This window comes from Kluyvera sp. 1366 (assembly GCF_054823405.1).
This window is the reverse complement of sequence record NZ_JBTRDW010000002.1, coordinates 459,385-517,055: the sequence shown is the minus strand read 5'-3', so window position 1 is coordinate 517,055 and position 57,671 is coordinate 459,385. Positions and strand designations below refer to the sequence as shown.

52 protein-coding genes (2 of these 52 only partly in view) are annotated in these 57,671 nt (G+C 57.7%); 24 read left to right on the top strand and 28 right to left on the bottom strand.

The features are described from left to right. The 8 genes from ACVLVH_RS05900 to ACVLVH_RS05865 all read right to left on the bottom strand — a co-directional run. On the bottom strand, positions 1 to 870 hold the 5' portion of the coding sequence (locus ACVLVH_RS05900; protein WP_192411665.1) for a serine/threonine protein kinase. It extends 546 nt beyond the left edge of the window; only the first 870 of its 1,416 coding nucleotides appear in the window; its start codon is at positions 868 to 870; its stop codon lies beyond the left edge, outside the window. Positions 871 to 936: 66 nt separating this feature from the next. Next, complete coding sequence (locus tag ACVLVH_RS05895; protein WP_110866342.1) at positions 937 to 1,887, bottom strand: hypothetical protein; 951 nt, start codon at positions 1,885 to 1,887, stop codon at positions 937 to 939. Positions 1,888 to 1,900: 13 nt separating this feature from the next. Continuing rightward, positions 1,901 to 2,677 (bottom strand): PP2C family protein-serine/threonine phosphatase, encoded by a 777-nt coding sequence (locus ACVLVH_RS05890; protein WP_137385968.1) that lies wholly within the window; start codon positions 2,675 to 2,677, stop codon positions 1,901 to 1,903. Further along, positions 2,674 to 3,786: a type VI secretion system-associated FHA domain protein TagH gene (gene tagH, locus ACVLVH_RS05885; protein ID WP_192411666.1), complete on the bottom strand. Its 1,113-nt coding sequence runs from the start codon at positions 3,784 to 3,786 to the stop codon at positions 2,674 to 2,676. Before tagH ends, ACVLVH_RS05890 begins: the two co-directional genes overlap by 4 nt. Positions 3,787 to 3,819: 33 nt before the next feature. Further along, entirely contained in the window at positions 3,820 to 4,518 is a 699-nt protein-coding gene (gene tagF / locus ACVLVH_RS05880; RefSeq protein WP_110866339.1) for a type VI secretion system-associated protein TagF, read from the bottom strand. Positions 4,519 to 4,531: 13 nt separating this feature from the next. Then, positions 4,532 to 6,646, bottom strand: coding sequence for a type VI secretion system membrane subunit TssM (tssM, locus tag ACVLVH_RS05875; protein ID WP_498949051.1), 2,115 nt, complete (start codon positions 6,644 to 6,646; stop codon positions 4,532 to 4,534). After that, positions 6,646 to 7,860 (bottom strand): type IVB secretion system protein IcmH/DotU, encoded by a 1,215-nt coding sequence (icmH, locus tag ACVLVH_RS05870; protein ID WP_101764124.1) that lies wholly within the window; start codon positions 7,858 to 7,860, stop codon positions 6,646 to 6,648. The genes tssM and icmH overlap by 1 nt, the downstream gene beginning before the upstream one ends. 84 nt (positions 7,861 to 7,944) lie before the next feature. Further along, positions 7,945 to 8,439: an SH3 domain-containing protein gene (locus ACVLVH_RS05865; RefSeq protein ID WP_192234148.1), complete on the bottom strand. Its 495-nt coding sequence runs from the start codon at positions 8,437 to 8,439 to the stop codon at positions 7,945 to 7,947. Positions 8,440 to 8,923: 484 nt separating this feature from the next. On the opposite strand from ACVLVH_RS05865, the gene ACVLVH_RS05860 reads away from it, so the two are divergent. From ACVLVH_RS05860 to flhE, 10 genes are all read left to right on the top strand, one after another. Further along, positions 8,924 to 10,144, top strand: a complete 1,221-nt coding sequence (locus tag ACVLVH_RS05860) for a nitrate- and nitrite sensing domain-containing protein (RefSeq protein WP_498948958.1) — start codon at positions 8,924 to 8,926, stop codon at positions 10,142 to 10,144. 264 nt (positions 10,145 to 10,408) lie between these two features. Continuing rightward, complete coding sequence (locus ACVLVH_RS05855) at positions 10,409 to 11,662, top strand: CmpA/NrtA family ABC transporter substrate-binding protein (protein WP_110866338.1); 1,254 nt, start codon at positions 10,409 to 10,411, stop codon at positions 11,660 to 11,662. Between the two features lie 11 nt (positions 11,663 to 11,673). Beyond that, on the top strand, positions 11,674 to 12,546 hold the full coding sequence (gene ntrB / locus ACVLVH_RS05850; protein WP_101764127.1) for a nitrate ABC transporter permease: 873 nt from the start codon (positions 11,674 to 11,676) through the stop codon (positions 12,544 to 12,546). Positions 12,547 to 12,556: 10 nt separating this feature from the next. Beyond that, positions 12,557 to 13,345, top strand: coding sequence for an ABC transporter ATP-binding protein (locus ACVLVH_RS05845; protein ID WP_101764128.1), 789 nt, complete (start codon positions 12,557 to 12,559; stop codon positions 13,343 to 13,345). A gap of 10 nt (positions 13,346 to 13,355) precedes the next feature. Continuing rightward, entirely contained in the window at positions 13,356 to 17,423 is a 4,068-nt protein-coding gene (gene nirB, locus ACVLVH_RS05840) for a nitrite reductase large subunit NirB (RefSeq protein ID WP_498948957.1), read from the top strand. Then, the gene (locus ACVLVH_RS05835) at positions 17,420 to 20,023 is read left to right on the top strand and encodes a nitrate reductase (protein WP_210080797.1); all 2,604 of its coding nucleotides are present in this window, start codon (positions 17,420 to 17,422) and stop codon (positions 20,021 to 20,023) included. The genes nirB and ACVLVH_RS05835 overlap by 4 nt, the downstream gene beginning before the upstream one ends. Before the next feature lie 11 nt (positions 20,024 to 20,034). Further along, entirely contained in the window at positions 20,035 to 20,898 is an 864-nt protein-coding gene (gene cobA / locus ACVLVH_RS05830; RefSeq protein ID WP_498948956.1) for a uroporphyrinogen-III C-methyltransferase, read from the top strand. An 87-nt stretch (positions 20,899 to 20,985) separates the two neighbouring features. Then, positions 20,986 to 22,137 carry a flagellar biosynthesis protein FlhB gene (gene flhB / locus ACVLVH_RS05825; RefSeq protein ID WP_101764132.1) on the top strand — a complete coding sequence of 384 codons (1,152 nt, stop codon included), beginning with the start codon at positions 20,986 to 20,988 and terminating at the stop codon, positions 22,135 to 22,137. After that, on the top strand, positions 22,130 to 24,217 hold the full coding sequence (gene flhA, locus ACVLVH_RS05820) for a flagellar biosynthesis protein FlhA (protein ID WP_101764133.1): 2,088 nt from the start codon (positions 22,130 to 22,132) through the stop codon (positions 24,215 to 24,217). The genes flhB and flhA overlap by 8 nt, the downstream gene beginning before the upstream one ends. Beyond that, positions 24,217 to 24,624: a flagellar protein FlhE gene (gene flhE / locus ACVLVH_RS05815; RefSeq protein WP_271459652.1), complete on the top strand. Its 408-nt coding sequence runs from the start codon at positions 24,217 to 24,219 to the stop codon at positions 24,622 to 24,624. Before flhA ends, flhE begins: the two co-directional genes overlap by 1 nt. Positions 24,625 to 24,669: 45 nt before the next feature. Here the strand turns inward: flhE and ACVLVH_RS05810 are convergent, their stop codons facing one another. The 8 genes from ACVLVH_RS05810 to galB all read right to left on the bottom strand — a co-directional run bounded on the left by ACVLVH_RS05810 (position 24,670) and on the right by galB (position 32,133). Further along, the gene (locus tag ACVLVH_RS05810; RefSeq protein ID WP_217546379.1) at positions 24,670 to 25,983 is read right to left on the bottom strand and encodes a c-type cytochrome; all 1,314 of its coding nucleotides are present in this window, start codon (positions 25,981 to 25,983) and stop codon (positions 24,670 to 24,672) included. A gap of 10 nt (positions 25,984 to 25,993) precedes the next feature. Further along, positions 25,994 to 27,595, bottom strand: a complete 1,602-nt coding sequence (locus tag ACVLVH_RS05805; protein WP_498948953.1) for a GMC family oxidoreductase — start codon at positions 27,593 to 27,595, stop codon at positions 25,994 to 25,996. Further along, positions 27,588 to 28,115, bottom strand: coding sequence for a sugar dehydrogenase complex small subunit (locus ACVLVH_RS05800; protein ID WP_312464434.1), 528 nt, complete (start codon positions 28,113 to 28,115; stop codon positions 27,588 to 27,590). The genes ACVLVH_RS05805 and ACVLVH_RS05800 overlap by 8 nt, the downstream gene beginning before the upstream one ends. Before the next feature lie 15 nt (positions 28,116 to 28,130). Next, complete coding sequence (locus tag ACVLVH_RS05795; protein ID WP_312464435.1) at positions 28,131 to 28,586, bottom strand: GlcG/HbpS family heme-binding protein; 456 nt, start codon at positions 28,584 to 28,586, stop codon at positions 28,131 to 28,133. Between the two features lie 116 nt (positions 28,587 to 28,702). Next, positions 28,703 to 29,587: an NAD(P)-dependent oxidoreductase gene (locus tag ACVLVH_RS05790; RefSeq protein ID WP_312464436.1), complete on the bottom strand. Its 885-nt coding sequence runs from the start codon at positions 29,585 to 29,587 to the stop codon at positions 28,703 to 28,705. Positions 29,588 to 29,590: 3 nt separating this feature from the next. Continuing rightward, positions 29,591 to 30,679 carry a 4-oxalomesaconate tautomerase gene (locus ACVLVH_RS05785; protein ID WP_312464437.1) on the bottom strand — a complete coding sequence of 363 codons (1,089 nt, stop codon included), beginning with the start codon at positions 30,677 to 30,679 and terminating at the stop codon, positions 29,591 to 29,593. A gap of 3 nt (positions 30,680 to 30,682) precedes the next feature. Further along, on the bottom strand, positions 30,683 to 31,396 hold the full coding sequence (locus tag ACVLVH_RS05780; protein WP_217546389.1) for a 4-carboxy-4-hydroxy-2-oxoadipate aldolase/oxaloacetate decarboxylase: 714 nt from the start codon (positions 31,394 to 31,396) through the stop codon (positions 30,683 to 30,685). Next, positions 31,393 to 32,133, bottom strand: coding sequence for a 4-oxalmesaconate hydratase (galB, locus tag ACVLVH_RS05775; RefSeq protein ID WP_312464438.1), 741 nt, complete (start codon positions 32,131 to 32,133; stop codon positions 31,393 to 31,395). Before galB ends, ACVLVH_RS05780 begins: the two co-directional genes overlap by 4 nt. Before the next feature lie 130 nt (positions 32,134 to 32,263). Between galB and ACVLVH_RS05770 the strand changes: the two genes are divergently transcribed. Beyond that, positions 32,264 to 33,490, top strand: a complete 1,227-nt coding sequence (locus tag ACVLVH_RS05770) for a LysR family transcriptional regulator (RefSeq protein ID WP_137385954.1) — start codon at positions 32,264 to 32,266, stop codon at positions 33,488 to 33,490. Here ACVLVH_RS05770 and aroQ read toward each other — a convergent pair whose 3' ends face one another. From aroQ to ACVLVH_RS05740, 6 genes are all read right to left on the bottom strand, one after another. Next, positions 33,491 to 33,922 (bottom strand): type II 3-dehydroquinate dehydratase, encoded by a 432-nt coding sequence (gene aroQ, locus ACVLVH_RS05765; RefSeq protein ID WP_101764144.1) that lies wholly within the window; start codon positions 33,920 to 33,922, stop codon positions 33,491 to 33,493. Continuing rightward, a complete protein-coding gene (locus ACVLVH_RS05760; RefSeq protein WP_498948949.1) occupies positions 33,919 to 34,758 on the bottom strand; it encodes an amidohydrolase family protein in 840 nt (279 codons plus the stop codon). The genes aroQ and ACVLVH_RS05760 overlap by 4 nt, the downstream gene beginning before the upstream one ends. Then, the gene (locus ACVLVH_RS05755; RefSeq protein ID WP_137385951.1) at positions 34,758 to 36,017 is read right to left on the bottom strand and encodes a gallate dioxygenase; all 1,260 of its coding nucleotides are present in this window, start codon (positions 36,015 to 36,017) and stop codon (positions 34,758 to 34,760) included. The genes ACVLVH_RS05760 and ACVLVH_RS05755 overlap by 1 nt, the downstream gene beginning before the upstream one ends. Before the next feature lie 18 nt (positions 36,018 to 36,035). After that, positions 36,036 to 37,415 carry an MFS transporter gene (locus ACVLVH_RS05750; RefSeq protein ID WP_110866319.1) on the bottom strand — a complete coding sequence of 460 codons (1,380 nt, stop codon included), beginning with the start codon at positions 37,413 to 37,415 and terminating at the stop codon, positions 36,036 to 36,038. Positions 37,416 to 37,817: 402 nt separating this feature from the next. Further along, the gene (gene argS / locus ACVLVH_RS05745) at positions 37,818 to 39,548 is read right to left on the bottom strand and encodes an arginine--tRNA ligase (RefSeq protein WP_498948947.1); all 1,731 of its coding nucleotides are present in this window, start codon (positions 39,546 to 39,548) and stop codon (positions 37,818 to 37,820) included. Positions 39,549 to 39,718: 170 nt separating this feature from the next. Beyond that, a complete protein-coding gene (locus tag ACVLVH_RS05740; protein ID WP_007889544.1) occupies positions 39,719 to 39,841 on the bottom strand; it encodes a hypothetical protein in 123 nt (40 codons plus the stop codon). A 311-nt stretch (positions 39,842 to 40,152) separates the two neighbouring features. On the opposite strand from ACVLVH_RS05740, the gene ACVLVH_RS05735 reads away from it, so the two are divergent. Continuing rightward, the gene (locus ACVLVH_RS05735) at positions 40,153 to 40,713 is read left to right on the top strand and encodes a VOC family protein (RefSeq protein WP_192411966.1); all 561 of its coding nucleotides are present in this window, start codon (positions 40,153 to 40,155) and stop codon (positions 40,711 to 40,713) included. Here the strand turns inward: ACVLVH_RS05735 and ACVLVH_RS05730 are convergent. Further along, on the bottom strand, positions 40,710 to 41,849 hold the full coding sequence (locus tag ACVLVH_RS05730; protein WP_192411681.1) for a MalY/PatB family protein: 1,140 nt from the start codon (positions 41,847 to 41,849) through the stop codon (positions 40,710 to 40,712). The genes ACVLVH_RS05735 and ACVLVH_RS05730 overlap by 4 nt on opposite strands. A gap of 85 nt (positions 41,850 to 41,934) precedes the next feature. Here ACVLVH_RS05730 and cutC point away from each other — a divergent pair, with 85 nt between their 5' ends. The 3 genes from cutC (at position 41,935) to ACVLVH_RS05715 (ending at position 44,518) form a co-directional block, all read left to right on the top strand. Then, entirely contained in the window at positions 41,935 to 42,687 is a 753-nt protein-coding gene (gene cutC, locus ACVLVH_RS05725) for a copper homeostasis protein CutC (protein WP_192411682.1), read from the top strand. Positions 42,688 to 42,856: 169 nt separating this feature from the next. Then, entirely contained in the window at positions 42,857 to 43,714 is an 858-nt protein-coding gene (locus ACVLVH_RS05720; protein ID WP_192234120.1) for a hypothetical protein, read from the top strand. A gap of 183 nt (positions 43,715 to 43,897) precedes the next feature. Then, positions 43,898 to 44,518 (top strand): LysE family translocator, encoded by a 621-nt coding sequence (locus tag ACVLVH_RS05715; RefSeq protein ID WP_192234118.1) that lies wholly within the window; start codon positions 43,898 to 43,900, stop codon positions 44,516 to 44,518. Between the two features lie 3 nt (positions 44,519 to 44,521). On the opposite strand, the gene cmoB is transcribed toward ACVLVH_RS05715, so the two are convergent. From cmoB to ACVLVH_RS05700, 3 genes are all read right to left on the bottom strand, one after another. Then, entirely contained in the window at positions 44,522 to 45,490 is a 969-nt protein-coding gene (cmoB, locus tag ACVLVH_RS05710; RefSeq protein WP_192411683.1) for a tRNA 5-methoxyuridine(34)/uridine 5-oxyacetic acid(34) synthase CmoB, read from the bottom strand. Continuing rightward, positions 45,487 to 46,215, bottom strand: coding sequence for a carboxy-S-adenosyl-L-methionine synthase CmoA (cmoA, locus tag ACVLVH_RS05705; RefSeq protein WP_192411684.1), 729 nt, complete (start codon positions 46,213 to 46,215; stop codon positions 45,487 to 45,489). Before cmoA ends, cmoB begins: the two co-directional genes overlap by 4 nt. A gap of 79 nt (positions 46,216 to 46,294) precedes the next feature. Then, positions 46,295 to 47,116, bottom strand: a complete 822-nt coding sequence (locus ACVLVH_RS05700; protein WP_192411685.1) for a DUF72 domain-containing protein — start codon at positions 47,114 to 47,116, stop codon at positions 46,295 to 46,297. Positions 47,117 to 47,347: 231 nt separating this feature from the next. Between ACVLVH_RS05700 and aspS the strand changes: the two genes are divergently transcribed. From aspS to ruvB, 6 genes are all read left to right on the top strand, one after another. Then, positions 47,348 to 49,129: an aspartate--tRNA ligase gene (gene aspS, locus ACVLVH_RS05695; protein WP_192411686.1), complete on the top strand. Its 1,782-nt coding sequence runs from the start codon at positions 47,348 to 47,350 to the stop codon at positions 49,127 to 49,129. Then, positions 49,129 to 49,560, top strand: a complete 432-nt coding sequence (gene nudB / locus ACVLVH_RS05690) for a dihydroneopterin triphosphate diphosphatase (protein WP_008110490.1) — start codon at positions 49,129 to 49,131, stop codon at positions 49,558 to 49,560. The genes aspS and nudB overlap by 1 nt, the downstream gene beginning before the upstream one ends. A 241-nt stretch (positions 49,561 to 49,801) precedes the next feature. Next, positions 49,802 to 50,545, top strand: a complete 744-nt coding sequence (locus ACVLVH_RS05685; protein ID WP_007889557.1) for a YebC/PmpR family DNA-binding transcriptional regulator — start codon at positions 49,802 to 49,804, stop codon at positions 50,543 to 50,545. A gap of 37 nt (positions 50,546 to 50,582) precedes the next feature. Further along, positions 50,583 to 51,110 (top strand): crossover junction endodeoxyribonuclease RuvC, encoded by a 528-nt coding sequence (gene ruvC, locus ACVLVH_RS05680; RefSeq protein WP_008110486.1) that lies wholly within the window; start codon positions 50,583 to 50,585, stop codon positions 51,108 to 51,110. A gap of 92 nt (positions 51,111 to 51,202) precedes the next feature. Then, the gene (gene ruvA, locus ACVLVH_RS05675) at positions 51,203 to 51,817 is read left to right on the top strand and encodes a Holliday junction branch migration protein RuvA (protein WP_007889559.1); all 615 of its coding nucleotides are present in this window, start codon (positions 51,203 to 51,205) and stop codon (positions 51,815 to 51,817) included. Between the two features lie 8 nt (positions 51,818 to 51,825). Continuing rightward, on the top strand, positions 51,826 to 52,830 hold the full coding sequence (ruvB, locus tag ACVLVH_RS05670; protein ID WP_007889560.1) for a Holliday junction branch migration DNA helicase RuvB: 1,005 nt from the start codon (positions 51,826 to 51,828) through the stop codon (positions 52,828 to 52,830). A gap of 7 nt (positions 52,831 to 52,837) precedes the next feature. Here ruvB and znuB read toward each other — a convergent pair whose 3' ends face one another. Then, positions 52,838 to 53,623, bottom strand: coding sequence for a zinc ABC transporter permease subunit ZnuB (gene znuB, locus ACVLVH_RS05665; protein ID WP_101764158.1), 786 nt, complete (start codon positions 53,621 to 53,623; stop codon positions 52,838 to 52,840). Beyond that, the gene (gene znuC / locus ACVLVH_RS05660; protein WP_101764609.1) at positions 53,620 to 54,375 is read right to left on the bottom strand and encodes a zinc ABC transporter ATP-binding protein ZnuC; all 756 of its coding nucleotides are present in this window, start codon (positions 54,373 to 54,375) and stop codon (positions 53,620 to 53,622) included. The genes znuB and znuC overlap by 4 nt, the downstream gene beginning before the upstream one ends. Before the next feature lie 77 nt (positions 54,376 to 54,452). Here znuC and znuA point away from each other — a divergent pair, with 77 nt between their 5' ends. The 3 genes from znuA to lpxM form a co-directional block, all read left to right on the top strand. Further along, positions 54,453 to 55,424: a zinc ABC transporter substrate-binding protein ZnuA gene (znuA, locus tag ACVLVH_RS05655; protein WP_137385939.1), complete on the top strand. Its 972-nt coding sequence runs from the start codon at positions 54,453 to 54,455 to the stop codon at positions 55,422 to 55,424. A 13-nt stretch (positions 55,425 to 55,437) separates the two neighbouring features. Continuing rightward, positions 55,438 to 56,766 (top strand): murein DD-endopeptidase MepM, encoded by a 1,329-nt coding sequence (gene mepM / locus ACVLVH_RS05650; RefSeq protein WP_110866308.1) that lies wholly within the window; start codon positions 55,438 to 55,440, stop codon positions 56,764 to 56,766. A gap of 126 nt (positions 56,767 to 56,892) precedes the next feature. Continuing rightward, positions 56,893 to 57,671: the 5' portion of a lauroyl-Kdo(2)-lipid IV(A) myristoyltransferase gene (gene lpxM, locus ACVLVH_RS05645; RefSeq protein ID WP_192411687.1), read on the top strand. 199 nt of this gene lie beyond the right edge of the window; 779 of the gene's 978 nt are visible here — the first part of the coding sequence; its start codon is at positions 56,893 to 56,895; its stop codon lies off the right edge, out of view.

The window sequence follows — 57,671 nt, the reverse complement described above, 5'->3', positions numbered from 1 at the left end:
GGCAAAGGCATCAATGCTTTGCGGACGATCTGCTGGCTTCATGGCTAACGCGCAGTCAATGGCGTGCAGCAGCGGCAGCGAATAGCCTTCCGGCTTGCGCTCCACCAGCGGCTGATAGTTATCCTCAATGCAGCGCACCACGCTCACCGGCGGTGCATGGCCGGTGATCAGGTTGTGCAGCACTGCGCCTAGCGCATAGATATCGGTCCACGGACCTTGCTCTATTTCGCCTTCTTCGCTGTACTGCTCAATCGGCGCAAAGCCGGGCTTCAGCATGATCTCGGTTTCATCCGAGAGGTTGCCGATCTCTTTGCGCGCCGAGCCAAAATCAAGCAGCACCGGCAGCTGGTTTTCCTGAATCTGGATGTTATCCAGCGAGATATCGCGATGCAGATAACCGGCGGCGTGGATAGTATCAATGGCGCCAAACAGCGGCGGTAGCAGACGACGGATCCAGCTCTCGTCAATGCTGTCCGGACTGGTGATCTGCCACTCTTTCAGCGTCATGCCGCTGTAATAGAGCGTGCCCATGTAGGCGGTGCCGTTCTCTTCCCAGAAGCGCAGCACGTGCAGCAAGCCGGGATGATTGAAGCGTGCCAGCAGGCGCGCCTCCTGAATAAAGCTATTACGACCGGCGGTAAACAGCTTATGGAAACGCTCTCCGCGCAGTTCCAGCGACATATCCGCCGCACGCACCGCCAACGAGACGGGCATGTACTCTTTGATCGCGATGGTGCGTTCCAGCTGATGGTCCCAGGCACGATAAACAATGCCGAAGCCGCCGCCGCCAATCACTTCCTTGATTTCAAATTCATTAAACCGGTAGCCCGCAGGGAGGGCGTTAGGTGTATGGTTTTCGTTTGCCGACATAGTGAACTCTCTGAACACGTCCTGTAGCGCCCCGTCATCACGATGACGGCAGGCAACGACCGCTAATTAATTAATGTTACGCCAGGCACCAATCGCCGGATCGGCGAGATCCGCATGCAGGGTGTCAATCAGTAACACAGTCACTTTTTGCTGTGGCATAAATTGCGGCGACCAAACGCCGCGTAACGTCTCAACCCGCTTTTTCAGCACATCGCTGCCCTGATCGGCGGTTTTGTCCATCTTGACCAGAAGTGTGCCGCTAAAACGCCACACATGCTGTTGTGCATCAAACGGCAGCACTAACCAGCTATCATCGGCATCCGGACGCGTAACAATCATGCGCTGGTTATTCACCGAGACCACTTCCAGCGGCGGACCGCTCATTTTCAAATCTGCAATCGGGTAGCCCTGATAGAAGTTCAGCGCCAGATTATGGGTTTTGCCAGCGCTCATCAGCGTCATTTCGCTCGGGCCTTCCAGCCAGCCTTCGGTGGAGCAGTGCTGATTCGGGTTATCCGGGATAAACAGCGATTCGCCTTTGTCATCCCACCAGGTACGGAAATGGCAGCCGCCCGGCAAGGCAAAGTGCTGCAGCGGCGTGCTATCCGCCGGGCGTGACAAATCGAGCGGCGCGGCGTTGCTGGTGGTGGCGCTGGCGGTGGCATCGTTCAGCACGATCGGGCGCCAGTTCTGTAATTTGGCTGCGCTGCCGTTAGCCAGCACGCTGCCCTCTTTATTGGTCATCTGCCATGGCAGTTCATCCAGCAGGCCGCACTGATTCGCCAGCAGTGTACCGACGCGCGGCAGGAAGCTGGTCAGGATGCTGGAGTCGGTGCTTTTGCCCGAGACGATGCGCAGCGGCAGCGTCTCTTTGCACCAGTCGTTGGGCGCTTTGCTCGCCACGTCATCAATGTAGACTTCTAATGACAGGCTCGGGGAATACACCACGCGATAATCTTCTGCCTGCGCATTTACGGCCAGCAACAGGGTTGCGAAGCCCGTCAACCACACTTTCATAAGCATCCTTGGATCAATAACGTGACGGCAGAAAACGTGCCGCATCAGCCTGGGAATAAAGCAGCGTCGCTTCCTGCGGTTCGCCAATCCAGACGGCCAGAGCGCTGAGATTGTCGCTTTTAACACTGCGGTTAACGGCTTGTTCCATCAAAGTCAGCCACTCTTCGCAGGCATTCACCATGCGCAGGGCCAGTTCCATTTCGTGGGTGGTGAGATTGAGCCAGAATCCATCGCTGCAAACCAGAAACGCATCGCCATCGGCCAGCGTAATCACCTCGCTAAAAGTGGCCGGACGGGCAGGCTCAACACCGAGCGCATTATAGAGTAAATTACTGTTAATGCCGGTATTTTCATAGCCCGCCTCGCGTAACTGCTGGGCCAGACTGTGGTCACGCGTCACCTGATTTAGCACCCCATGACGGAAGTGATAAACCCGGCTGTCGCCAGCGTGCGCCCACCATGCGCGCTGTTTTTCGCGGTCGATAAACAGCGCGGCGAGCGTGGTGCTCATACGTGAAAAATTCGGATTGTTTCCCTGTGCCTCAATCAGCACCTGCTGGCAGTGTTCAATGGCGGCGCGCGTGCTTTCAGGGGTGAACGTCGCGCTGTGCTGCAGCTGCGTTAGCAGCGTATCGCGCACCAGCTGCGCGGCGATATCACCGCCAGGCAAACCGGCGACGCCGTCACACACCAGAAAACAGGCTTTATGATCGTCCAGCTCGGCGCCGGTACGATCCTGATTTTCGTCGCGCATGCCTTGCTGGCAGCGGCTGGCAAACATCATCTTCATGCGTCTTCGGTCCGCGTTTGAGAATCTTTATATTGATTCACTTCCATATCATAGGCATGCAGGAAGGCTTCGCCGAACAGCGTATGGAAGTCATCCTCAATTTCGCCAGCGGTACGTTGATAGTGGCGTGAGAAGTAATCCCACAGCGCCGCTTTGCGTCCGGTACTGAACGCCATTTTGGGCAGCACGCCATCTTTGCGTGCTTCTTCTTCTAAGCGCTGCGGGTTAAACGACTGCAGCATGGCGGCAATAATGGCGCGGATACCGGCAATCATGCCGAGCTGATGCGCCTGCAAATCCACCAGCGCATCGCGCACCGCCGGTTCCGGCGGCATAAAGCCCGGCATCTGGCTTTGATACATCTGCATCAATACGGTTTTACCGGACGGCAGAATTTTGAACGGGTTATTCGCCTCATTGAGAATCATCGTCATGTCGGCTTTCACGCCGCGCTTGAGGATCGAGCGCGAGGAGAGCAGGGCGACGGTGCCTTGCGAAAACAGGCTCAGCATGCGACCGGTTACGCGCATCTGCTCTTCGGTGATGGTGGTTTGATGGCCGTTGTTCAGCCCCATCCCTTCCAGCAGCGCGGCAATCAGTTTGTCCTGAGAGACGCCCGGCAACGTGGCGGGCAGTGTCGGCGCATCACTTTGCGGATCGATAGCGAGACGCGGATCGTTGCGGCGCTCCTGACGCACAACCGGCTCGGGAATCACCTCCGACTCCTGCATCATACCGAGCGGGTCGTCGCTGCTGTCGGCAAAGAACGCCAGCGGATCGTCCTGGCGGGCTTTCAGGTTGTTAGGATCGCGGACTTCGAGCCCATACTCACCGATTTGCAGCGTGTCGCCATCCTGCAACGCCACTTGCGAGCCGCGTTGCAACGCGACGCCGTTCAATACCACCGACGTGACGCTGCCCTGATTGGTCAGGCGGCACTCGCCCTCCGGCGAAAGATGCACCAGCGCCTGCAGACGCGATATGGCGCGCGATTCGTCAGGCAGCACCAGATCGTTATCCTGACTGCGGCCGATGGTGCCGCCGGGCGGTTTAAAGGCTACCGTCTTGGCGGGCACATCCGTATTGCACTGCACAATGGTAAATTGCATGAGTCATCCCGTTAACAAGGCAAACGCCACGGCCTATTCAAACATCGGTGGATAGAGGCCGTTGCGGCCCGGCTGTGCACCAGACGCCGGGTTAAACAATAATGAAAAAAGTTGCGCAGTCAGCGGGCCACTGTGTTTATGGGTGGCATGGCTAAAACCGTCACTGCGATTACTCCACCAGTAGCTCATGTGCTGCTGCGGATCGAATCTGTCAGCCACTTCACGCCAGCTCAGCGTGCAGGGTAAATCATCAAAACCAATCACATCCATGATGTCGCTGCGCTGCGTATCCGGCACCAGCAGCGGTGACAGGCGCTGCATCTGCTGCTCCAGCGCATCGGGATTGAGTCGATCGCGCACCGCGTGCAGCAGCAGCGCGCCCAGTTCCTGGAACCAGTCACCGGACATCGCCAGCTGCGCGCTGTGCCAGTGGCTCAGCGGGAAGCTGCGCAGCGCCAATAGCGGCCAGCTGCGGCCCACGCGATCGCAAGACGGCAGCAGGCAGCCCATCTGCACCTGCTGACGCAGCGGCGAAAGCGGTAACACAAAATTCCACACCGGCGCACGTAAAAACTGTGCGGTGCTGGCATCGGCTTGCTGATGCCAGTGCAGTAATCCTTGCTGAAACCAGTGGCTCCACGGCGTCACGGTATTTTCGCTCAGACGCTGGCGCAAAAAATCGCCGGTGGCCGGTAACTTGCCGTACCAGCCCGGCGCAGTGTGTGTCGGCATGATTACCTCACCATTACTCACTGTGTCTGGTCAATCGCTGCGAAACAACGTGCGGCGCAATCGCCAGCGTGTTGCTGCTGTCACCGGCATTTTTCAGATTCTCCGCAAGCTTGCGCATCATCAACGCATTGTCACGTGCATACGGCGAAGACTGAATTTGCTGATCCAGCAGCTGGCTCAGATGCCAGTCGAGCTGCTGCAAATCGCGCGCGCTGACATCATCCGGCAGCGTGCGCTGCAGGTTTTGCATCAGCCAGCCACGCAGGAACTCGCCGTCATAATTGCGCGGCTGATAGAGCATCTGATAGGCCCGCAACGCATTGCGACTGTAATCGTTATCGGTGCCCGGATCGTCACGCAGCAAATTGGTGATCTGCTGCGCCACGCGCGGCAGCAGTAAAGACTTAAGCGCATTTTGATAAAGCGCCCACGCCGCATCGCTGACCTGGTTGCCGCGATACAGCCCAACGCGCATGGTAAGCGGTGGATTGTCGAGGGAAAAACGCTCGGAGAGCGGCAGTTTCACCAGGTTATTTAAGAAGGGTAGCAGATCAAAAATATTATCGGCGGGCTGATGGATCACCTGCTGACTCTGCGTGGTGATCGGCGCGAGGCGTTCGGCAACCTGGTCCAGATAACGCTGATTCTGAATATAGCTGGTGAGCCACAAACAGGAGAGCAGCAGCAGCGCGCCGGTCAGCACGCCATAACCGATCCAGTGGAACAGGCGGTTGCGGTATTCCCAATGGCGATTGCTGCCCGCCAGGCCGCTTTCGCGGAACACTAAATCGCTCAGCAAATCGCGGATAAAGAAACTCTGTCCTTTGTTGCCGGGGATCGGACTGCTGCGATCGACGCTATTCCACGCCGCGAGGCTGCTTTCGCCGGTATGCGGCAGCTGCAGCTTGCGGTTCAGCTCGCCCATGATGCGGTCAAACGGTAAACCTTCCTGCGTGCCGCTGGTGAAGAACAGGCCGCGCGCCGACCAGGCGATCGGCTCCTGATGGCTGGAAAACACCACATCGAGATACTCATTCAGCAGCGGACGCAGCGAACTGAACTCTTGCGGGAACAGGAAGCTGTCGGCGCGCTGGGTGAGATCGCGCTCGCCAGCCATGACGTCGGCCAGCTGCTGCTGTAAACGCTGTTCTAAGTGCTGATATTGCTGGCTGAAGCTGCGGTGCCAGTCGTCTTTATGCGGTTTGCCCGGTTCCCACGGGAAAGTGAAGCCCCAAATCGCATCGCGCTGCGGCTTGCTGAGCGTGCCGTAAAAACTCATAAACCCTTTCAGCAGGTCGGTTTTGGTCACCATCACATACACCGGGAAGTGAATGCCGGTGTGCTGATGCAGCTCCGCCATGCGTTCTCGTAGCGCGCTGGCCTGCGCATTGCGCGCTTCGGCTGAATCGGTCAGCAGATCGGAGACGCTGATGGTCATGATCACGCCGTTGATCGGCTGACGGGTGCGATAGCGCTTTAGCAGATTGATAAAACTGTGCCACTCCGCGCCATCGCGCGCGCGTTGGCTCTCCTGCAACGCGTAACGTCCGGCGGTATCGATCAGCACCGCGCTGTCAGTGAACCACCAATCGCAGTGGCGCGTGCCGCCCACGCCGCGAATTGCCGCTTTGCCGAGGCTGTCAGTGAGCGGGAATTGCAGGCCAGCGTTGAGTAGTGCGGTAGTTTTACCGGCGCCCGGCGCGCCAATCATCACGTACCACGGCAGCTGATAAAGGTAGTGACTTTGAAAACGTGCCAGCCAGCTCTGCTGATGACGACGACCAAACTGGGTGCGCTTTAAACGCAGCGCTGCTTCACTGAAGCGCTGCGCCAGCAGGGTTTCGGTGGCCTGGCGATCGGATAACTCTTCCTGGCTCATCTGCTGCAGACGGTTGAGCAACTTGCTATTAAACCAGCCGCGCCACAGTGCAGGAATAAACTGGAACAGCAGCCAGAGCAGATAGAGCAGACCCACCGCTAACTGGCGCGGCAATACCGGCTCGAGCGGGCGCGTATCGCCCCAGCTCCACAGCGGTCCGAGCATCCACAGCACGCAGCTCAATGCCGTGACGCCAATCAGGCTCCACAACAGGCGATGGGTTAACAGATGTTGCAGTGATGCGCGCATCATTGGCCTCCCTGATGATTGCCGAGGGTTTCCGGTGTCACAAACAGGGTGATTTCCACCCGACGATTGCGGGCGCGGTTTTCATTACTGTCGTTCGGCAGCAGCGGATTGCTGTCGCCGCGACCTTCCGCTTTCACGCTGTGACCTTCCGCGAGCTGCGGATTAAGCAGCTGCATGATGGCGCGTGCGCGCGCAGAGGAGAATTCGTAGCTGGAGGCGAAACGGCCATCGACCGGGCTGTTATCGGTATACACCGACACCAATACCGTGCCTTTAACGGTTTTCATTGCGCTGGCGACATGCGCCAGCAGCGCCCGTCCCACCTGATTCACCACCGTGCCGTCGCTGGAGAACAGTTTGTCAGCGGGGATGATCACTTTGCTGCCGAACGCGCCGTCGCTCACTTCCAGCTGCCCGGCGGCAATCACATCATTCAGACGTTGATGCAGATCGAGCAGCGCTTGAGGGGAAGTAGGGCGACGTCCTGGCGTGATTTGTGGCAGCGGGGTTTGATAGATGGTGCGCAGCAGCGGTTCGGCGGCGTTGCCGAGTCGCCAGTTCAGCCCGCTGTAAATCAGGCTCGCCACCAGCGTGGCCAGGGTAACGCAGGCCCATAGCGGCACCATCGGACGCGTCAGGGTGCTGACCAGCGGATGCACTTCCACCAGCGGCACCGCCGGATTGGCGCTTGCCGGGCGATGTTCCGTAATGAGTTGTGCCAGGCGTTTGCGGATGGCTTCACACTGCGCGCGGCCGCTGTCACTGCCGCGATAACGGCCTTCATAACCGAGCAGCAGGCAATAGTGGATCAGTTCCAGCAGCCACAGATGCTGCTGCGGGCTTTGCGATACGCGCGACAACAGCTGGAACACTTTCTCACCGCCCCAGCTTTCATTGTGAAAAGTGACCAGCATGCCGTTGCCGGACCACACGCCGCGCGTGCCCCACGGAGTTTGCGCTGCGGCTTCATCCAGCACGCTGCACAGGCAGTAGCGCGCGCCGATAATCATCTCAAAAGGTAAGCCCGCTTGTTTACAGCGTTGTTCGAATTGGCGGATCTCTTCGATCAGTAACTGGCGCAATCCGGCAGGATCGTCATGTGTCGCGGCCTGCCGTATACGTACCACGGCATTCAGGATGGGTGCTGCGGCATTAAGCAAAAGGTTATCATTGCCCGCGACAATGCCATCGCGAGCAAGGGAATCCTGAGTCATTAAATCTTGGTTATCCAGGCAAGGGCGAAAATCACAGCCCGCAGAGCAAGCGCTTCTGCGGGCATTGTGCGCCGGATTGCATTATCAGTCTAAAATCCAGGTCGCGGTATCGTTAGTGCGACAAGCCTTGCTGGCGCCGCCAACGGCCACACAAACCTGTTTGCTGTTGCGGCGGGGGCGCGGACGATCGCTTCGAATGGTCGCGTCGTAACGGCTGCTCTCCACGCCCGCTTTCGGCGGAATATAGCCAATTAACTGGCCGTTAGGCTCATCAGCCACTGCCAGCCAGCTGTGTTCAACACGGCCGAGCACTTCAAACGGTTTGGCGTTATCAAGATAGCGCACTACCTTGCCACCATAATCAGGCGTGGTCATTACCGAGGCAGCATACAGCGCGCGATAACTCTCATTGACCGGCGTGAATTCGCCAGGTGCTGCCACCGCATGACGATGGACCAGTTGGACGCCATTCACTTCACTGGTTACCAGCGTGTCATCTGTAACGGGTGGCGGTGGCGCTTTGCAAGCAGCCAGACTTAATACCGCCAGCAACACAAGCACGAGACTCTTATTCACCATGATCCTCAAATTTCATCAGATTAGCTGCAGAGTAATCTGCGGCACGGGCCGTTAAGGCAGGCAGATTAAGCAGCGAGAAAGCCATCAAAAAAACAGACAGATTACAGAAAGATAGTGCTGAACTAAGTCTACCTAAGACTTTTGAGAATTCAAACCATTGCACCATGAGAAATCCCGTGCTAGCGGGCGAAAAAGCAGCGCAGGCCGATGATATAAAACACATAGTCACGGTGATAGATAAGCTGAGTTAATTTATTCGCTGCAGTTAACGATGCGAGGCAGCGCAACGGCATTTGGTCGCTGTTAGTACCAAACGAAAATGGTAAATAAGATTAATCTATTTGTATGAAGCAAAAAAGATTGCCTTGCGAAACAATTTTCTCAATTTCGGAATTTCCGGGCCCAATTCTGCCACGTTTAAACGCAGCACGGCATGGCTTTTGCTTGACCCTCTGTTTACACCGCTAAACCGCTGGAGAAAGCAATGAATCGGGCTTTGAACTATCTACGTGCTAGCCGCGCCAGCGAGATTGCGAGCCTGCAACGGTTGCTGCGGACCGGCGAACAGATTACCGCCATCAGTGAATTGATCCATGTGCTGCAGCGTGAACGTGGAGCCAGCAATATCTGGCTGTGCTCGGCTGATCGACTGTTTGGTGAAGAGCTAGCACAGCGCGCTGCGGAGGTAGAACTGCGCGAACAGCGTGCAATGGCGGTGCTGCCGGAAGCAGAGGCGCAGCCCGGCTATAGCCGATTTTGCATGCTGATCGCGACTGCGCTTCAGGCGCTGGACAGTCTGCCGGCGCTGCGTCAGCAAGTATACAGCCGCACCGTGACGCAGGCGCAGGCGATGGATGCGTTTAATCACATCATCTGCACCTTACTCAATCTGGTATTTGAAGCGGCGGATACCGCCAGTGAGCCGGACATCTCGCGTGCGTTAATCGCGCTATTTAGCTTTATGCAAGGCAAAGAGCTGGCCGGACAGGAGCGCGCCACCGGTTCAGCGGGATTCGCTGCCGGTGAATTTACCGAGACGCAACGGCAGCGCATTCAGGTGTTGATCGCTGCGCAGGAGCAAAGCTTTGCGACTTTCAGCCAATTTTCTGATGCGGAAAATCTACAACGCTGGCAGGCGATAGCCGATGCCGGCAGCCAAATTGAGCGGCTAAGACGCATCGCCTGCACCGGCGCACAGTGCGGTGAAAATGGCGTGTTGCAGTGGTTTAGTCTGCTCAGTTCGCGTCTCGATCAGATGAAACAGATTGAAGATACGCTGTGCGCCACGCTGATGAATCGCTGTCAGTGTGCGATTGCGGCTGCCCAGCACAGTGAATCTCCGCCGATAGCCATCGGAGAAGAGGCCAGTTTCTCGCTTTATATCGCGGGTGCCAGCTGGCTGTCAGGCGTTGAAACCACGCTGGACAGCAATGGCCTCGCGCCCCAGCTCGGGCGTTCGGTGCTGGCGTTGATCCGTGAGCAGTCGCAGCGTCTGCAGACGCAGGCCGATGAACTCGCCTCGATGCGCGCGTCACTGGATGAACGCAAAATTATCGATCAGGCGAAAAGCTGGTTGATGCAGCAGCACGGTTTCAGCGAGCAGGATGCGTGGCAGGCGCTGCGTAAGAGCGCCATGAACCAGAACAAACGGGTGCTGGAAATAGCCCTGGCGGTGCTGGCGGTTGCCGCCACGCTCAAGGCATAACTCGAAGGAGGTAGCTGCACAAACCCTGTGCGTAGAGTGCGTCAGCGCAGTGCAAAAACGACGCATCATCAGCGCATTTATAGCGCCAGCCTTGATAAAACGGCCTGATATTTTTGGCACAGGCTTTGCAATACCTTACAGACATTGCGCATTTGTTTCGCCAACGGCGGTGAAGCGAGTGCTTTGGATAAAGGCGTCCGGCCCCATGTTTTTGCGACATGCGGGAGGACGCCTTTTTTTATTCTTTTTTTCAGGATGCGCATGATGAGTAAAACGCGGTTCACATTGTCACGACGTCAATTTCTCCTGGGTAGCGCGGCGGTCGGTGGCAGCTATCTACTGCCGGGATTACGCAATGCGGTATGGGCTGCCGGTTCCGATGCGCCCGAAAAGAGCAACATTCGCGTCGGCTTTATTCCGCTCACCGACTGCGCGCCGGTGGTGATGGCGTCAGTAAAAGGCTTCGATAAAAAATACGGTCTGACGCTGCAACCGAGTAAAGAAGCCAGCTGGGCGGCGGTGCGCGACAAGCTCACCGCTGGCGAATTGGATGCCGCGCACGCGTTGTACGGCATGATTTATGGTCTGCAGTTGGGCATTGCCGGGCCTCAGCATGAGATGGCTAACCTGATGACGCTCAACAACAACGGGCAGGCCATCACCCTGGCGAATCAGCTTAAAGATCAGAAAGTTACTGATGCGGCCAGCCTGCAAAAATTAATCGCCAGCCAAGCCAAAGGCAGCTTTACCTTCGCGCATACCTTCCCAACCAGTACACACGCCATGTGGCTCTATTACTGGCTGGCCAACGCCGGTATCGACCCGTTTGAGGATGTGCGCACCGTGGTGGTCCCGCCACCGCAAATGGTGATGAACATGAAGATGGGCAATATGAGTGGCTTCTGCGTTGGCGAGCCGTGGAACCAGCGTGCTATCAGCGACAACATCGGTTTTACCGCCACCACCACACAGCAAATTTGGCCGGATCATCCGGAAAAAATTCTCGCCACGCGCGCCGCCTGGGTGCAAGAGAACCCCAATACCGCCCGTGCGCTGACCGCCGCAGTGCTGGAAGCCGCGCGCTGGATCGATGCCTCCGACGCTAACCGCAAAGAGACCGCGCAGGTGCTGGCCGGACGCGCGTGGATCAACACCAAAGTGGAAACGCTGGAAGGGCGCATGCTCGGTCAGTACGAAAATGGCCTCGGTCAGCGCTGGCAGGACGCGCACGGTATGCGCTTCTTCCGCGACGGTGAAGTGAGCTTCCCGTGGATTTCCGACGGCATGTGGTTCCTGACGCAGATGAAGCGCTGGGGCATGGTGCAAACCGCGCCTGATTATGCAGCAGTGGCGCGTCAGATCAACCGTATTGATATCTACAAACAGGCCGCCAGCGCGGTGGGCGGCATTAGCGTCCCAGCCGGCGAGATGCGCAGCAGCACACTGTTCGACGGCAAAGTATGGGACGGCAGCAATCCCGCCGCTTATGCCGACAGTTTTGCCCTTAAACGCCGTTAAGTGAGGTCATGATGAAATCTGAAGCACGCTCGCTCAATACCGCGCCGATCGCCGCGCCACCGGCGCAGGTGATTGCACTCAAGGTAACGCCCGCACCGCGTCGGGGTCAACGCTGGCTCCGTCCCCTGCTGCAGCGGCTAATCCCCGCCAGTTGCGGCCTGATTCTGCTGCTGTTTGTCTGGCAACTGGCTTCAATGTCCAGTAAAGGCTTCCCCACGCCATATGCCACCTGGCAAGCCGCCGTCACGCTGTTTGCCGATCCGTTTTACAACAACGGGCCTAACGATCAGGGCATCGGCTGGAACGTGGTCGCCTCGCTGCAGCGGGTGGCAATCGGCTTTGGTCTGGCGGCGCTGGTGGGCGTTCCCGCCGGATTCCTGATTGGCCGTTTTACCTTTATCGCGCACATGCTCAACCCGATCATCGCGTTGCTGCGTCCGGTCAGTCCACTTGCCTGGTTGCCGATTGGCCTGCTGCTGTTCCAGCGCGCTGAACCGGCATCAAGCTGGACCATTTTCATCTGCTCCATCTGGCCGATGGTGATCAACACCGCCGAAGGCGTACAGCGAATTCCGCAGGATTATCTCAATGTGGCGCGCGTGCTGCGGCTCAATGAGTGGACAGTGATGCGCCGCATTCTGTTCCCGGCGGTGCTGCCTGCAGTGTTAACCGGTATGCGTTTATCGATGGGCATCGCATGGCTGGTGATTGTCGCTGCGGAAATGCTAACCGGTGGGCTCGGTATCGGTTTCTGGATTTGGAACGAGTGGAACAACCTCAATGTGGAAAACATCCTGATTGCCATCGTGGTGATTGGCGTGGTCGGGTTACTGCTCGAACAGGCGCTGATGTTACTGGCACGCCGCTTTAGCTGGGAAAAATAAGGAGCCGATGATGAATCCAATTATTCGCGTACAGCAGGTCAGCCAGCGCTTCAATACCGCAGGCGGCGAGTTCCTCGCCCTCGATAACGTCAGTTTTGATATCCACGAAGGTGAAACCCTCAGCCTGATTGGTCACTCCGGCTGCGGAAAGTCCACGCTTCTCAATTTGATAGCCGGGCTGACGCAGCCGAGTAGCGGCGTGTTGCTGTGTGACAACCGCGAAATCAGCGGTCCCGGTCCGGAGCGTGCGGTGGTGTTCCAGAACCATTCGTTGCTGCCGTGGCTGACCGCCTACCAAAACGTGGAGCTGGCGGTGCAGCAAGTGTTCAAAGGAAAAATGAGCAAAAGAGAGATGAGCGAGTGGATCGAACACAACCTCAATCGCGTGCAGATGAGTCACGCGCTGCATAAGCGTCCGTCGGAGATCTCCGGCGGCATGAAGCAGCGTGTCGGGATTGCGCGTGCGCTGGCCATGCAGCCGCGTGTGCTGCTGCTGGATGAACCGTTCGGTGCGCTGGATGCGCTAACGCGCGCTCATCTGCAAGACAGCGTGATGCGCATCCAGCAGGAGCTCAATACCACCATTGTGCTGATTACGCACGATGTCGATGAGGCGGTGTTGCTGTCAGATCGCGTGTTGATGATGACCAACGGCCCCGCCGCGCAGGTCGGTGACATTCTCAACATCGACCTGCCGCGTCCACGTTCACGGGTAGCGTTAGCCGACGAGCCGCGCTATCACCAGCTGCGTCAGCGGATTCTGCATTTCCTGTATGAAAAGCAAACGGCTGTGGCGTAAGGGGACAACCATGGTGCAGCGACTGGTAGTGATCGGAAACGGCATGGCGGCGATGCGCATGGTGGAAACCTTGCTGCAACGTGCGCCGGGTCGCTACGCCATCACGGTGATTGGCCGTGAGCCGCACGGCAATTACAACCGGGTGCTGCTGTCGCCGGTGCTGGCGGGCGAAAAAGCCTTCGCTGACACGGTGATCCACGAACCCGCATGGTATGCGGCACATCAGGTGCAGTTGCTGATGGGGGAAGAGGCGCTGCAGGTGGATATCCCTACGCGCACAGTACTAACCGACCAGCGCACCCTGCACTGGGACAAGCTGGTGTTCGCCTGCGGTTCGAGGCCGCGCATGCCGGATCTGCCCGGCATCCATCGCCCACAGGTGCAGGGTTTCCGCACGGTGCGAGACGTGGAGGCCATGCTCGCGCAGCAAGGTCCGGTGGTGGTGCTGGGCGGCGGATTGATTGGCGTGGAAGCCGCAGCGGCGCTGCGTCAGCGTGGACGTGACGTCACGCTGCTGCATCATCGTCCGTGGCTGCTTGATCGCCAGCTGGATGCCAAAGCGGGTGCGCTGTTGCAGCAGCATCTGGCACAGCGCGGTATTCGCTGTCGGCTCGGCGTCACTTTGCAGGCCATTGACGCCGAAAGCGTCACGCTCGGCGATGGGGCGGTTATCGCAGCGGAACAGGTGGTGATCGCCATCGGCGTGCTGCCGGAGATCGCGCTGGCGCAGGCGGCGGGCGTGCCTTGCCAGCGCGGCATTCTGGTTAACCGTCAACTGCAAACCGCGCTTCCGCATGTGTATGCGCTGGGTGAGTGCTGCGAAATCAGCGGCGAAACCTTTGGCTTGATTGCGCCTTGTCTGACGCAGGCCGCCGTGCTGGCAGCACAACTGGCGGGTGAACCCGTGGCCGACTTTCACTATCAGGAAAACGGTACGCGGCTGAAAGTCAGCGGCATTGAGATGTTCAGTGCGGGCGATATCAGCGAAGGCGACGCCATCAGCAGCTTTGACCCGCTGCACCAGCACTATCGCCGACTGTTTTTGCGCAATGGCGCACTGCGCGGCGTGCTGCTGTTTGGCGACAGCCAGGCGGCAGGCACGCTGCTACCACAACTTCAACAGGCCGCGCAGGTGGGCATTAACGCACTGTTCGGTCTTGACGACAACACAACGCAGCCAAGCGCTGCAGGAAGCCAGATGATGAGCAAACCTCTTCTCGCCGTGGTTGGACATGGCATGGTCAGCCACCATTTTCTCGAACAGCTGGTGAGTCGTGAACTGCATCAGCACTATCACATCGTGGTATACGGCGATGAGCCGCAGATGGCCTACGATCGCGTGCATCTTACCGAATACTTCAACGGTAAAAGCGCGGACGATTTGTCACTGGTCTGCGATAACTTCTTTCAGCAACACGGCATCGAACTGCGCAGCGGTTGTGAAGTGGTGGCAATTGACAGTGCAAAACGCAGCCTGCGTGATGCCAGCGGCGCGGAATTGACCTGGGATAAACTGGTGCTGGCGACCGGCTCGGTGCCGTTTGTACCGCCGGTTCCCGGCCACGATCACGCGCGTTGTTTTGTATACCGCACACTGGCCGATCTGGATGCGATTGCTGACTGTGCCCGTAATGCGACGCGCGGGGTGGTGATTGGAGGCGGGCTGCTCGGACTGGAAGCCGCCAACGCATTGAAACAGCTCGGTCTGGAAACCCATGTGGTGGAGTTCGCGCCGCGTCTGATGGCGGTGCAATTGGATGACGGCGGCGCGCAGATGCTGCGCGGCAAAATCAGCGCGCTGGGCGTTCAAGTTCATACCAGCAAGCAAACTGAAGCGATTGAGAGTCTGCCGGATGGCAGCCTGCAGCTGCGTTTTGCCGATGGCAGCCTGCTGGCAACGGACCTGCTGGTATTTTCAGCGGGTATTCGTCCGCGTGATGCACTGGCGCGCGCCGCCGGTCTGCAACTGGGTGAACGCGGCGGCATTCTGATCAACGACGCTTGCGCCACCAGCGCCGCAGATGTCTATGCGATTGGTGAATGCGCGCTGTGGCAAGGGCAAATTTTCGGTTTGGTTGCGCCGGGATATCAAATGGCGCGCGTACTGGCGGCGCAGCTGGCGCAGGAAGAACTGGCGTTCAGCGGTGCCGACATGAGCACGAAACTGAAACTGCTCGGCGTGGAAGTGGCGTCATTTGGCGATGCGCACGGGCGCACCGCTGACAGCCAAAGTTATCAGTGGATCGATAATCCAAAGGGCATCTACAAAAAACTGGTGGTGTGCAAAGATCGCAAAACGCTGCTTGGCGGCGTGCTGGTGGGCGACAGCGCAGATTACGCCAGCCTGCTGCAGATGATGCTGAATCAGTTACCGTTACCAGAAGAGCCGGAAAGCCTGATTTTGCCCCAGTTAGCGGGTGCGCCGGCTAAAGCGCTGGGTGTCGCGGCGTTGCCAGACAGCGCGCAAATCTGCTCGTGCCATAACGTCAGCAAGGCGGACATTTGCGGGGCAGTGCAGGGCGGCTGCGGTGACATGGCGGCGATCAAAAGCTGCACCAAAGCGGCAACCGGCTGCGGTGGGTGTAGCGCATTAGTCAAACAGGTGATGGAGTTCCAGCTCGCCAGTCAGGGCGTGGAAGTGAAGAAGGATATCTGTGAACACTTTGCCTACTCGCGTCAAGAGCTGTATCACCTGATCCGCGTCGGCAACATCACCACCTTTGAGCAGCTATTGCAGCTCAACGGACGCGGACAGGGCTGTGAAGTGTGCAAGCCGCTGGTGGGATCATTGCTGGCATCATGCTGGAATGACTACTTACTGAAGCCCGAACATCTGCCGCTGCAGGATACCAACGATCGCTACTTCGCCAACATCCAGAAAGATGGCACCTATTCGGTGGTACCGCGTGTGCCAGCCGGTGAAATTACGCCGCAAGGGCTAATTGCGATTGGTGAAGTAGCCGCTCGTTACGATCTCTACACCAAAATCACCGGCGGTCAGCGCATCGATCTGTTCGGTGCGCGGCTCGATCAGTTACCGGATATCTGGGAACACTTAATCGCGGCGGGTTTTGAAACCGGTCACGCTTATGGCAAATCGCTGCGCACGGTAAAATCCTGCGTGGGGTCAACCTGGTGCCGTTACGGCGTGCAGGATTCTACCGCCTTCGCCATCGCATTAGAGAATCGCTACAAAGGGCTGCGCGCCCCGCACAAAATTAAAATGGCGGTTTCCGGCTGCACGCGTGAATGCGCTGAAGCGCAGAGCAAGGACATTGGCGTAATCGCCACGGAAAAAGGCTGGAACCTGTATGTCTGCGGCAACGGCGGGATGAAACCGCGTCATGCCGATTTGTTCGCCAGCGATCTCGATGATGAAACGCTGCTGCGCTACGTTGACCGCATCTTGATGTTCTATGTGCGCACCGCCGATCGTCTGCAGCGCACCAGCGTGTGGATGGATAACATGGAAGGCGGACTCGACTACCTGCGTCAGGTGGTGATCGAAGATTCACTCGGTATAGCCGTGCAACTGGAGCAGGAGATGCAGCGCGTGGTGGAGCGCTATCAGTGCGAATGGCACAGCACGCTGCAGGATCCTTCGCGTCGCGCCTTGTTTACCGCCACCGTCAACAGCGAGCAGCCTGACGAGACGCTCAACTATGTGCAGGTGCGCGGTCAGCGTCAGCCCGCGACGGCGGACAGCATTCCCGTTACCACGTTGCCGGCAGAACCCTGGAGTGCCATTTGCCTTGTCGACGCTATCCCGCCGTCTGCGGGCATGGGTGCGCGGTTAGGCGGTCAGCGTGTGGCCTTGTTCCGCTTGGGCGAGGCGATTTATGCGCTGGAAGATATTGAGCCCGGCACGCAAGCCAGCGTGCTGTCGCGTGGCATTCTCGGCGACGTAGCGGGCGAGCCGGTGGTGATATCACCGCTCTACAAGCAGCGCGTGCGGCTGCGCGACGGACAAAGTCTCGATAACGCCGAGCATCAGCTGCGCTGCTGGCCGGTGCGCGTGGAGGGCGGCAAAGTGTGGCTCGGGCATCAGCCGATTATTGCGCTGGCGGCGGCCTCATGAAAACCACCTGTCCGTACTGCGGCGTGGGCTGTGGCGTGGAGGTGAAAGCCCTCGATGCGCCGGTGAGCGGCGACCGCCAGCATCCGGCTAATTTCGGTCGGCTGTGCGTCAAAGGTTCAGCGCTGGGCGAGACCCTGATGCATGACGGTCGTTTGCTCTGGCCGCAGATTGATGGTCAGCGCGTCAGTATCGATGCCGCACTGGACCATGTGGCGGCGGGTTTCCGGCGCATCATCGATCAACATGGCCCGCAGGCGGTGGCCTTTTACGGCTCCGGTCAACTGCTAACGGAGGATTATTACACCGCCAATAAGCTGATGAAGGGCTTTATTGGCTCTGCCAACATCGATACCAATTCACGGCTGTGTATGGCTTCGGCGGTGGTGGGTTACAAACGCGCTTTCGGTGCCGATGCGGTGCCGTGCTGCTATGACGATCTTGAACAAGCCGATGTTGTGGTGTTAGTCGGCTCCAACGCGGCATGGGCGCATCCAGTGGCGTGGCAGCGGCTGGTGCAGGCCAAAGCCGAACGCCCTGAGATGCAGCTGGTGGTGATCGATCCGCGTCGTACTGCCAGCTGTGACCTTGCTGATGTTCATCTGGCGCTGCAACCGGGATCTGATAGCGCGCTGTTTGCCGGGCTGCTGAACTGGCTGGCGCACCATGAGGGTATCGATGCCAGTATGTTGCCGCATCTGGCCAATGTGGAAGCGACCTTAGCCGCCTGTGAGGCGTGGGATGTGGCGACGGTCGCCGCTGCCTGCCAGCTGAGTGAGCATGACATTGTGGCATTTTGGCAGCTGTTCGCAGCGCAGCCGCGCGTGCTGACGCTGTGGTGCATGGGCATCAATCAGTCACAAACCGGCAGCGATAACAACAACGCCATCCTCAATGCGCATCTGCTCAGCGGCAAAATCGGCCGTGCGGGCTGCGGACCGTTTTCGCTGACCGGACAGCCCAACGCCATGGGCGGCCGTGAAGTGGGCGGCTTAGCCAATCAGCTGGCGGCGCACATGGGCTTTAGCGCAGCAGAGGTTGATCGTGTTGCGCGCTTTTGGGGGAGCGATCGTGTTGCGCAGCAGCCGGGACTGACGGCAGTTTATCTGTTCAATGCCATCGAACGCGGCGACGTCAAGGCAGTGTGGATCATGGGTACCAATCCTGCCGTTTCGATGCCGGAAGGTAACCGCGTGGCACACGCGCTGGCGAAATGCGAGCTGGTGGTGGTGTCGGAAGTCAGCGCCCACAGCGACACGGCACAATTTGCTGATGTGCTACTGCCGGCGCAGGCATGGGGCGAGAAAAACGGCACCGTGACCAATTCGGAGCGGCGTATCTCACGCCAGCGCAGTTTTATTGCGCCAGCCGGTGAGGCCAAAGCGGATTGGTGGCTGCTGGCGCAGGTGGCGCAGCGACTCGGTTTTGGCGCGGCCTTTGCCTGGCAGCATCCAGGCGAGATTTTCGCCGAGCATGCCGCGCTGTCTGGTTTTGAGAATCGCGGCACGCGCGCCTTTGATATCAGCGCGCTGGCAACCATCACGCGTGAGCAATATGACCAGTTAGCCCCGGTGCAGTGGCCGATCACTGCCGCGTCACCCAACGGCACCGCGCGGCTGTTTGCCGATCGCCGCTTTTACCATGCCGATGGAAAAGCGCGTCTGCTGCCGCCCGCGATACCGGTTAAAACCCTCATGACCACTGATTATCCGCTGCTGATGAATACCGGCCGCATCCGAGATCAGTGGCACACCATGACGCGCACCGGCAACGTGCCGCGACTGATGCAGCATTACGATGAACCCTTTGTCGCGCTAAATCCGCTGGATGCGGCGGCGTACGGCTTGAGCCACGGCGATGTGACGCGCGTGCAGTCGGCGCTGGGCTGGTGCAGTGGACGCGTCACCCTCGACAGCGGCCTGCAGCGTGGGCAAATCTTTGTGCCGATGCACTGGACAAGACAGTTCAGCGGGCAGGCCAACGTCGATGGATTAGTCGCGGCCAGCTGTTGTCCCGATTCCGCTCAGCCAGCGTTAAAACAAACGGCGGTGCGCTTGCAACTACTGCGTCCAGCGTGGCAAGGCTGGCTGTGGCTGCCGGACATCATCACGCCGCCTGCACTACTCTACTGGTCGCGAGCCCCACAGCCCGGCGTGCAGCGCTATGTGCTGGCGGGCAGCGCTCATGCTGGCGAATGGCTGATGCAACTGCCGGGCATGTCCGCATTGCAATGGCAGCAGGCGCAGGCGGGACAGCAATTGCACTGGCTTGGCTGGCGCGAGGGCAAGTTGGCATGCGCCTTTTATGCCGCGCCCTGGCTACCAGACATCGATCACCCATTTATCGCGCGGGCCTTCAGCCAGCCGCCCGATTTGCCGCAGCAGCGACATGCGCTGTTGGGCGGGCGACCGGCGCAGGGCGGCAGCCACGGACGTACCCTTTGCAGCTGCTTTGGCGTCGGTGAAGTGGCGATTCGCCGGGCCATCGCTGAGGGCTGTGATTCCCCGGCAGCGCTCGGCGCGGTGTTGAAATGCGGCACCAACTGTGGCTCCTGTATCCCGGAGCTCAAACAACTGCTCTCATCTCTGCGCGTGGCGCAGTAACGGAAAACATCATGACGCAAGCCAGTGAATCCCTCGACAAGCTGTTTAATCCGCGTGACGGCGAACACGCGCAAGGTGGCGTCTGGCTGGTTGGGGCTGGGCCGGGAGACGTAGAACTGCTCACCTTAAAAGCATGGAGGCTGATCAACAGCGCCGACGTTGTGGTGTATGACCGGTTGGTGAGCGAGGCGATCATGGCGGAAGTGCCGCCGGAGACGCTGGCGATTGATGTCGGCAAGAAGCCCGGCAGCCACGGGTTAAAGCAGGCGCAAACTAATCAGCTGCTGGTGGATTTAGCCCGCAGCGGGCGGCAAGTGGTGCGGCTCAAAGGCGGCGATCCCTTTATTTTCGGGCGCGGCGGTGAAGAGATGCTCTATCTGCAACAGGCGGGAATAGCCTGCCAGATCGTGCCGGGTATTACCGCCGCCGCCGGATGCGCGGCAGCCAGCGGCATTCCGCTAACGCACCGTGATTGCGCACAGTCGCTGCGGTTAATTACCGGTCACGGCAAAAGCGGTGAACCGCAGCTGGATGATGCCAGCCTCGCCGCCAATAACCAGACGCTGGTGTTTTATATGGGGCTGAAGTGGAGCGCCAGCATCAGCGCACAGCTGCAGGCGCAGGGCCGCAACGCGCAGACGCCGGTGGCAATCATTGAGAATGGCACGCGTGCCGATCAGCGGGTGATGATCACTACGCTGGCTGAGCTGGCACACACTGTTGAGGTGCAACAAGCCCAATCGCCGGCGTTATTGTTGGTGGGTGACGTGGTGCACTTTTATCGCCAACCGGTCAGGATTAATGCACATTCGAGCAATGTAGCGGCGCCATTTATGGCGACCAATCAGCCCGAAATTTCACTTATGGCTAAATAAGCTCACATTTCCCCCCTTTAATCCGCGCTTTAGCCTGTCAGGGTTTTGGCATTCTATGCTCAGAATTCCTGCCAGCTGAGGTAAGTCGTGGCTGAAGAGAGTAACGAGGACAAAACAGAATCGCCCACGCCCCACCGACTTGAAAAAGCGCGTGAGGAGGGGCAGATTCCGCGTTCGCGCGAGCTGACTTCAGTGATGATGCTGTTGATTGGATTGCTGATCCTGTGGGTCGGCGGCAACAGCATGGCGGAGCGTCTGGCCAGCATGGTCGCCACCGGATTTCGTTTTGATCACGGCATGGTGAACGATGACAAAGTGATCATTGGTCATATTGGCAGCCTGATTAAGCAGGCGGTGATCGCGCTGCTGCCGCTGATGGGCGGCTTAGTGGTGGTGGCGATTGCCGGGCCGATGGCGCTGGGCGGCCTTAACTTCAGCGGCAAATCCATTAAGTTCGATCTCAAAAAGCTCAACCCGCTCACCGGTATCGGCCGCATGTTCTCCGGCCAAACCGCTGCGGAGCTGGTGAAATCGATCATGAAAGCGGTGCTGGTTGGGCTGGTGGCTGGCTGGTACATCTGGAGCCATTGGGAAGAGATGCTGCGTTTGATGAGCGAATCGCCGATCAACGCACTGCATCACGGTTTGTCGATGATTGCCGCCTGCTGCGGGCTGATCATGCTGGGCCTGTTCCCGATGGTGGGTTTTGATGTGTTCTGGCAGCTCTACAGCTACTTCAAAAAGCTGAAGATGACGCGCCAGGAGATCCGCGACGAACATAAACAAAACGAAGGCGACCCGCACGTTAAAGGGCGTATTCGCCAGGCGATGCGCGCGGCGGCACGCCGTCGCATGATGGCCGATGTACCGAAAGCCGACGTTATCGTCACTAACCCGACGCACTACTCGGTGGCGCTGAAGTATCAGGAAGGCAAGATGAGCGCGCCCAAAGTGGTGGCCAAAGGCGCGGGCGATATCGCCCTGAAGATTCGTGAGCTTGCCAAAGAGCACCGCATCCCTATTCTCGAAGCACCGCCGCTGGCACGTGCGTTGTATCGACACACCGAAATTGGTCAGTTCATCCCCGGCGCGCTGTATGGCGCGGTGGCAGAAGTGCTGGCCTGGGTTTGGCAGCTGCGACGCTGGAAGCGCGAAGGCGGCCTGATTCCAAACAAACCAAAAAACCTGCCGGTTCCGGCAGACATGGACTTTGCAGGAGAGAACACTAACGATGGCTAATTTAGCCGAGAAGCTGCGCTTACCGGGCAACTTTAAAGACACGCAATGGCAGGTGCTGGCAGGCCCGGTACTGATCATGTTGATCCTGTCGATGATGGTGCTGCCGTTACCCGCCTTCATTCTTGACCTGCTGTTCACCTTTAACATTGCACTGTCGATCATGGTGCTGCTGGTGGCGATGTTCACCCAGCGCACGCTGGAGTTCGCCGCATTTCCGACCATTCTGCTGTTCTCGACGCTGCTGCGTCTGGCGCTGAACGTTGCTTCAACCCGTATCATTCTGCTGGAGGGCCATACCGGCGCCGATGCCGCCGGACGCGTGGTGGAAGCCTTCGGTCACTTCCTCGTTGGCGGTAACTTCGCCATCGGTATCGTGGTGTTCATCATCCTCGTTATCATCAACTTCATGGTTATCACCAAGGGTGCGGGACGTATCGCCGAAGTCGGCGCGCGTTTTGTACTGGATGGGATGCCCGGTAAGCAGATGGCGATTGATGCTGACCTCAACGCTGGCTTGATTGGCGAACAGGAAGCCAAGCAACGCCGTACCGAAGTGACGCAGGAAGCCGATTTCTACGGCTCGATGGACGGTGCGAGTAAGTTCGTCCGTGGTGATGCCATCGCCGGCATCCTGATCATGGTGATCAACATCATCGGCGGCCTGTTGGTCGGCGTGGTGCAGCACGGCATGGATCTCGGTCACGCCGGTGAAACCTACACGCTGTTGACCATCGGTGACGGCCTGGTCGCACAGATTCCAGCGCTGGTGATCTCCACCGCTGCGGGTGTCATCGTAACGCGCGTGGGCACCGATCAGGACGTCGGCGAGCAGATGGTAACGCAGCTATTCAAGAACCCGCGCGTGCTGATGCTGAGCGGCGGTGTGATTGGTTTGCTCGGCCTGGTGCCGGGCATGCCGAACCTGGTGTTCCTGCTGTTTACCGCCGCGCTATTAGGACTTGCCTGGTGGTTACGCGGTCGCGAAATGCAACCGAAGAAACCGGCGGAAGCCTCCAGTCTGGTGAAAACCCAGGAGACGCCGGCCACGGTGGAAGCGTCGTGGACCGATGTGCAGCTGGAAGATTCGCTCGGTATGGAAGTGGGTTATCGCCTGATTCCGATGGTCGATCACCTGCAAAACGGCGAACTTTTAGGGCGTATCCGCAGTATTCGTAAGAAGGTGGCACAAGAGGTGGGCTTTCTGCCGCCGGTGGTGCATATCCGTGACAACATGGAGCTGCCACCCGCGCGTTACCGCATCCTGATGAAAGGCGTAGAAATTGGCAGCGGCGACGCTTATCCGGGCCGCTGGATGGCGATCAACCCTGGCACGGCTGCTGGTTCGCTGCCGGGCGAGCCAACCGTCGATCCGGCCTTTGGTCTGGCGGCGATCTGGATCGACAGCGCCCTGAAAGAGCAGGCGCAGATTCAGGGCTTTACCGTGGTGGAAGCCAGCACCGTGGTGGCGACGCACCTCAATCACCTGATTGGCCAATACGCCAGCGAGCTGTTTGGCCGTCAGGAAGCGCAGCAGCTGTTGGATCGCGTCACGCAAGAGATGCCGAAGCTGACCGAAGATCTGGTGCCGGGTGTCATCACGCTGACTACGCTGCACAAAGTGCTGCAAAACCTGCTGACCGAGCGCGTCTCGATTCGCGATATGCGCACCATTATTGAAACGCTGGCGGAACATGCGCCGGTGCAGAACGATCCGCAAGAGCTCACCAGCGTTGTGCGTGTGGCGCTGGGACGGGCGATTACCCAACAGTGGTTCCCGGGCAACGGCGAAGTGCAGGTGATCGGCCTCGATGCCACGCTGGAACGCCTGCTGCTGCAGGCGCTGCAAGGTGGCGGTGGACTCGAGCCAGGTCTGGCAGATCGCTTACTGGTGCAGGCGCAAGGCGCACTGCAGCAGCAAGAGATGGCAGGCGCGCCGCCGGTGCTGCTGGTCAATCATCCGCTGCGTGCGTTGCTGGCACGCTTCCTGCGGCGCAATCTGCCGCAGCTGATTGTGCTGTCGAATATGGAGCTGACCGACAACCGTCAAATCCGCATGACCGCCACCATTGGAGGCAAGTAATGCGTCGCTGGTGCTGGGCAGTAATGATGATGCCGTTGATGGCGCTGCCGCTGGCTGTTGATGCGTCCAGCGGTGCCTGGACAGCCAACGCCAGCGGCCCAAGCCTTGGCGTGCGCGGTAACTGGCTGATGACGCCTGCGCTGCGTGCGCCTTCCAGCGCGCCGGGCAATATTTCGCTGGTGTACTGGCGTTATCAGCTGAGCCGTCCTGCGCCCTCGGGTTTGGTGGTGCGCTTGTGTGCGGGCGATCGTTGTGTCGAGATTGAAGGCGCCAGCGGCAGTACGCGCGGCTTAGCCAACGTGGCGGCGGAAGAGACGCTGCATCTGGCATTTGGCTTTCAGGGGAAGGGCGCATTGCCGCCCGGCTTACGCGTGGTGAGCAGTGAAGTGACGGTGAATTATCAGTAACGCGTGCTACCTCGGCGACGCGCCCTGCGCCGCCGAGTGAAGTAATTAAGGCTTATCTCCCTGACCGTAAATCGGGGGTGAAGCCAGTTTTGCATCCTCTCTTAACCCTTTTACCTGCTTCGCATCCACTTTGGCCGCCGCCGGATTACCAAACTGCTGGGTAACAAAGTTACTGACATCCGCCACCTGCTGGTCACTCAGCTCAGGCGCAAAAGGCGGCATAAAGACTTCGCCCTCGCGCATATGGCGATGTACACCGTTGAGGACCACCGATACCACGTTCAGCGCATCTGCCGCGCCGGTGCTGGTGTGATGGAACAGTGACGGATAGGCATGGAAACCGCTGCCCGATCCCGCACCTTCCGCGCCGTGACAGCTGGCACAGTTACCGGCAAACACCACCGCGCCGGGCTGAGCATTGCGGGTCGCATCATCGGCGCCGCGCAGTGCAATCAGCGCGGTGGAAGGTTGTCCCCAGCTGTCGCGCGCGCGGGTTTGCTGCGCGTCCGGCTGCGGCTTAACGCTGCGCAGATAGGTGGCGATGTCCTGCAGATCACTCTCGGGCAGATATTGCAGGCTGTGCTCAATCGCTTCGGCCATCGGCCCGGAGGCGCTGGCTTTGTTGGCGACAAAGCCGGTTTTCAGGTAGGTCACCAGCTGCTGCTGGCTCCAGTCACCGATGCCTGCCTGCTTATCGGGTGTGATGTTGTACGCCATCCAGCCGCCGAGATCGCCGCCGGCCAATGCTTTATCGTTGTCCATGCCCATGGTCAGATTACGCGGCGTATGGCAGGTGCCGCAGTGCGCCAGCGCTTCAACCAGATAGCGGCCGTTATTCCACTGCGCGCTCTGCTGCGTATCGTTCTGCAATTCGCCTTTATCGAAGTTAAACCACTTCCAGAAGCGCATGCCCCAGCGTTGGTTGAATGGGAACGGCAGGTCGGTTTGCGGTGAAGCCTGATGCACCGGCGGCATCGACATGAGATAGGCTTTGATTGCCAGCACATCGTCGCGCTTCATTTTGGTAAAGGAGTCATACGGCATCGCCGGATAGAGCTGCTCGCCATTTTTGCCAATGCCGTCGCGCACCGCAGCAACGAACTGATCGTCACTCCAGCTGCCGATACCGTACTGCTTATCGGAGGAGATATTGCTGCCCCAGATCTGGCCGAAAGGTGTACTGACCGCAAAGCCGCCGCCAAACAGCGGGCCGTTGGTGGCGGTATGACAGGCGGTACAGTCACCGGCGCGCGCCAGATATTCGCCGCGCTTAATTTGAGCGGCATTGTCTGCCGCCTGCGCCACGGCGCACTGCATCAGAACCACCGCGATAGCGGCCTGAATCAATACAGGTTTCATCGGGTGCTCCTTACAAGCTTGCCAGAACGCTATCGGCCATACGCAGCGCCAGCGCGGTTCCGGTCAGCGTTGAGTTGACCGTCGAGGCCGACGGCATAATACCGGTACCGGCGATAAACAGGTTCAGGTGATCGTGGGTGCGACAGTGACCATCCACCACCGAATCCTGCGGATTGCTGCCCATGATCATGGTACCGGTGATATGTTGGTTGTTGTCGTAGACGCCGCGTTTGCTGTAGACCGCCTCGGTGCCGCCCATCTCTTTCACCATGCGCTGGAAGTCGATCATCGACTGGTCATAGCCGCGATGCACATATTCCGGGAAGCGGTAGTAAACCTCGAGGCGGGGAATGCCCCAGGCATCCTTCTCGGTTTTGCTCAGCGTGACGCGGTTCTGCGGCTCCGGCAGCATCTCCAGCAGACACTTGAGCTGAACAAAACGCTCGGCCTGGAAGGCCAGCTTGTCGTTAAGCGCCTTGCCGTAATAGCCCTGACGCACCAGACGTTCGGTGAGATAACGCACCGGCGAGGTGTTGGCGAGGTCGATACGCAGCGCCGAGCGCTCACCACGGAAATCGCCGTCGCGCATATTGTTGATGCTGCCAGGACGCATCGGCCCACGGCCAAACCACACCGGCTCATCGGCGTAGAACTCTACCGACGATCCTGGATGATCCATCAGATTGCGGCCCACCATGCCGGAACTGTTGGCGATGCCGTTCGGGTAGCGATCGCTGGTGGAGAGCAGCAGGATTTTCGGGCTTTCGATGCCGTTGGCGGTCAGGACAAACTGTTTGCCAGTGACGCGATGGCGCGCTTTGTTCTGATCGAGATAGTGCACCGCCTGAATGGTGCCTTTGTCGTCAGCCTCAATGCGGAACACCACCGCATTAGTGACGATTTTGACACCGGCATCCAGCGCCTTACGCGCGGCGATGCCGCCGTGGTACTGCGCATCGATCGGGCAAACCGGCATGCAGTTGTTGTTGCCGCAGCAGGCCGGGCGACCGTCATAGGCGATGCTGTTACGCGCCTGCGGACCAATGCCCACCTCATAACCCAGCGGACCGAGTCGCTGCTTCAAACGATCGAAGCCATACGGCAGCGGAATGCCCGGCAACGGATAAGGGCGCGAACGCGGCGAAGCCAGATCGCTGTCACCGGACACGCCCATCTGGTATTCGGCGTCGCAGTAATAGGGTTCCAGCTCGTCATAGCTGATCGGCCAGTCGCGGCCAATGCCGTACAGCGACTGAATGCGCATATCGTTCGGCAACAGGCGGAACGCCTGTCCAGCCCAGTGCCATGTGGTGCCGCCGGTGCCGCGCAGATATTGGGCGCGATAGGGATCCGGGCCTTTCTGGATCAGGTAATTGTTATCGCTGGGAATGAATTTTGGCTGCGGTGCCCACGGCTGCGGCGGATACGGTTCGGTGAAGTCACCCTTAAACGGCGAGTTGCGGAAATACTCCACCGCCTGATCGCGCTTAATCTCCGGGCCGGACTCCAGCATCAATACCGAAGCGCCGGCTTTGGCCATCTTCAGCGCCGCCAGTGAACCGGCAATGCCGGCGCCAATCACCACCACGTCGGCGCTTAATGAATCAGACATGTGCTCTCCTTGCAGGCGGCTGCGTCCAGAAGTTAGGTTGCCCCGGCGCGTAGCTCGGTGGTAACAGGGAATCACGCACCAGCTGATAGCTGACGATATTCTCAAAAGCGATACATTGCGGGCGCGGCAGCGGGCCGACAACGCCGAGATACCAGCCGGAAACCAGCGCCTGATAAAGATCGTCGAGGGCTTTGGGTTGGGTACTCAGCAGCGTCAGCAGGCTGCTGCCGTTGGCGGCAGGTTGCTGCTGCAGTAGCGCGCTGAGCGTATCAAGCAGGCTGTCCAGCTGCGGGAAATGCGCGTGCAGCCAGCTGTAGAGGCGCTGCGCCAGCAGGGCATCCGGCTGGTCCAGTCCGGTTAATCGGACGGAAATCGCCGTAAAACTGGCGGACGGTGCCACTGCGGCGGCCAGCGGTGGCGAGGCGAAAGCCAGGCTGCCGGAGAGCGCCTGCGTCAGGACGCCAGCCACCAACAGGCCCGCCGTGCCGGTCAGCAACCGGCGGCGTGAAAGAGTCATCATGGAAATCCCCGAAAGTTATTTCAGCGCCTGAGCGGCAGCCTCTGAAGCCTGATTATCCAGATCCTGTTTGGGGGTGCTGACGCCAACCGCGCCGACCACTTCATTCCGCAGCGTGAGCGGGAAACCGCCGCCGAGCGCCACCGCGTGCGGGATGGCGAGAACCGTGGTTTCGCCGCTCTGCAGACGCTGCATAAATTTCAGGGAAGGGGCGTGATACAGCGCCGAGGTACGCGCTTTACCAATGGCGGCATCGACGCAGCCCGGCGATGCGCCGTCAAGGCGCTGGAAGGCCAGCAGCGTACCGCTGGCATCAACCACCGCTACACAGCCGGTGCTGTGCTGCGCGCTGATGCTGTTTTTGACACTGGTCATCACCTGGTTGGTGTGGCTGGCGTCCAGCGCGGCGGCGCTGGCCTGGCCAATACCCGCTGCCAGCAGCAGGGAAAGGGCGACAGATGCTCTAATCTTCATGTTTTGCTTCCGATAGTTATTGTTTTAAAACCTGCTTCTCGTCTCGCTTACGCTACGCTGTAGCAAAAATGTAAACAATTGCCGATAAACAAAACGCATACCTCTATGCGTATAACTCATTGAGGTGGATAGATCTTATCCAGCGTCTGTTGCCAGACGAACGGCGTGAGTTGTTGATAGCGCAGGGAGCGGGCGTTTAACGCATCAATCAGCCCTTGCTGCGTGGCAACAATCGCTGCGCTCATGGCGGCCGGTACCTTGACGTCCTGCAGCGTTTTCACCACTTCCTGCATCTCTTCGGCGCGTCGCTGGCCGTGCTCCGCCACGCGGCTAATCAGGTAGTGCGGCAGCTGATCGTTCCAGCCCAGCGACGGGAAACTGGCGTGCAGCGAGTCGAGCACCGCTTGCTCTACGCCATACTGGCGCGCCGCGCTCAGGCATTCGGTGGTCAGCGCCTCGAGGCCTTTGATCATCACGCTGCGGCACATCTTAATCGCTGAAGCTTCACCCACTTCGCCACCCAGCAGGCGGCTGTGGAGGCCCAGCTGTTGCAGCAGCGGCTGCACCTGTGCAGCCTGAGCGCCACCAATCAGCAGCGGCGTGGCCAGCCGCTTTGGCGGCACCGGCGCCATCACCGCCACGTCGATATAGCTGGCACCCGCAGCGTGAATCACTTCAGCCGCGGCGCGTTTGGTGTGCGGTGCCACCGAGTTGAGATCGAGAAAGTGCTGCCCGGCCTGTAACCGCGCTGCCGCCTGCTGCGCCACGTTGAGAGCCTGCGACGCGGTAACGGTGGAGAACACCAGCGCGGCGTCCTGTAATGCATCCGCCAGCGAAGCGGCCAGCCGCACGCCGCTCTGCTGCGCTTTTTGCTGCAGCGCGGGCAGGGTTTCTGCCGCGAGGGCTTTGCGATCCCACACCGTCACCGCATTGCCCTGTGCCTGTAAATCATGGGCGAGAATGCCGCCCGCTTCGCCAAAACCGATAAAGGTGATGTTCATCAATTACTCCTTGCTGAAGGACCAGACCGCCGCCGGAATCATGACTTCACCGGCGAAAATGGCACGCGCGGTGCGCAACAGACCGCAGCCCGCCAGCGGGTTATCGCCTTCGCGCTGCAGCAGCACGCTAAATTCACCGCTGGGATGTTCCACGCTCAGGCTCTGTTGAGGTTGCTGGCTGGTGCGTGCCAGTCCGTCCGCGACGCTGCCGGGGATCAGGCAGGCGCTGGCGACACTCACCGCACCAAGCACGCCAATTGAGGCGTGGCAGCGGTGCGGAATAAAGGTGCGTGAGCTGATGGCGCCGCCGTGACGCGCTTCGGCCAGCAGCGTGACTTTGGGCACCGTACGCTGGCTGACATCTCCTAAATTCATCCGCGGCCCGGCCTGCAGGCGGATCGACTCCAGCCGCTGCTTGAGCTCGCTGTCGTTATCTAACGCGTCGCGGCTTTCATAGCCGCTGCGATTGACATCCGCTGCACGCACCAGCACCACCGGCATGCCGTTGTCGATGCAGGTGACGTCGATGCCATCAAAACGATCGCGCGGCTGACCGGTTGGCAACAGCGCGCCACAGCTCGATCCGGCAATATCTTTGAAGGTGAGGGCGATTTCGCCTGCGCTGCCCGGTACGCCATCAATGCGTAAGTCGCCGTCATAGTCGACTTCACCGTCGGGCGTGGCGAACGCCGCCTCGGCAATCTGCCCGGTGTTCTGCATGAAAATGCGCACACGGGTGCGTTCGCTGCCTGCCTTGACCAGCCCGCGTTCCACGGCGAAAGGCCCGACGGCGGCGAGGATATTGCCGCAGTTTTGCCCGTAATCGACGCGGGCTTGATCGACGTTGACCTGGGCAAACAGGTAATCGACATCGGCATCGTCACGGTGTGAAGCGCTGACGATCGCCACTTTGCTGGTGAGCGGATCGGCCCCGCCGAGGCCGTCAATTTGACGGATATCGGGCGAACCCATCACCGCCAGCAGTACCCGATCGCGGGCCGCCGGTTCGGCTGGCAGATCCTGTGCCAGAAAGCAGGCGGCTTTGGAGGTGCCGCCGCGCATCAGTAAGCAGGGAATGCGACGCTGGCGCATGGTTTACTCCTCCAGTTGATCGAGCGTGTCGAGATAGCGCAGTCCTTTTTCCGCCAGGCGCGGGCGCATCTGATAGATATCCAGGCCCAGCTCACCGGCCGCTAAACGCAGGCGTTTGCTCTCTTCCAGCTCTTCACGCTGACGCGCTTTGGCTGCTACGCTGGCAGCTTCATCGCGTGCCACCACCACCACGCCGTCATCATCAGCCACGATAACGTCACCCGGCCAGATCAGCTGCCCGGCACATACCAGCGGCACATTCACCGAGCCGAGCGTCTCTTTCACCGTGCCCTGCGCATATACCGCACGCGACCAGACGGCAAAGCCCATCTCACGCAACGTGCGGCTATCGCGCACACCGACATCCGCCACCAGTCCGCGCACGCCGCGCGCCTGCAGCGAGGTCGCCAGCAGATCGCCGAAGAAGCCGTCGCTGCACGGCGAGGTTGGCGCAACCACCAGCACATCGCCCGGCTGACAGAGCTCCACCGCGACGTGAAACATCCAGTTATCGCCCGGCGCCACCAGTACGGTGACCGCGCTGCCCGCGATGGCACAATCCTGCTGAATCGGGCGAAGGGCGGGATCGAGCAAGCCTTTGCGCCCCTGCGCTTCATGCACGGTGGCGACGCCAAAGCGCGCCAGCGCGTCGATATCGGTGGCTGCCGCACGCGGGATGTGGCGCACCGCGACGCCTTTTTTCGCGATGATGCTCATGCCAGATCCTCCGTGACGCGCGGGAAGATGCTCTGATAACCTTCGCCATAAATGATCTCGCGGCGGGTGGTAATGCCGACGTTACGCTTAGCCTGCACGCCGCGCTGCTGCGCCACGCGCGTGTAGTATTCCCACAGATGTTCCTGCCCGGCCATGCACTGAATCGCCTGATATTTTTTGTCCCACACTGAGGTGATATCCAGCAGCACATCCGGCTTCCAGTTGCACTGTTCAGGCTGGTGCGGTTCGAAGCAGTACACCGGCGGCGCACCGACGATTTTTTCGCCCGGACGGTAGCCTTCGGCCTGGGCGATAATGCGCGCCTCCTGCGCCAGATGCGTGGCCAGCGGGTGATCGTAGTTGTAGGGATCCTGCAAGGAATGGGTCAGAACAAAGTGCGGCTGCACCCGGCGATAAACGTCCGCGAGGCGGAACAGGGTTTCTTTATCGGCACGCAGCGGATAATCACCGAGATCAAAAAATTCGATGCTGGCACCGAGGATCTCGGCGGCGGCCTGCGCCTCGCTGCGGCGGGCGGCTTTGACTTTCGCCTCGCTCATTTCCCCCTTGCGCCACAGCTTGGCCGATTCGCCGCGCTCACCAAATGAGAGGCAGACAACGTGAACGTCATAGCCCTGCGCATGGTGCAGCGCGATGGCACCGCCGGCGCGCCAGACGAAATCTGCTGAGTGAGCGCTGACCACCAGCGCGGTTTTTTTTGGGGTGTTGTTAGTCATGGCATACTCCTCCGCTGTTTTTTTCCATGCTGTCACTGCCCACCTGGCGGCGATAATTCATTTCATTGCAGCGGGTATGCGTTTTATTTATATTGCGACATCGAACGGTGGTGAAAACAGGCAGGGAAAGATGGCGGAAAAGGGCACGCAGGAGCTGACAAATCTGATGCAAATCAGGGCATTTAGTCAGGTGGTAGCACAAGGCAGTGTCTCACGGGCAGCGGATGAATTATTTCGCACCCAGTCGGCCATTACCCGCGCTATTCGCGACCTGGAACTCACGTTAGGCGTCACGCTATTTGAACGTCACGCCGGCGGCATGATGCTGACTGACTTCGGTAAATGTGTGCTGCCGCGTGCGCTGCGGGCGATTGAGGAACTGCATCAGGTGCCGCAGCGGCTGGCTAAATTGCAGGGACGCGGTGCGCAGCGTAGCGATGCGGAACCGCTGTGGCTGTTTAACGTGCGTCGGCTGCAAATTTTTATCACCCTGTGTCAGACGCGGCATATGCAGACGGTGGCGGCACGTCTCGGACTGAGCCAGCCGGCGGTGAGCGCCGCGCTGCGCGTGCTGGAAAACGGCGCGGGCATCGCGCTGCTGGAGCGCACGCCGCACGGCATGATGCCTTCGCTGGCCGGACGTGAAATCGAAGCCAACGTGCGGCGTGCGCTCAATGAACTGCGCCACATTCCGGCCGACATCGCTGCCCGCAGCGGGATACTCGAGGGAACGGTGCGCGTAGGCGCATTGCCGCTGGGACGCACGCGTATCCTGCCGCAGGCGATCGTGATGCTGACGGCGCGCTATCCGGGCGTACGCGTGGTCACCAGTGAAAGCGCCTTTGGCGTGCTGGCCTCGGAAATGCGCTCGGGCGATATCGATTTTATTTTTGGCGCGCTGCGCCGCGATGAAGATGCGCTGGACGTCACGCGCGAGACGCTGTTCTCCGAACGCATGGTGCTGCTGGCGCGTCACGATCATCCGCTGGTAGGACGTGAGCTCTCTACCGATGATCTGCGCGCGGCGCGTTGGGTGCTGCCGCGTTCGGCCACGCCAGCGCGTTATCTACTGAATAACAGTTTTCAGGCGATGGGCATTCCGGCACCCGATCCGGTGGTGGAGACCGGCGATCTGGCGTTGGTGCGCGGCTTGCTGATGCAGTCGGATATGCTGGCGGCGGTCTCCGCGCACCAGCTGGAAGTGGAACTGGCGTCCGGCGCGCTGGTGGCGTTGCCGGTGCCTTTGCCGGATACCGATCGCGCTATTGGGCTGACGGTGCGTGCGGGCTGTCTGCACTCACCGGCAGCGGATGCGTTGATCCGCTGCCTGCGTGAAGTGTGCGGACAGGACCAATAATCAACCTGCGCGCGCCGCTTCCATCAACGCATAGCGGTAACCGCGAATGCCGTAGCCGCAGATCACGCCTTGTGCGACGTCGGAAAGATAGGAGTGATGACGGAACGGCTCACGCTTGTGCACGTTGGTGATGTGCACTTCCCACAGCGGCAACCCCACGCCGGTGACCGCATCGCGGATCGCCACCGAGGTGTGCGTCCACGCTGCCGGGTTGATCACCAGCGCCTGCGCTTCGAGACGCGCCTGCTGAATCCACTCAATCATTTCCCCTTCGTGGTTGGTCTGGCGAAACTCAATCGTCACGCCCAGCTCTTCCGCCGTTGCGCGGCACAGCGCTTCGACGCTTTGCAGTGTGTCGGAACCGTAAGTTTCTGGCTCGCGGGTGCCCAGTAGATTGAGGTTCGGGCCGTTCAGTACATAGATGGTTCTCATCGTGACTCCTGTAATTCAGTAAAACCAAAGAGCCGCTGTGGCGTGTGCCAAAGCACCTGACGGCGGCTCTTTTCATCGGGGATCAGCTGTTCGATCAGCAGCAGTTGCGTGCCCATATCCATGCGTTCACTGGCGCGCAGGAAAGGCCAGTCCGATCCCCACATGCAGTTTTCCGCGCCGAAAGCGTCCAGCAATGCCAGCAAATAGGGATGTCCATCGCTGAAGGGATAGGGCTGCCGGGAGAATTTCGCCAGCCCGGAGAGCTTGACGCTGGTGCGCTGCTGGCCGGCCAGCGACAGCAGCGCCTGAAAGGCTGGTTGTGCTACGCCCGCGCTGACGTCAGGCCGACCGGAGTGATCGATCAGCAAACGCGTGCGGGTGCGTGACAGCAGCGGCATCAGCGCCAGTAGCTGATCGTTTTGCACCTGAATCTGGGCAAAGAGATCCAACTCCGCCAGCCTGCCCATCAGGGCATCAAGCTGGAGAAACGGCTCGGTGCCCAGCATCGCCACGTTAAGCGCAATGCCGACGATGCCTTGATCTTTCAGGCTGGCGAGCGTGTCGCTCTCCACGTCACGCGGCGTGACGGCAATCCCTTTAAAACGTCCTGCACCGCGCTTGATGGTATCCAGCAGGCAGCGGTTATCGGTGTTATAGCCCGACGTCGGGCCGACAATCAGCGAGTGGCGGATGTTGTACGCCTGCATCACAGCACGATAGTAATCCGGCGTCGCCAGCTCGTGTCCGTCCGGGTTATAGGCGCTTTCGGGCGCCCAGGGAAAGTGTACTGGATCAAAAACGTGGTGATGGCAGTCGATGACCGGTTGCGTAAACATCAGTCTGCTTTCCCCGCCACCGAATAGAGCACCTGCTGATTGCGCGTCTGCTGGAACTGTTCCAGCGTTTCACCCCGCATCGCTGAGTAGATATGCAGGTTAGAGACACCCACCACCGCACCCAGTTTTTCCAGCAGGAAGAAGCTGACGCCGTAATGGATCATGCCGCGCCAGTCGAGCTGGGTAATCAGCGTTTGCTCTTCAGCGCTCAGTCCGGCTTCCTGATACAGCGCCTGCGGAGCTTCGCGGAATCGCTTACGCCATTCTGGCTGAATCATGCGGTGCAGGAAGCGGTTGATGCGCAGCGCTTTCAGGCTGCGCGCCTGGGTGAACGGATAGGTGCCGGGCAGTTTTTCCACGCCGCTGAGCTGCAGGTTGATCTTATCGCGCTGACGCTGGTGCACATCGACCGGCGCTTCGCGTGACTGATTTTCAAGGATCAGCGTGGCGATCCCGGTCATCGAAGGCAGATAGTAATCCTGATGCAGTTTCTCGACGTTGGCCGACAGCGCACCGCGCATAATCAGCCACATAATCACTTCCGCACCTTCCAGGCCGCCGAGCGTGGCGTATTCAGCCAGCGTTATTTCGGTCAGGCGCTCAGGATCGTTGATCAACAGATCGATAAACTGCGCATCCCATTCGGGATTGTTGAAGCCGCAGCGCTCGCCGTGTACCTGATGTGAAACGCCGCCGGTCGCGACCACCGCGACTTTAAGATCCTCCGGGAAACTTTCTACCGCGCGCTTCAGCGCCTGGCCGAGCTTATAGCAGCGACGCGCCGTCGGGATCGGGAACTGCAACACGCCGACCGCCAGCGGAACCACCTGCATCGGCCAGCCGCCTTGCCAGGGTGCCAGCGCCGACAGCGGCGAAAACAGGCCGTGATCCAGCGCTTTGTCCTGGAAGAATGACATATCGAACTCATCCGCCATCAGGCTGGCACCAATGTGCTGTGACAGCGCTGCATGGCCTTTTACCGGCGGCAGATCGCGCGGGCCGCCGCCTTCATCCGCAACGGCATATTCGTCATCAATGCCCAGCACAAACGCCGAGTAGTGATCAAAAAAGAAGGAGGTGACGTGATCGTTAAACACATACAGCAGCACATCCGGTTTTTTCTCCTCCAGCCAGCGCTGCATCGGGGCAAAGCCATCGAAAATCGGGGCCCATGCGCCTTCCTGCTGCTTGTTGTGATCGACCGCAAAGCCAATGGTGGGAGTATGCGAAACCGCTAAACCGCCTATGATTTTAGCCATAATTTTTTGACCTCTACTTCATCGATTATTGAGGGTACGCGACAGGGACGGCAGGTCGTTAAGGTCGATGCCTTTAACCTGACGGGCCACCTGTGCAGGGTGATGTCGGGTGATGGAAAGTGCCGCCAAAACTGCCGGGAGCGACAAAACGATAAAAATGGCTGTTTGCCCAGGAAACACGCCGAGCAGCACGCCGCCCAGCGACGAGCTGATAATGGCGCCGCTGCGACCAATGCCGTGCATCCAGCACACGCCGGTGGCGCGCATTTCGGTGGGATAAAAGGCCGGGGAGAAGGCCTGCAATCCGGTTTGCGCACCGTTGATGCAGACGCCAGCGAAGAACACCAGCAGCGCCAGCACATTCGGGCCAAAGCTCCAGATGCCCTGCGACACCAGGCAGAAGCTGCCCAGCAGATAGAACAGGGCGATCACATATTTCGCTTTGAAACGGTCCATCAGCCCACCAACCATTAAGCCGCCAAAGGTGCCGCCCAGCTGGAATAAGCCCGCCACAATCGCCGCACGCTCCAGCGTCACGCCGCCAGAACGCAGGATGGTTGGCAGCCAGCCGTTAAGCAGGTAGATGACAAACAGCCCCATGAAGTAGGTGAGCCATAACACCACCGTGCCGCCTGCATAGCCGCGGCTGAACAGCTGCAGCACCTGCGCTTTTTTCGGGATGATTGGCGCATTGAGTACAAAGGCGGTGCCAGCGGAGAATTCGCCGCCCAGACGTTTGAGCACGGCGGCAATCTTGTCGCGACTGACTTTGCGCACCACCATATACATCGCCGATTCCGGCAGCAGCCACAGCAGCAGCGGCAACATCAGCAGCGGCAGCAAGCCCCCTAAACCCAACACCGCTTGCCAGCCAAAGTGTGGCAGCATGCCGGCGGCAATGAATCCGCCCAACCCGGAACCGATATTAAATCCGCTGTACATCACGGTGATCATCAGGCTGCGACGGCGTTCCGGCATATATTCCGATACCAGCGTGACGCAGTTGGGCATCACCGCACCGAGACCGAGACCGGTGAGAAAACGTAACACACCCATTTCCAGCGGCGTGCGCGCGAAGGCGCTCATCAGGCTGAAGCAGGCGAAGACGGCAATCGACAGCAGCAGCACGCGTTTGCGGCCAAATTTGTCGGACCATGGACCGGCAATCAGCGCGCCAATCGCCACGCCAAACATCGCGGCACCGAGAATCGGCCCCATTTCTGCATGGCTTATGCCCCAGTCTTCAATCAACGCGGGCGCAATGAAACCCATCGCTGCCGCATCGTAGCCATCAAACATGATGATGATGAAACACAGGCTGAGGGTCAGCCACTGGTATCCGGTGATCGGGCGGGCGTCGATCCAGCCTTTTACATCGATAATGTCGTGATTGCTCATAGGATACGCTCTGATTTTTTTATTAATAACGTTATCGGGTTGAGATTTTATTCTGCCCTGACATTGGCCGGGGGCATCACTTTAACCCGATTGCAGGGGATGAGTTTTATAGTTTTTAGCTGTTAAAACAGCTTGTTGCATGTTTTTGTGTTCTTGCTTCCATAACCAAATTAGGGATGGCGTGCGAGTTTGTCTGCCATAAAATGGTTATGAAGGTATGAGTTTTGTTTATTTGGTGAGCTGTGTCGGAAAAATGAGAAGGCGTATCGAGGCTGAGGAATGGCGGGTATTGGGCACGGCAACAGCGCTATTCAGAGCGGGCTGAAGAGCAGAATTTTGTCAGAGGGGGAAAAAGGGGGAAAGCAAGCGGAGAGCCGTTTGCGGCGCTCTCCGCCAGAGGTATTACATGCGTTCGACGGTTTTAATGCCCAGCGTATCCAGACCTTGCTTCAGCGTTTTCGCGGTTAACGCGGCCAGCTGCAGGCGGCTCTGACGAATGTTCTCGTCCTCGGCGGAGAGAATTGGGCAGTTTTCGTAGAAGCCAGAGAACTGACCGGCCAGATCGTACAGATAAGCACACATCACATGTGGCGTACCGTCGCGCGCGACCTGCGTTATCACTTCTTCGAACTGCAGCAGACGCGTAGCCAACTGCGCTTCACGCTCTTCAGTCAGCACGATGTCACCGCTCAGGCTATCGGCATCAATGCCGGCTTTACGGAACACCGACAGCACGCGCGTGTAGGCATATTGCATGTAAGGCGCCGTGTTGCCTTCGAAGGCCAGCATGTTGTCCCAGTCGAAGATGTAATCGGTGGTGCGGCTTTTTGACAGGTCAGCGTATTTCACTGCGCCGATGCCGACCACTTCCGACAGATCTTTCAGCTCCTGCGCGGACATCTCTGGATTCTTTTCGCTGACCAACGCATGCGCGCGTTCAACCGCTTCATCCAGCAAATCGGCGAGACGAATAGTGCCGCCGCTGCGGGTTTTAAATGGACGACCATCTTTACCCAGCATCATGCCGAAGGCGTGATGCTCAAGCGGTACCGATTCCGGCACGTAACCGGCTTTACGCACGATGGTCCACGCCTGCTGCAGATGCTGGTGCTGACGGGAATCGATGTAATAGAGCACGCGATCGGCATGCAGGGTTTCGAAACGGTATTTGGCGCAGGCGATGTCGGTGGTGGTGTAGAGATAGCCGCCATCTTTCTTCTGAATGATCACGCCCATCGGTTCGCCTTCCTTGTTTTTGAACTCATCAAGGAAAACTACCGTGGCGCCTTCGCTGGTCACCGCCAGGCCTTTTTCGCGCAGATCGGCGACGATGCCCGGCAGCATGTCGTTGTACAGGCTTTCACCCATCACATCTTTGCGCGTCAGCGTCACGTTAAGGCGGTCATACACCTGCTGGTTCTGGCTCATGGTGATATCAACCAGCTTCTTCCACATGCTGCGGCAATATTCGTCGCCACCCTGCAGCTTCACCACGTAATTACGCGCGCGCTCGGCGAAGGCTTCGTCGGCATCGTAGGTCACTTTGGCTTCGCGGTAGAAAGCTTCCAGGTCAGCCAGTGCGATCTCTTCGTGATGTTCGTTCTGCTGCTTTTCCAGATAGGCAATCAGCATACCGAACTGCGTGCCCCAGTCGCCGACGTGGTTGGCGCGGATCACGTTATGGCCAAGGAACTCCAGCGTACGCACTGCGGCATCACCAATGATGGTGGAACGGACGTGACCGACGTGCATCTGCTTCGCTACGTTAGGCGCGGAGTAATCCACCACGACAGTTTGTGGCGCAACCGCACTCACGCCAAGACGCGGCAGCTGCAGCGCCTGCGCGGTTTGCGCCGCCAGCCATGCACGATCGAGGAAGATATTGATAAAGCCGGGACCGGCGATTTCGACTTTGCTGGCGATGCCGTTAAGATCCAGATGCTGGATCACCTGCTCAGCCAGTTGTCGCGGTGCCTGACCGAGCTTTTTCGCTACGGCCATCATGCCGTTTGCCTGGTAATCACCGAACTGTACCTTCGCAGACTGGCGAACCTGAGGTTCGCAATCGGCAGGCGCACCCGCCGCAATCATTGCCTGACTGACTTTGTCGGAAAGAAGAGCCTGAATATTCACCGCGTTACCTTCATATGCTGAAAAGGCCCGCCTGTAGGCGGCGAGCCGATGTCGTCATCCCGCAACTGCGCGGCGGGACGGAAAAATAAGAGGGGAAGTATACGTGAAATGTTAAAGTGAGTCAGCTATTCGGTATCTGATGACAGGCAACATCGGGCCCCCAGCGCCGATTAACGGCGCCGCGGGTGACGACGAGGATTTTTAACGCTTTTGTCTTCACGCACCTTCCAATGGCGGGAAATTGCAAATCCCATTAATGCAATCAGGACTGCGACAACAATGAGCATAGACATAAGGCCGTTCCTTGTAGTTGTGAAACCCAAATTTATAAGAAAGGGTTTCAAGCTGCAATTGTTTGCAATTTAAATAAGATTTATCTCATTGTATTAACTATCATCATTAAAAACATATATTTAGCCTACTTTCATAAAGTAACTGCTGGACCTGATTAGGTGATAAATCTGAAATGAATGGTCTATTTATGCGGTTTTTAGCCTTTTTGGCGCCTAAATCGGATGAATCCGACAATTTTGTCAAGCGGAATCAACGGTTAGCAAATTTCATATTGATTAGTAAACCTGAACTGAATTAGAGGTAAGGCATGATGCAGACCCACTTTCCTGTGGAATTGGATGATTTAAAACAAGACATGGCGCGTTTTGAGCAGTCGCTGATGAATTTTTCTGAACGTTTAGGCATTAACCTGGCTGAACATGAAGCCGATCACGTCGCGGTGCGCTGCCACCAGTTTGCAACGGCAGAACGCTGGAAATCTGGCTTATTGCAGATCGGCACACAGTTTTCCGAGGCAATGATCAATGGTCGCCCGATTTGCCTGTTCAAACTGCATCAGCCACTGAACCTGGCGGGCTGGCAAATTGATGTGATTGAACTGCCGTGGCCAGGCGAAAAGCTGTATCGCCACGAAGGGTGGGAACATGTAGAGATTGTACTGCGTGGAGAACCGGAAACGCTGGGCATGCGGGCGATGGCGCTGCTTTCTGATCATGCGCTGACACAGCCGGGCATCTCGTTTAAAACCAGCGCGCCCAAAGGCGAGAACGAGCGGTTGCCCAATCCGACGCTGGCGGTGACGGACGGGCAAACCACCATTAAGTTTCATCCATGGCGACTGGAAGAGATTGTCGCCAGTGAGCAGGCTTAACGCCGCGCCGCGACCGCTTTTTGCAAACGCGTGACCGCCTGTTCCAGCGTGGCGCGCGTACAGCCAAAGTTGAAGCGCACGAAATTATCATCGCCAAAATCGTGGCCCGGTGAAAAACCGAGGCCGTGCTGCTCGAAATACGCCATCGGATTGGCAACATCCAGTCTGCTGGCGTCGATCCACCCCAAATAGGTCGCTTCCGGCGCGGCCATCTGCAATTCTGGCAGTGCATTCACCTGCGCCACCAGCCAGTCGCGATTGGCGCGCAGATAATCCAGCTGCGCTGCCAGCCATGCATCGCCATCGCGCCACGCCGCTTCGGCTGCTACCAACGCCAGAATATCCACGCCAGGCACGATGCCTTCACGCACGCGTTTGAACCGCGCACGCAACTCCGGATTGGGAATGATCGCCAGCGACGCGCCCAATCCGGCAATATTGAAGGTTTTCGATGGCGACAGCAGCGTGATGCTGCGCTGTGCGGCATCTTCACTTAACGTAGCAAAGGGAATGTGCTGTGCGCCGGGTGACAGCAATAAATCGCAGTGGATTTCATCGGAGCAGACGATCAAATCATGCTGCTGCGCAAACGCCAGCTGCGCTTCCAGCTCGTCACGACGATAAACCGTGCCGCCCGGATTCTGCGGATTACACAGCATCAGCAGGCGTTCATTGCCCTGCATCGCGCTATTATCCAGATTCATAACCCAGCGATCGTCTTGTAAACGCAGCGGTAAATTTACCTGTGCGCGGTTGGCCAGCTTTGCTGCACCGCGAAACGGCGGATAGATCGGCGTCGGGGAAACGGTGGATTCGCCAAACTCCGTGAATGCGCGGACCGAAAGATTCAAACCGCACACCACGCCGGGCAATAACACAATCCAGTCCGGCTCAATCTGCCAGTTGTAGCGCTGCGCTAAACGCGAAAGGGTGATATCAATCAATCCGGTTGGCGTTGCGCCATAGCCAAAAACACCGTGCTCAGCGCGCTGTTTAATGGCCTCAATCACACTCGGCGGCGAACGAAAATCGCTGTCTGCGACCCAGAGCGGCAGCACATCGCGATCACCATATTTGTGCCATTTCAAACTATCGCTGTGACGACGGTCTATCCATTGATTAAAATCGAATGCCATAGTGCGAGTTCCACGTAAACTGTCCAATTAAGTAGACTAACGGAAGCATTCATCCCGAGCCAGAAGTCATGAGAAGGAGCATGGTATGACGAAACTGGAAATTTGTTGCTACGGCATCGACTGCGCAATGACTGCGCAGCTGTCCGGTGCCGATCGCGTGGAGCTGTGCAGTGCACCGCGCGAAGGTGGGTTGACGCCTTCAGCCGGCGTGCTGGAAGCGGCACGACGTGAAATTTCGATCCCGGTACATCCTATCGTCCGTCCGCGCGGCGGCGATTTTTGCTACACCCACTTTGAGTTTGAGTCGATGAAATCGGACGTTGCGCTAATGCGTGAACTCGGTTTTCCCGGCTTAGTGATTGGCATGCTGGATGAAGATGCGCATGTCGATATTGCTCGTATGCAGCAGATTATGAAGCTGTGTGACGGCATGGACGTCACCTTCCATCGCGCCTTTGATTTATGCCACAGCCCGAAACGCTCACTTGAGGTGCTGGCTGATTTAGGCATCGCGCGGATCCTGACGTCTGGTCAGCAGCAGAGTGCCGAAGCAGGAATTGCATTATTAAGGGAACTAAATGAATACAGCACAGGTCCAATTATTATGGCCGGTGCGGGCGTACGTTTGAGCAACATCCAGAAGTTCATCGACAGTGGATTGCAGGAAGTCCACAGCTCCGCCAGCCGTTTAGTCGCTTCGCCGATGCGCTACCGTAAAGCCGGTGTTTCCATGTGCTCCGAAGCGGAAACCGATGAATTCAGTCGCTATTGCGTTGATGGTGATGTGGTTGAAGCCATGAAAAGCATGACGCAGTTGAGCGCCGTCCGGGTAGCCTGAATTCACCCCGATTTTGCCGCGCAGCACGCCAGCTCAAATGACGTGATGTTTGCAAGTACCAACCCCAGTTCTTCTAACTGGGGTTCTTTTTATCTGCAATTCCCGCGGAGATAGCGTGATCGCGTAAATGATGCTTTGATTACTCTATGGCTTCGTACGGATAACCTTCATGAAATCCATCCCTTATACCGTTTTAATGCTGCTACTCCCGTACTGCGGCGTCGCGCTGGCGGTCAGCACCGCGTGTCCGCCGATGAGCAAAAACATCACCAGCAGCAACAACTGGATCATGCTGGGCGGCGATGCCAAAGGCGCGGTGCGTCAGGTGGTGGCGGGCGAATTTGGCAAAGATGTGAACTCGCAAAAGCGCGTACTCGGCCAGTTTGATCAGTGCGGCGATTTGATGGTGGCCGATATCTCCTACGACAAAAATGAAGGCAATGTTCTATTGACGATGGAACAGCATATCGCCCGCGTTCAACGCGGCTGGGTGGCGGAATATGCCTACATGGTTAAAGTGATCAAAGCTGGGCAAGAGGAGGTGGTCGACAACCGCCAGGGCACCATCAGCTGGCAAATCGGCCAGCATGGCAACATCATCAGCTCATCCGATAAATTCACCAGCATGGGCAAAGATGGCTTTACCGATACCACTTATCGCTATGACAAACAGTTCAGAGTGGAAAAAAGCGTGGCGCGCGGCAGCGATAATATGACCAACGGCGAAAGCAGCTGGCGCTGGAATCCACAAGGATTGGTAACCTTATCCACCAGCGCGCGCAGCAAAGATACTTATAGCTATGATAACCAGTGGCGGGAACTGCGTTTGAACAGCACCGCGACCACGCCAGTCAGCACGCTGCGCTCGGTGGATGAGTGTCAGCTGTGGGATGAAGTGGGCAACTGCACGCTCAGTTATCTGCATGAAACCGAAGTGTTCGCCAAAGGCACCATTGAACGCCATCTCAGCTCCGCTTATAAATACCAATACTGGAACGCACCCAACGAAACCGCCGCACAAGATTAAAGCAAAACGAACAAAACCCACAAAACCCACAAAACCCACATAAAGGCTGGAAACAAGGGCCGCGAAGTAAAGCTTCCGCCGCATGGATGCGGCGGCAGAGTCCACAGGGAAGTGTCCACGACGCCTTTACGCAGCGGCCCTTGTTTTCAGCCTGAAACGCACCGGAGCAATTGAGAACATCGCATGACACTAATTTTATCTTTCCTCTTCGCCATCACCATCCTCACACTCACGCCCGGTTTTGATACTGCATTAGTGTTGCGTTCCGCCGCCGCGCAAGGCTGGAAACGTGCCTGGGCTACGGCATTTGGCGTTACGCTGGGTTGTCTGGTGTGGGGCGTTGCGGTGGGTTTAGGCTTGGGCGCGCTGCTGCTGGCCTCGGAAATGGCGTATAACCTGCTGAAATGGATCGGTGCGGCCTATCTGCTCTATCTCGGTGTCAAATTACTCATCAACCCACGCACCCAAGCGGAAGAAGGGCAGCACGCGCAGAGTAAAGAGCAAAGTTATGTTGCCTGCTTCACGCGCGGACTCTTTGGTAACCTGTTAAATCCTAAAGTCGGCGTATTCTACGTTACCTTTCTGCCGCAGTTTATTCCGGCGGGCGCGTCGGTGCCGCTGTGGTGTACGCTGATGGCGCTCACGCACATGGTGATTGGTTTGGTGTGGAATGCGGTGCTAATTGGCAGCAGCCAATACTTTGCGGCGCATCTGCGTCGCCCAGCGGTGCTGAAAGTGATGGATCGCCTGACGGGCTGCGTGTTTATTGGCTTCGCCGCGAAGCTGGCGCTATCGCGGCGTTAAACATTACGGCTTGCGCGCGACTAGCACGGCGCGCAGCGGGGCGGGATAACCTTCCACGGTTTTGGTGCTGTCGTTAGGATCAAGAAACTCAGCCAGCGACTCGCTGGTCATCCAGCTGGTGCGACGCTGCTCTTCCACGGACGTCACCGCGTAATCCGCGATGCGCACATCGACAAATCCGCACTTCTCCAGCCAGCTCTTGAGCGCTGCGGCAGAAGGGATAAAGTAGACGTTACGCATCTGCGCGTAACGCTCACCCGGCACCAACACCGCGTTTTCATCACCTTCAATCACCAGCGTCTCCAGCACCAGCTCGCCGTCACTGACTAACTGATTTTTCAGCTGCATCAAGTGGTCGAGCGGCGAACGGCGGTGATAAAGCACGCCCATGGAAAACACGGTATCAAACGCTTGTAACGCCGGCAGTTGCTCAATGCCCAGCGGCAGCAAATGCGCCCGACGATCGTCACCCAACAGCTTACGCACCGCTTCGAACTGACACAAAAACAGCTGCATTGGATCGATGCCGACCACCAGCTTCGCGCCCGCGCCAATCATGCGCCACATGTGATAGCCGCTACCGCAGCCGACATCCAGCACCGTGCGATGCTGCAACGGCGAAATGTGCGGCAACACGCGATCCCATTTCCAGTCGGAACGCCATTCGGTATCGATCTCGGTACCGTACAGCGAATAAGGACCTTTGCGCCACGGCATCAAATTGCGTAACAGATTCTCAATGCCCAGACGCTGACGATTGGTCAGATCCTCAACATCGGCGCTCACGCTATGCAACAAATCCAGCTTCTGCGGCGTCAGCAGCGGCAGATAATCAACTGACTTCTCCCAGTCGCGGAACTTACCGTGCAAATTTTCACGCTGCCAGGCGGCGACTTGCGCCGGTAACACTTCCAGCCAACTGGCGAGCGGGCCGGTGGCAATCTGCTGATAAAAACGGCCAAACTCAATCATTTCAACGCCACCAACGAACCAAAGTTAAAGCACTGGAACCACAACTCCGCATGTTTGAAACCGGCGGTTTTCAGGCGCGCTTTGTGCGCTTCAACGCTATCGGTCAGCATCACGTTCTCCAGCATGCTGCGTTTCTGGCTGATCTCCAGCTCGCTGTAACCGTTAGCGCGTTTGAAATCGTGATGCATGTTAAACAGCAAGTCGCCGACATCGGCATCTTCAAAACTGAACTTCTCCGACAACACCAGCGCGCCGCCCGGATTTAATCCGTCAACAATCTTCTTCAGCAGTTCGAGGCGTGCCGGTGGCTCAAGGAATTGCAGGGTAAAGTTCAGCACCACCAATGAGGCGTTCTCAATGTGGATGTCCTGAATATCTGCTTCGATCACCTGCACCGGCGTATCCGCGCGGAAGGCGTCGATATGGCGACGGCAGCGCTCCACCATCGCCGGTGAATTATCCACGGCAATAATCTGGCAGCCCGGCACATGAATATTGCGGCGCACCGACAGCGTGGCGGCACCCAGTGAACAGCCGAGATCGTAAACCTGGCTATTCGGCTGAACGAAGCGTTCCGCCAGCATGCCAATCATCGAAATGATGTTGGAATAACCCGGCACCGAGCGCTGAATCATATCGGGAAAAACTTCAGCTACGCGCTCGTCAAAGGTCCAGTCGCCCAGCTTATCGATGGGCGCGGAAAATAGCGTATCGCGATCAGACATAATGAAAAGGTCCGGAGAGAAAACGGAAAGGGCGCTATTTTGGCAGAAACGCGGGCAGGCTGCACCCTTTGCGTTGCGTCTAGAACAGGCTCGATTGCTGCGGCCAGTCGGGCAGATCGCGTAAGGTTGGTTCCAGCTGCTGCAACTGTGGCCACAACGCCTGAAGCAGCGGAAACACCTCGCCCATATCCGGCGTATGGATAAACAGCAGCGGATCGCTATCACGCTGCCACGCTTGCAGCTTGCTGTGCCATGGCTGAAACAGCGGCACGCTCTCCGCCACGCTATCACTGCCAATGAAACGCACCATCGGTTGCGCACCGGTACGCACCACATGCAGCGGTACACGCGGCTTTTGCGATCGGGCGTGCACCGCTGCGGCCGACTGTGAGGTGGAGGCATGCACCGGACGACTATCCAGCATCACCCGATTAATTTGACGCTCCAGCAAACCGCGATTCAGCGCGCGTTCAGCATCTCCTTTGGCGAAAAATGCCTGATGCCGCACCTCGACGCCATAGCGGAAATTGCGCGGCAAACTATCGAGAAAAGACCACAAATCGCCGAGCTGAGCCGGTGAAAACGCCGCCGGCAGCTGCAGCCAGTATTGACCGATGCGCGTGCTGAGCGGATCGAACAGGCGGAAAAACTCATTCAGCAACCCATCACAGTCGCGCAGCGCCGCTTTATGGCTGATGCTTTCGGGAAACTTGAAGCAGAAACGGAAATCGTCGTGCGTCATGTCGCGCCAGCGCAGCACCACTTCCGGCTTTGGCAGCGCATACAATGTGGTATTGCCTTCCACACAACCAAACAGCTGCGCGTAGTCGGCTAAGGTCTCAATACCGAACTGTTTCCATTGCGGGTGCTGCCATTGCGGTAATCCAAGACGAAGTGTCAACGCGAACTCCTGAATCCTTTAGGGCGGGAAAGGGCGGCTTAATGTAACCTGTTTTGATGTCGGCAGGAAAAACAGCGCGATAAAGCATAATGTTTTGTCCGCTTTGATCGGGCTCCACTTATCCTGCCTGGGTTTTTCCATTATAATAGCCGCCTTTTTTGCGACAGCATCTCAGAAGGTTACGCGGCCTGATGCTGTCTGGCAGCAGCGGCGAAGTTAAAAGGATACGTTATGCGTACAGAATATTGCGGACAGCTCAATCTGTCTCACGTGGGTCAGCAAGTCACTCTCTGCGGCTGGGTAAATCGCCGTCGCGATCTGGGTAGCCTGATTTTTATCGATATGCGTGACCGTGAAGGTATCGCGCAGGTGTTCTTTGATGCCGATCGTCAGGACGCTTTCCAGCTGGCATCTGAGCTGCGTAACGAATTCTGTATCCAGATCACCGGCACCGTGCGTGCACGTGACGAAAAGAACAAAAACAGCGATATGGCGACCGGCGAAGTGGAAGTGTTTGCCCACGAGCTGAATATCATCAACCGCGCTGAACCGCTGCCGCTGGACTCTAACCAGGTCAACAGCGAAGAAGCGCGCCTGACCTATCGTTACCTGGACCTGCGTCGTCCGGAAATGGCGCAGCGTTTGAAAACCCGCGCTAAAATTACCAGCTTCGTGCGTCGCTTTATGGACGACCAGGGTTTCCTCGATATCGAAACGCCGATGCTGACCAAAGCCACGCCTGAAGGCGCGCGTGACTATCTGGTGCCAAGCCGCGTGCATAAAGGCAAGTTCTACGCGCTGCCGCAGTCGCCACAGCTGTTCAAACAGCTGCTGATGATGTCGGGTTTTGACCGCTACTATCAGATCGTTAAGTGTTTCCGTGACGAAGATCTGCGTGCCGATCGTCAGCCAGAATTCACCCAGATCGACGTGGAGACCTCTTTCATGACCGCAGAGCAGGTGCGTGAAAAGATGGAACGTCTGATTCGTGAATTGTGGATCGATATCAAAGGCGTGGATCTCGGTGACTTCCCGCAGATGACTTTTGCGGAAGCGATGAACCGTTACGGCTCAGATAAGCCAGACCTGCGTAACCCAATGGAGCTGGTCGACGTTGCCGATCTGCTGAAAAACGTAGAATTCCAGGTGTTTGCTGGCCCAGCCAATGATGCCAAAGGCCGCGTGGCTGCCCTGCGCGTACCGGGCGGTGCAGCGCTGACGCGTAAGCAAATTGATGAGTATGGCGAATTTGTCAAAATCTATGGCGCCAAAGGTTTGGCGTGGATGAAGATCAACGAACGCGCGAAAGGCTTCGAAGGCGTACAGAGCCCGGTTGCCAAGTTCCTCAGCGCAGAAATCGTTGAAGACATTCTCAACCGTACTGGCGCCCAAGATGGCGACCTGATCTTCTTCGGTGCGGACCGCGCCAAAGTGGTGGCGGATGCGCTGGGTGCGCTGCGTCTGAAAGTGGGTCGCGATCTGCAGATTACTGATGACAAAGCCTGGGCGCCGCTGTGGGTGATCGACTTCCCAATGTTTGAGGAAGATGAAGAGGGCGGCCTGGCAGCGATGCACCATCCGTTCACGTCGCCGAAAGACTTGAGCGCGGAACAGCTGGCAACCGATCCGGTACTAGCGGTAGCGAATGCCTACGATATGGTGATTAACGGCTACGAAGTGGGTGGCGGTTCCGTACGTATTCATAATGGTAAAATGCAGCAGACGGTATTCAGCATCCTCGGCATTACCGAAGAAGAGCAGCGTGAGAAGTTTGGCTTCCTGCTCGACGCACTGAAATACGGTACGCCGCCGCACGCCGGCCTGGCGTTCGGCCTGGATCGTCTGACCATGCTGTTGACCGGCACCGATAACATCCGTGATGTGATCGCGTTCCCGAAAACGACCGCCGCCGCATGCATGATGACCGAAGCCCCAAGCGAAGCGAATCCCGCTGCGTTGCTGGACCTCGGCATTTTGGTGGCACCGAAGAAAGAAAAAACAGAGAACAAATAATGGGCTTTAAACATCCGGTTTCGGTGCTGGTGGTGATTTTTGCCCGCGATACCGGCCGGGTGTTAATGCTGCAGCGACGTGATGACGACAGCTTCTGGCAATCGGTCACTGGCAGCCTGGAAGCGGGCGAAACCCCGCGCCAGGCAGCTCAGCGCGAAGTGTTAGAAGAACTCGCCATCGATATTGCGCACGAAAAGCTAGTGCTGGACGATTGCCACAAGCAAATCGAGTTTGAGATCTTCCCGCACTATCGTCATCGTTACGCACCGGGCACCACGCACAATCGCGAACACTGGTTCAGGTTGGCTATACCCGCAGAACGCGACCTGCTGCTCACCGAGCATCTCGCCGCGCGCTGGCTCGAACCCGCCGCTGCTGCTGCCCTCACCAAGTCCTGGAGTAACCGCCAGGCGATTGAAGAATTTATCTGAATGCTTGCCGCCGCGCGTTTTTCCGGTGGCGAATGCATTAAGTTTTATGAATCTGGTGAGTTTTCAATGAACGCACCGAACAATATCGAACAGTCAGGCGTAATCGGCGCCGCGAGGTTGTTCACCGCCAGCGCACAGCAACCGGAGCGTACTTATGTACGTGAGGATTGCGAGCACTGCCGGGGGACAAGATCGCAAGTAAGATAGCCTGCACCCAGTAAAAGATCGGAGAATATGTAAGATGGCTGGACACAGTAAATGGGCGAATACTAAGCATCGTAAAGCTGCTCAGGACGCTAAGCGCGGTAAAATCTTCACCAAAATCATTCGTGAGCTGGTCACCGCCGCGAAACTGGGCGGTGGCGATGCGGGTTCTAATCCACGTCTGCGCGCAGCTATGGACAAAGCGCTGTCTAACAACATGACGCGCGACACCATGAACCGTGCCATCGCACGCGGCGTGGGCGGTGAAGATGATTCCAACATGGAAACCATCATTTATGAAGGTTACGGCCCGGGCGGCTCAGCAGTGATGATTGAGTGCCTGAGCGACAACCGCAACCGTACCGTGGGCGAAGTGCGTCATGCCTTCACCAAAACCGGCGGCAACCTCGGTACCGACGGTTCGGTTTCTTACCTGTTCAGCAAGAAGGGCGTAATCTCCTTCGCGCCAGGTCAGGACGAAGATGCGGTGATGGAAGCGGCGCTGGAAGCAGGTGCAGAAGACGTTGTGGCCTATGACGACGGCGCGATTGATGTCTTTACCGCGTGGGAAGAGATGGGTGCGGTGCGTGATGCGCTGGAAGCGGGCGGTCTGAAAGCCGACTCGGCTGAAGTCTCGATGATCCCTTCCACTAAAGCCGAAATGGATGCCGAAACCGCGCCGAAACTGCTGCGCCTGATCGACATGCTGGAAGACTGTGACGACGTGCAGGAAGTTTACCATAACGGTGAAATCTCTGATGAGATCGCAGAAACGCTGTAATGGCGTTGCTTAAAACCCCACTCACCGGAGACGCGCCGTGGCGATAATTCTCGGGATCGATCCCGGCTCGCGCGTCACCGGTTACGGTGTTATTCGCCAAACCGGCCGCCAGCTTACCTATTTGGGCAGCGGCTGTATCCGCACCAGCGTCACCGATCTGCCGACGCGCCTCAAACTGATCTACGCGGGCGTCAGCGAAATTATCACCCAGTTCTCACCCGACTATTTCGCCATCGAGCAGGTATTTATGGCCAAGAATGCGGACTCAGCGCTGAAGCTGGGCCAGGCGCGCGGTGCGGCGATTGTCGCGGCGGTGAATCATGATTTGCCGGTGTTTGAATATGCGGCGCGCCAGGTGAAGCAAACCGTTACCGGTACCGGCGGCGCAGAGAAAAGTCAGGTGCAGCATATGGTACGAACCTTGCTAAAACTGCCAGCCAATCCGCAGGCGGATGCCGCCGATGCGCTGGCCATCGCCATTACGCATTGCCATATGAGCCAAAACGCGGCGCGTATCAGCGATACGAAACTGGTGATGACGCGCGGACGTATGCGATCGGGTTAGCGGAAACGAAACGCAGTATGAGGCTGGATATTCATCCAGCCTTTTTTATGGTATATAAACAGGCTTACTTATCAGATTAAGGAATTGCTCAGGTGATTGGTCGTTTACGAGGCAACATTCTGGAAAAACAGCCGCCGCTGGTGTTGATTGAGGCGCACGGTGTCGGTTATGAAGTGCACATGCCAATGACCTGCTTTTACGAGCTGCCGGAGATCAATCAGGAAGCGATTATCTTTACGCAGTTTGTGGTACGCGAAGATGCGCAACTGCTGTTCGGTTTCAATAACAAGCAGGAACGCACGCTGTTCCGCGAGCTGGTGAAGGTGAATGGCGTTGGGCCAAAACTGGCGCTGGCAATTCTGTCTGGCATGTCAGCCCAGCAGTTCGTGACCGCCGTTGAGCGACAAGAGATTGCCTCGCTGATCAAACTGCCGGGCGTGGGTAAAAAAACCGCCGAGCGTTTGATTGTGGAGATGAAAGACCGCTTTATCGGCATGCACGGCGATCTGTTTGGTGGTGATTCAACCTTTACGTTGACCACGCCATCCGCTGCACAAGACAATAACGATGCTGAAGCCGAAGCGGTTTCAGCGCTGGTGGCTCTGGGCTATAAACCGCAGGAAGCCAGCCGTATGATCAGCAAAGTCGGTAAACCGGATGCGGATTGCGAAACCCTGATTCGTGAAGCCCTGCGCGCAGCTATTTGAGGTAAAGCATGATTGAAGCCGATCGTCTGGTCTCGGGCAGTTCCTTTAATGAAGAAGAAACGCTCGACCGTGCCATTCGTCCCAAGCTGCTCACGGAATATGTTGGCCAGCCGCAGGTGCGCGAGCAAATGGAGATTTTCATCCAGGCTGCGAAACTGCGTGGCGATGCACTCGATCATCTGCTGATTTTCGGCCCGCCGGGACTGGGTAAAACCACGCTGGCTAACATCGTCGCTAACGAAATGGGTGTCAATCTGCGCACCACGTCCGGCCCGGTGCTGGAAAAAGCCGGCGATCTGGCGGCGATGCTCACTAACCTCGAACCGCATGATGTGCTGTTTATTGATGAGATCCATCGACTGTCGCCAGTGGTGGAAGAAGTGCTGTATCCAGCGATGGAAGATTATCAGCTGGATATCATGATTGGTGAAGGTCCGGCAGCGCGTTCGATTAAGCTCGATCTGCCGCCGTTTACCCTGATTGGTGCCACGACGCGCGCCGGTTCTTTAACTTCGCCGCTGCGCGACCGTTTCGGCATCGTGCAGCGCCTTGAGTTCTATAACGTGCCCGATCTGCAGCATATCGTGGGTCGTAGCGCGGCCTGTCTTGGCCTGGCGCTGAGCGAAGAGGGCGCGCTGGAGATAGCGCGTCGTGCACGCGGAACGCCGCGTATCGCTAACCGCCTGCTGCGCCGCGTGCGTGACTTTGCGGAAGTGCGCGCCAACGGCAATCTGAGCGGCGAAGTATCAGCCAGCGCGCTAGATATGCTTAACGTCGACAGTCAGGGTTTTGATTATATGGACCGCAAACTGCTGCTGGCGATTATCGATAAGTTCTCGGGTGGTCCGGTTGGCTTAGATAACCTGGCAGCGGCGATTGGCGAAGAGCGGGAAACTATTGAGGATGTGATTGAACCCTTCCTGATCCAGCAAGGATTCATTCAACGCACGCCGCGTGGCCGGATGGCCACGCAGCATGCTTACAAACACTTTGGTATCAGTCGCGAAGAGTAAACCGGCGTTATGCCGCCGGTTTTTTTGCCATGCTAATGATGAACAATACTGCCGCGCATAACACCACTGAAGGACCGGCTGGCGTATCGTAGCTGGCGGAGAAGGTCAGTCCACCGGTCACTGCGATAATACCGGCAATTACCGCAAAACCGGCCATCTGTTCCGGCGAGCGCGAGAAGCGACGTGCCGTCGCCGCCGGGATAATCAGCAACGACGTAATAATCAAAGCACCGACAAACTTCATCGCTACGCCGATGGTTAATGCGGTGACCAGCATCAACATCAAACGCGTGCGCTGAATGTTAACGCCATCCACCTGCGCCAGCTCCGGGCTAATGGTCATCGACAACAGCGAATTCCACTGCCACGCCATCACCGCCAGTACAATCGCCACGCCGCCGCCCATCATCCACAAATCATCGGGCGTCACCGCCAGCAGATCGCCAAACAGGTAAGCCATCAGATCGACACGCACGCCTTGCATCAGACTGACGACCACTAAACCCAGCGACAGCGCACTGTGCGCCATAATGCCGAGCAGCGTATCAATAGCCAGATGCGGGCGTCGCTCCAGCCACACCAATCCCAACGCCAGACACACGGTCACCAAAATCACCGCATAGTAAGGATTCACGTTGAGCAGCAAACCAAACGCCACGCCCAGTAAGGACGCATGCGCGAGCGTATCGCCGAAGTAAGACATGCGGCGCCAAACCACAAACGAGCCAAGTGGACCGGCCGCCAGCGCCAGCAACACGCCGCCCAGCCAGCCAGGTAATAACAGTTCAATCATGACGGGCCATTTCCTTTGCGCAGAACAATGCGTCCCTGTAAATCGTGACGGTGATTATGATGATGACGATAAATCGCCAGCTGCTGTGCGCCGCGTGGGCCGAACATCGCAATAAACTCGGGATGTTGTGACACCGCTTCCGGCGTGCCGGAACAGCAGATGTGATGGTTGAGACACAGCACTTCGTCGGTTTTCGCCATCACCAGATGCAGGTCGTGAGAAACCATCAGCACACCGCAGTTCAGTTCGCGGCGCAGCTGATCGATCAAATCGTACAGCGCGACCTGGCCGTTGACATCAACGCCTTGTGTCGGCTCATCCAATACCAAAAGCTGCGGTTCATTGAGTAATGCACGCGCCAGCAAAACACGTTGTGTCTCACCGCCAGAAAGTTTTTGCAGCGTTGCATGCAGCAGATGCCCGGCCTGTACGCGCTTGAGCGCCGGCAAAATGGCATCGCGTTTGGTGCCGCGCGACAGGCGCATAAAGCGTTCCACGGTGATCGGCAACGTTGGGTCGATGTGCAGTTTTTGCGGCACGTAGCCGATACGCAAATCAGCGGCGCGCTTGACGCTGCCGCTGGTGGGTTTCAGTAGCCCCAACACCGCGCGAACCAGCGTGGATTTACCGGCGCCGTTCGGGCCGAGCAGGGTGAGAATTTTCCCCGGCTCAAGTGCGAGGCTAATACCTGCAAGCACCGGACGCTGGGAGAACTTCACAGAAATGTTTTCAAGGGTAACAAGTGGCGACATGTTATTTACGGGTTGCATAGAATTTCGAATGTTATAATATCACATTCCATCAACGGTTCACGATGGAATGACGTATTATGTTACACAATAAAAAGCGCCTGATTTTCACCCTTACTGCTGCGGCAATTGGCGCGGCAAGCGCATTACCCGCGCACTCCGCAGTTGTCGCTTCAATCAAACCTATCGGATTTATCGCAGCGGCTATCGCAGAGGGTATTACGCCGGTTGAAGTATTGCTGCCTGATGGCGCCTCAGAGCATGATTATGCCTTGCGTCCCTCTGATGTAAAACGTATTAAAAACGCAGACTTAGTAGTATGGACAGGCCCAGAGATGGAAGCCTTTCTTACTAAGTCAGCGGCCGAATTACCTGCCAGTAAAAACCTCGAAATTGCCGCATTGCCGGGCATAAAACCGCTATTGATTAGCGGCGATGATGAAGATGAGGAACATGAGCATGGTCACGATCACGATCACGACTCAGAAAATTCCGAAGACCAGGACGGGTCTCATGCGCATCACCACCACGGACAGTTTAATATGCACCTGTGGATGTCCCCTGACATGGCCTTACAATCTGCGGTTGCAATCCATGGAAAATTATTGGAACTTATGCCGCAAAGCAAAGCCAAACTTGACGCTAATCTGCAGGAATTTAAGGCAGAATTAGCCGATGCAGACAAACACATCGGCGCGCAACTCGCGCCTGTGCGGAACAAGGGTTATTTCGTTTTTCACGATGCTTACAGCTACTTTGAAAAACATTACGGTTTGTCACCTTTAGGTCATTTTACCGTCAATCCTGAAATCCAGCCGGGCGCCCAGCGTTTACATCAAATACGAACACAGTTGGTTGAGCAGAAAGCCGTTTGCGTTTTCGCTGAACCACAATTCAGACCGGCCGTCATCGATGCCGTGTCCCGTGGAACTTCCGTACGTAAAGGCACGTTAGATCCGTTGGGTATGGACATCAGCTTATCCAAAGACAGCTACGTGAAATTTCTTTCACAGCTGTCGAGCCAGTATGCGAGCTGCCTGAATGGAGCATGAGGAATAGGTAAAAGTGCAGCAGATAGCCCGCTCTGTCGCCCTCGCATTTAACAATTTGCCGCGCCCCCACCGCGTTATGCTGGGTTCATTAACCGTTGTCACGTTGGCCGTCGCAGTATGGCGGCCTTACGTTTACCATCCGCGTGATGTTGCCCCCATCGTGAAAACCATTACGTTGGATAAAGATGAACTGCGCACGCTGTTGCCCGAAGCCAGCGAGCCGATTGACCAGACAACGGAAGAACCGTCCGACGATATTCCTGCTGACGACATTGATAATGACGTTCCGGACAATCCCAACGTACATGAGTACACCGTCTCTTCAGGTGATACCCTGAGCAGCGCGTTAAATCAGTACGGTATTGAGATGGGCGATATCAACGCATTAGTCAGTAGCGATAAAGATCTGCGTAACATGCGCGTTGGTCAGCAACTGAGCTGGACGCTGGATGCCGATGGACAACTGCAAACCTTCAGCTGGGAAATCGATCGTCGTGAAACCCGTACTTATCAGCGCGCCGACAACGGCAGCTTTAAGATGCAGCAGGAGCTGCAAAAGGGTGAGTGGCAAAATAACGTACTGAAAGGTGAAGTGCGCGGCAGTTTTGCTGCCAGTGCCCAGCGTGCGGGTTTAACCAGCGCAGAAACCAGCAACGTCATCAAAGCGATGCAGTGGCAGATGGATTTCCGCAAACTACGCGCCGGTGATGACTTTAGCGTGCTGATGTCACGTGAAATGCTCGATGGCAAAAGTGCCCAAAGCCAATTGCTTGGCGTGCGTTTACGCACCGGCGGTAAAGACTACTACGCGTTCCGTGCGGAAGACGGCAAGTTCTACGATCGCAACGCCTCTGGTTTAGCGCGTGGCTTTATGCGTTTCCCTACGGTTAAGCAGTATCGTGTCTCTTCCAACTTCAATCCGCGTCGCCTTAATCCGGTAACCGGCCGTATTGCACCGCATAAAGGTGTCGATTTCGCGCTGCCTATTGGTACGCCTGTGTTAGCCGTGGGCGATGGTGAAGTGGTGATGGCGAAAAACGGCGGTGCTGCCGGGAATTACGTGGCAATTCGTCACGGTCGTCAGTACATGACGCGTTATATGCACCTGAGTAAAGCGTTGGTGAAACCGGGGCAAAAAGTGAAACGCGGCGATCGTATTGCGTTGTCGGGTAACACCGGACGTTCGACCGGTCCGCATTTGCATTATGAAGTATGGATCAACAATCAGGCGGTGAATCCATTGACGGCAAAACTGCCGCGCATGGAGGGTCTGACGGGTAAAGATCGCAGCACTTACATGGCGCAAGTCAAAACCTGGTTGCCGCAGTTGACGCTGAAATAGCGCATTATTGCGCGTAACACTTAAAAACCGACGGATTCTTCGTCGGTTTTTTGCTATCTGGCGCATGAAGATTGCAAAATTAACCACCGTCACTATTATTGACCGGTCATTGTCAGAGGCGAGTGCATGGAAACCCGAAAGAAAAATAACAGCGAGTTTATTCCCGTTTTTCAACGTTCTTTTTTAAAGCCGAAATACTGGGGAAGTTGGTTGGCGGTGGGCGCGCTGGCCGGCATGGCATTGCTTCCCGCTAAAGTGCGCGATCCGATTCTGGGCGGATTGGGCAAGTTCGCCGGTAAGCTGGCGAAAAGTGCGCGCCGCCGTGCGCTGATCAATCTCTATTATTGCCTGCCGGAATTGAGTGAAGCGCAGCGCGAAGAGATTGCTGATCGTATGTTTGCCACCGCACCGCAGGCGATGGCGATGATGGCCAAATTGGGCATGCGTAATCCTGAGCATGTGCGTAAGCGTGTTGACTGGTACGGCCGGGAAATCATTGAGCAACTGCAGGCCAACAAAGAAAACGTCATTTTCCTGGTGCCGCATGGCTGGGGCGTGGATATTCCAGCGATGCTGCTGGCGTCTGAAGGCCAGATGATGGCGGCGATGTTCCACAATCAAAGCGATCCGTTAATGGACTATCTGTGGAATACCGTGCGACGCCGTTTTGGTGGCCGTATGCATGCGCGAAACGACGGCATTAAGCCGTTTATCGCGTCGGTGCGTCAGGGTTATTACGGCTATTATCTGCCGGACCAGGATCACGGCCCGGAACACAGCGAATTTGTGGATTTCTTTGCTACTTACAAAGCCACACTGCCCGCAGTGGGCCGCCTGATGAAAGTATGCCGCGCACGCGTTGTGCCGCTGTTCCCGGTGTATAACAGTGAAACCCATCGTCTGGA

Bases quoted from the DNA above. Each gene is read 5' to 3' on its own strand.
- ACVLVH_RS05895 (WP_110866342.1), bottom strand. From the start codon at position 1,887: ATGAAAGTGTGGTTGACGGGCTTCGCAACCCTGTTGCTGGCCGTAAAT.
- ACVLVH_RS05890 (WP_137385968.1), bottom strand. From the start codon at position 2,677: ATGAAGATGATGTTTGCCAGCCGCTGCCAGCAAGGCATGCGCGACGAA.
- tagH (WP_192411666.1), bottom strand. From the start codon at position 3,786: ATGCAATTTACCATTGTGCAGTGCAATACGGATGTGCCCGCCAAGACG.
- tagF (WP_110866339.1), bottom strand. From the start codon at position 4,518: ATGCCGACACACACTGCGCCGGGCTGGTACGGCAAGTTACCGGCCACC.
- tssM (WP_498949051.1), bottom strand. From the start codon at position 6,646: ATGCGCGCATCACTGCAACATCTGTTAACCCATCGCCTGTTGTGGAGC.
- icmH (WP_101764124.1), bottom strand. From the start codon at position 7,860: ATGACTCAGGATTCCCTTGCTCGCGATGGCATTGTCGCGGGCAATGAT.
- ACVLVH_RS05865 (WP_192234148.1), bottom strand. From the start codon at position 8,439: ATGGTGAATAAGAGTCTCGTGCTTGTGTTGCTGGCGGTATTAAGTCTG.
- ACVLVH_RS05860 (WP_498948958.1), top strand. From the start codon at position 8,924: ATGAATCGGGCTTTGAACTATCTACGTGCTAGCCGCGCCAGCGAGATT.
- ACVLVH_RS05855 (WP_110866338.1), top strand. From the start codon at position 10,409: ATGAGTAAAACGCGGTTCACATTGTCACGACGTCAATTTCTCCTGGGT.
- ntrB (WP_101764127.1), top strand. From the start codon at position 11,674: ATGAAATCTGAAGCACGCTCGCTCAATACCGCGCCGATCGCCGCGCCA.
- ACVLVH_RS05845 (WP_101764128.1), top strand. From the start codon at position 12,557: ATGAATCCAATTATTCGCGTACAGCAGGTCAGCCAGCGCTTCAATACC.
- nirB (WP_498948957.1), top strand. From the start codon at position 13,356: ATGGTGCAGCGACTGGTAGTGATCGGAAACGGCATGGCGGCGATGCGC.
- ACVLVH_RS05835 (WP_210080797.1), top strand. From the start codon at position 17,420: ATGAAAACCACCTGTCCGTACTGCGGCGTGGGCTGTGGCGTGGAGGTG.
- cobA (WP_498948956.1), top strand. From the start codon at position 20,035: ATGACGCAAGCCAGTGAATCCCTCGACAAGCTGTTTAATCCGCGTGAC.
- flhA (WP_101764133.1), top strand. From the start codon at position 22,130: ATGGCTAATTTAGCCGAGAAGCTGCGCTTACCGGGCAACTTTAAAGAC.
- flhE (WP_271459652.1), top strand. From the start codon at position 24,217: ATGCGTCGCTGGTGCTGGGCAGTAATGATGATGCCGTTGATGGCGCTG.
- ACVLVH_RS05810 (WP_217546379.1), bottom strand. From the start codon at position 25,983: ATGAAACCTGTATTGATTCAGGCCGCTATCGCGGTGGTTCTGATGCAG.
- ACVLVH_RS05805 (WP_498948953.1), bottom strand. From the start codon at position 27,595: ATGTCTGATTCATTAAGCGCCGACGTGGTGGTGATTGGCGCCGGCATT.
- ACVLVH_RS05800 (WP_312464434.1), bottom strand. From the start codon at position 28,115: ATGATGACTCTTTCACGCCGCCGGTTGCTGACCGGCACGGCGGGCCTG.
- ACVLVH_RS05795 (WP_312464435.1), bottom strand. From the start codon at position 28,586: ATGAAGATTAGAGCATCTGTCGCCCTTTCCCTGCTGCTGGCAGCGGGT.
- ACVLVH_RS05790 (WP_312464436.1), bottom strand. From the start codon at position 29,587: ATGAACATCACCTTTATCGGTTTTGGCGAAGCGGGCGGCATTCTCGCC.
- ACVLVH_RS05785 (WP_312464437.1), bottom strand. From the start codon at position 30,679: ATGCGCCAGCGTCGCATTCCCTGCTTACTGATGCGCGGCGGCACCTCC.
- ACVLVH_RS05780 (WP_217546389.1), bottom strand. From the start codon at position 31,396: ATGAGCATCATCGCGAAAAAAGGCGTCGCGGTGCGCCACATCCCGCGT.
- galB (WP_312464438.1), bottom strand. From the start codon at position 32,133: ATGACTAACAACACCCCAAAAAAAACCGCGCTGGTGGTCAGCGCTCAC.
- ACVLVH_RS05770 (WP_137385954.1), top strand. From the start codon at position 32,264: ATGGCGGAAAAGGGCACGCAGGAGCTGACAAATCTGATGCAAATCAGG.
- aroQ (WP_101764144.1), bottom strand. From the start codon at position 33,922: ATGAGAACCATCTATGTACTGAACGGCCCGAACCTCAATCTACTGGGC.
- ACVLVH_RS05760 (WP_498948949.1), bottom strand. From the start codon at position 34,758: ATGTTTACGCAACCGGTCATCGACTGCCATCACCACGTTTTTGATCCA.
- ACVLVH_RS05755 (WP_137385951.1), bottom strand. From the start codon at position 36,017: ATGGCTAAAATCATAGGCGGTTTAGCGGTTTCGCATACTCCCACCATT.
- ACVLVH_RS05750 (WP_110866319.1), bottom strand. From the start codon at position 37,415: ATGAGCAATCACGACATTATCGATGTAAAAGGCTGGATCGACGCCCGC.
- ACVLVH_RS05740 (WP_007889544.1), bottom strand. From the start codon at position 39,841: ATGTCTATGCTCATTGTTGTCGCAGTCCTGATTGCATTAATGGGATTT.
- ACVLVH_RS05735 (WP_192411966.1), top strand. From the start codon at position 40,153: ATGCAGACCCACTTTCCTGTGGAATTGGATGATTTAAAACAAGACATG.
- ACVLVH_RS05730 (WP_192411681.1), bottom strand. From the start codon at position 41,849: ATGGCATTCGATTTTAATCAATGGATAGACCGTCGTCACAGCGATAGT.
- cutC (WP_192411682.1), top strand. From the start codon at position 41,935: ATGACGAAACTGGAAATTTGTTGCTACGGCATCGACTGCGCAATGACT.
- ACVLVH_RS05720 (WP_192234120.1), top strand. From the start codon at position 42,857: ATGAAATCCATCCCTTATACCGTTTTAATGCTGCTACTCCCGTACTGC.
- ACVLVH_RS05715 (WP_192234118.1), top strand. From the start codon at position 43,898: ATGACACTAATTTTATCTTTCCTCTTCGCCATCACCATCCTCACACTC.
- cmoB (WP_192411683.1), bottom strand. From the start codon at position 45,490: ATGATTGAGTTTGGCCGTTTTTATCAGCAGATTGCCACCGGCCCGCTC.
- cmoA (WP_192411684.1), bottom strand. From the start codon at position 46,215: ATGTCTGATCGCGATACGCTATTTTCCGCGCCCATCGATAAGCTGGGC.
- aspS (WP_192411686.1), top strand. From the start codon at position 47,348: ATGCGTACAGAATATTGCGGACAGCTCAATCTGTCTCACGTGGGTCAG.
- nudB (WP_008110490.1), top strand. From the start codon at position 49,129: ATGGGCTTTAAACATCCGGTTTCGGTGCTGGTGGTGATTTTTGCCCGC.
- ACVLVH_RS05685 (WP_007889557.1), top strand. From the start codon at position 49,802: ATGGCTGGACACAGTAAATGGGCGAATACTAAGCATCGTAAAGCTGCT.
- ruvB (WP_007889560.1), top strand. From the start codon at position 51,826: ATGATTGAAGCCGATCGTCTGGTCTCGGGCAGTTCCTTTAATGAAGAA.
- znuB (WP_101764158.1), bottom strand. From the start codon at position 53,623: ATGATTGAACTGTTATTACCTGGCTGGCTGGGCGGCGTGTTGCTGGCG.
- znuC (WP_101764609.1), bottom strand. From the start codon at position 54,375: ATGTCGCCACTTGTTACCCTTGAAAACATTTCTGTGAAGTTCTCCCAG.
- znuA (WP_137385939.1), top strand. From the start codon at position 54,453: ATGTTACACAATAAAAAGCGCCTGATTTTCACCCTTACTGCTGCGGCA.